Source organism: uncultured Tessaracoccus sp. (genome assembly GCF_947286155.1).
Taxonomy (GTDB): Bacteria; Actinomycetota; Actinomycetes; order Propionibacteriales; family Propionibacteriaceae; genus Arachnia.
Genome location: NZ_CAMYPD010000022.1, coordinates 1 through 43253 on the forward strand (window position 1 = coordinate 1; position 43253 = coordinate 43253).

Sequence of the window (43253 nt, forward strand, 5' to 3'; positions counted from 1 at the left end):
CCAACCCTCAAACACGACCTCCAAACATGGCTTGACAAACCATAAGACCATCGCCGCCTACGGCGGCTACTCCACCACCGGGCGTAGCCGGGCACAGCCCGACCGCCCGTCGAGTAGGCCCGAAGGGCCGAATCGAGACGCAACGCCATGAGCTTAGGTGGCAGGTTTGCGCCCAAACACGGACCAGAATCTGCCACCTAAGCGGGGTGGTTTCGATACGCCGCCTCCGGCGGCTACTCCACCACCGGGGGCGAAGCGCTCGCTACTCAACCACCGGGGCCCACCCTCGCATAAGCTTGCTGTATGCGATGCATCTTCATGCGGCACGCTCAGGCCGAAGATTTCTCTCCCACCGGCGACCACGACCGGCGTCTCACCGCTCGCGGGCGCGAGCAGGCGGCCGCTGCAGGCGAACTGCTTCAGCCCCTCGGCGTCACACACGCGTACGTCTCGACGGCGGCCCGCACCCGCGAGACTTTCGAGCTTCTCGGCCTCAACTGCGCCGTCGAGTACCTCCCCAACCTCCACAACACCCATCACGACGGCGTACTCGAGGCGCTCCTCTCAGCAGACACCACACCGTCAGGCGCGGCGCTCATCGTCGGCCACAACCCCTCCATGCACAGCTGGGCCGCGGAACTCGCCCAGCTCAGCAACGCCGCCGAAGCATCCGACATCGCAGCATCATTCCCGACGGCCGCCCTCGCCGCCTTCAACCTCCCGGGCGCCACGTGGGAGTCCTTCCTCGCTGGCAGCCTTCCCCAGGACGTCCAACTCGAATACGTCCGCCTGCGCTAACTCAGGCGTCGGCTCACGGCTGCACGAACGGATACTCAGCGAACCGTCGACGCACGCCGGCCTGAGCGCGCTTCGGGATGCCCGCCAGCTCCGTGAGCTCCAACGTGCGACGCCCAGCCTGCCCGCCACGGCTCCAGAAGGCCCGCACCACACCGTCGACGACGACCGATTTCCGGAACACGCCGTTGTTGCCGGGCACGAGTGCGTCGTGGGTGGCCTGGTCCATCGCAAAGAGCCGGTCGGGGTAGCCCAGGATGTATTCGTCGAAGCCAGGTAGCAGGAGTGGTTGCGACGTGGCCCGCGCCAGGTCGTCCATTGTCTCGGGCAGCAAGGCCGACGCGTACGTCTCGTCGCCGAGATGCACGACGTCATTGGGCAACTGTGACAGCGCCGCACGGATCGTCCCCAGCGGCAGCTTGCACCACCACGCGAAGTCCCGCACCCTCGCCGGCCCGTGGCTGCGGAAGTAGCGCGCCGCGAGTTCCGTCGTCGCGGATACGGCATCGCCGTTGAAGCGCTGCTCCAGGCCGGGGCCGAGCAACTCGTCGGCGAGCATGAGCTGCTGATCGACACCGTTCCAGTGGCCGTAGCACAGCACCCCTTCTGCGATCAGCGTGAAGATGCAGTGATACCCACGCCCGCCACGGTGGTCGATGCCTGCTGCAGCCATCGCATCCATGAACTCGGCCCGGCTCAATCCCTTGCCAGCAGCGAGTTCCCGCACGCGCTCTTCCACTCGGCGGAGCTCGGCTTCCGTGATAGCATCGCCGCGCTCTCGACGTCGACGCGCTTCGGCCAACGACCTCCCGGCACACAGCTCGGTGATCCAGCGCAGGTCCTCAGCGGTGCTCAAAAACACGGTGCCACGCATGGGATAACCACGCACGAGCTCGCCAGCGTTCATCGCCGCGATGACATCCGCGACTAAGCCCATCGCGCGCAGCGTTGCGGATGCCATGACGCCCGGAAGGTCTTGCCCCTGCATGACCCCAAACGCGCGCACCGCATCGACGGGCGACGACCACCTCGGCTGAATCAGGCCTTGGGCGGCGAGGCGAGTTCGAGCAAGCGGGCGATCAGGCACACCGCGAGGCTACCGCAGCAGCGGCCGCCTGCCCAGAGCGAAGCGCGCCCTCCATGTACCCATTGAACCGGGTGGCGTACTCGGCGCCGGCCCAGTAGAGCACTCCTTCTGGCTTCGCCAGGCCCGGGCCGACGGTCGTCCAGATGCCGGGCGCGAAGTGGGCGCCGTGGCAGCCCTGGGTGAACTGCTCTGCCGTCCAGTCGCGCTCAACGTACCCGCTCGGCTGCGGCACACCGTCGCCAAACGATGCCCGCACGGAATCGAGGAACGCCCGCTCACGAATCTGTGGGGTGCGTTTCGCCAGCGACACCGCTTCCGAGCCGGCAAAAAATCCCATGAGATGACCCTGCGACGCGTTCGCCGGCGTGGTGTCGAACGTGACGCGTACCGGCCCCGCGTCTGCACTGGACTGTCCTGACAGCCCCCGCGCGCGCCAAAAAGGCTCGTCGAACAGCAGGTATGCCTTAATCACATTGCCCGGGTTCACCTTGTCGGATTCCTCGACGCGCCAGGCAGGCAACGCGGGTTCATGGGCAAGCGACGTAGCCAGGCGCGGCGGCAGCGTCGAGATCACGAAACGTGCCTCAACTTCCTCGCCGCTGGCGAGCACAACGGTGGCGCCGTCGGCACGATGACGAATACTCGTCACTTCCTGCCCGAGGCGCACGGTGTCGCCGAGATCGTCGGCCATGCGTCGGGCGAGCTCGTGCATGCCGCCCACCACACGCAACTGTTCCAACTGCCCGTTCACGGCCAGCATGGATTCGAGGTCAGGCCCGTCCTGGACGAGATGCAGCGCCTTCAGTAGCGATGTGTTGGAGGCTTCGACCTCGAATGCGGATGCAAACACCTCAGCGAGCCGCGCCCGAGACATCTCGGTGCGGATGTTCGCGGAGGCCCAGCGCTCAAGCGTCTGCTCCAGCCAGAGGTGATTCGCCCGTGCCCACACCGCGTCATTGACCAGCCGATGCGCCAGCCGCCGAAGACGCAGGAGCCCCTGCCCCAAATCGGCCACCTCGAACGGGTTGAGCACGGTGGTGTTGCCGTCGGTGGGAACCTGATGCGTCGTTTCGTGATGGCGGACGATGAACCTGCCGTCCGGCTCGGGAATGCCGACGGTCTCCAGGCCGTAGTGGGCAATCAGCTCGCGCAGCGCGTCGAAGCCTGAGCCGATCCATTGGCCACCCATCTCGAGATATGACCCGTCGGACAACACGATGTTCTCCACGCGCCCGCCGACGCGGTCACGTGCTTCGAGGACGGTCACACGCAGCCCGCGAGCGCGCAGGTCTCGGGCTGCTTCAAGCCCCGCCAAACCGGCTCCTATGATGACTGCGTCGTACACGACCGGTGTCTCCTGTGTCTTGAAATCATTGAACAACCCCCAGCCTACAAAGGCACATTCGGCGGGTGCAGGTCGCCCCCTAGTTGAGCGCAAAAGAAGCTGCGACCAGTAATGCGACGCCGCCATGGGGCAGGCAATCCGACCGAAAGGCGCCGCGCGAACGCAGGTGCGCCACCAGAGCCGTCCACGGGATTCGAACCCGTGACCTACGCTTTACGAGAGCGTCGCTCTACCGACTGAGCTAGGACGGCAGCAAGGTGAAACTATAGCGGCAACCGGGCACAACCTCACAACTCGGCGCGGTCACTTGCACCGCTTCCCCTCCTCGGGCAGCCTGCCGTCGGCGAGGAATTCCCCGACGGTGCGCGTCACGCATTGATTGCCACCGGTCACGGCACCGTGCCCGGCGCCCTCGTAGGTGAGCAGCCCCGCTGGCTCGAGTTGCTTCGCCATCCGCTCAGCCTGCTCATACGGCGTCGCGGAGTCGCCCGTCGAACCAACAACGAGGATCGGGTCGGCGTCCTTCGCGTCGAGCTTGTAGGCCGGCAACGGTTCGGCTGTCCAGAACTGACACTGGTAGCCGTAACCCATGTGGCGGCCGAGGATGGGCGTGTCCGCCATGGCCTCCCTGGCACGCTTCGGCACGGCGGCGGCACCCTCGTCGGGGGAATCTGCGCAGCCCATCGCGGGGAATGCGTAGGCGATGGTCTCGTATTTGCCGCCCTGCCCTCGGCCGTTCAGCTCGTCGGCGGCCCGCAGCAGCCCTTCGCCGTTGCCTGCCATGGCTTCGCGCAAGAACTCCGCGAGCGCGCGGTAGCCCGAATCGTCGGCGTACAAGAACATGGCGATGCCGGTGGCCGCGTGTGACTGCGTCAGCTTGCGCTTGCCCACGTCGAGAGGCGACGCGTCCAGACTTTGCAGCCAGCTCGTGACCTGCTGCTGGAGCTCCTTCGACGACTTCCCGTGCAGCACACACACCTGCTGCTCCGCACACCAGTCAGCCCATGCGACGAAGGCGCGCTCAAACCCGACGATCTGCGGCACCGGTTCTTCGTCGGTGATCTCGACGGCGCCGTCGAGCACGAGCCTGCCGGAGGTGTCGGGAAACAAGGTGGCGTACATCGCGCCGATAAAGGTGCCGTAGGAGACGCCCAGGAAGTTCAGTTTCTTGGCTCCGACGAGGTGCCGCAGCAGGTCCATGTCGCGGGCCACATCGACGCTGGAGATGTGGTCAAGCAGCTCGCCCGAGGCGTCTCGGCACTGCTTCGCGAACTGACGGTAGCCGTCCTGGAGAGCGCGTTCTTCGGTGGCGTCGTCGGGAGTGGAGTCGAGGTCGAAGAGTTTGTCGGTCTCTGCTGGGGAGCCGCATTGGACATGGGTGGATGCGCCCGTGCCGCGCGGATCCCAGCCGATGATGTCCATGCCCTTGAAGTAGTCAGGTGCGAATTGGGTGGCGAACGCAGTGCCTCCCGCACCGGGACCGCCGGGGTTGACGAAGAGTGGATCCAAGCTCGGATTGGCACTCGGCACCTTGGTGACCGCCAATTCGACGGCGGCCTGGCCCGGGTTCTCCCAATCGAGCGGAGCGAGGACCTTCGCGCACAGCCCCTCGCCGCACGTCTCCCATTCGACGGGTTGCTCGGCGTAGGCGCGCAGATCGTCGCCCAAACTTCCGGGGAGCGTGACCTTCGGCTTCCCCGCTGGCTGGTAGCTGGTCTGGCGATCAGGGTTCGGGGTGACGTCGGGCTTGAACACGTCGAGCGTATCGAGTTGACGGGCGAGTTCGCCGGGGAGGCGCTGCCCTTCTTCCACTTTCCGAGGTGCTTGGCGGGTGGGCTGCACTGTCGGCGGTTGTTGGTCGGGTGACGTTCCACCGCCAACAAGACCGAACGCGAACAGGGAAAAGACGAGGCTCACACACAGCAATGCGATGACAACTTGTGTGAGCCTCAGTCTTTTATCCATGCGGTCAGCCTATAGGGCTGATGCAATTATCCGTCGACCGTTTCCTTCGACTTGTGCCTCGCGGAGTAGATGGCGCCGTCGATCGACCAGCGTCCGGCACCGAATGCAACGATGACGAGCGCAGCGGCCAGCGTGAGCAGCGTGCGGTCGCCGAGGAAACCTTCGCGGCCATCCATGAAGATACTGAACGCACCCCAGCGGAACAGCGCCAGCGACGCTCCCGAGATGAGCACGAGCAGCGCGCTGAAGAAGCGAGCGCCCAAACCGATGAGCAAGAGCGCTGCCAGCACAGCCAGCCCATAGCCCAGGATCCAGGCGACGATTCGCGGCTCAGGCACGACGGTGTTCGCGATGAACTCTTCGGTGCGGGTGACGTCCTGGAGCACCTGGTAGGCGAGCACGCCGAGAATGGCTGCGAGCACACCGCGCAGCACGAACAGCGAGAACGCGCCAAAGAACTTGTCTGCCTGACGCTTCACGGGCTTGGTGACCACTCGCACGCCGGCATCCTGCGAGCTCGGCACGACGCCGAGACGGGCGTCGCGCGCATCCCGCTGCTCCTGGAGTCGGGCCTGGCGATCGCGCTCCTCGGCTTCTTCGGCGGCAAGTCGCTCGTCGTCGATCACTTGCGTGTTGTTATCCACCGCGGGTGTGAAGGCCTGCGTGGTTTCGGCGTCGGGCTCGGGTTCGGTGACAGACTCGGGCTCGAGCTTCTGGTGCTCTTCGCGGTAGAGCGAGGCGTACTCGCCTTCGTCATGCTGGGCGCCATCGGTAGCACCAGCCGCTACGGCACCTGCTGCCAGCGGCGCAGCCGCAGCGGCGGCCTCGCCCTCAGCGTGATCGTCGCGGGGCTCCGGTTCAGAGCCAGGCTGTGTCTCGCTATCGAGGTGCGATGCGTCCTCGGGCTGGGCCTCGTCGCGGTCAACGACGTCGTATACGCCCGTAGCTTCGGGATCGTCACTGTCGGGACGATGCTCAGCAGTATCCGTGATGCTCTCAGGCTGCTCGGCAGCAACTTCCGGCACGATCGGGCGCGGACGCACCGCCGTGTGCTCGTCGTCGGCGGTCTCGTAACTGCTGTGGAACTCATCGACGGGGGAACCGCTCTCTGGTGCCTCATCAACCGGGCTTTCCTCGAGGGGGTGTTCCTCAGCCGGCTGCTCCTCGAACGGGCGCTGTTCATCGCGAACGTCTGCAGCAGCTGCCTGCGGCTCGCTGGCCTCGGCGTCGGGCGCATCGTCCTCAGGAACTCCCGCTGCAGGTGCTGAATCCGTAGCTGGAGCCTCGTCGACGGTAGGCGTCGCGGCATCAGGCTGAGCGGCGTCGGATGCCTCCTCGCCTGCTACCTGCGCCTGCGCCTGCTCGACGAGCTCCTGCGGGTCGGACTGCTGTTCTCGCTGCGTCGGCGGCACGTATTCGCGTGCGGCCTCCGGTGTGCGCACGGGCACAGCCTGCTCCTGTGCGTAGTCGTCCCATTCTGCAGGGTCGACTTCGACGCCGTAGTCGGTGTCGGCATCCCAGTCCTCACGGGGGGTGCCTTCCCGAACCCAGTCGTTGGAGTTGTTGGTCGACATTGCTGACCTCGTTCGTTGCCTAGACATTCTTCACGTCCATTGTTTCAGCCAAACCGCGAGTTACGGAGCCAGACACGCGCCCCAAAACCTAGCTTCGAAGGATGCCCACCAGCAGCGCTTCGAATGCGAGTTGGGGTGCAACGTTGCCCTCCAGTCGGGTGCGCGTGGCGAGAATGTGGTCGAGTACGCGCACGGTGCGTTCTGCGGACGAGCGCCGTGCGAGCTGCTCGACGACGTCGGCGATGTCAGCGTTAATCAGCGGCGCCCCGGCGCTAGTTTGCACCGCGAGCACGTCGCGATACAGCGCGGTGAACTCAGTGAGCACGCGGTCCAGGGAATCTCGGACAATGCGCTTGCGGCGAGTCTTGTGCTCATCTTCCAGCTCTCGAAGAGCAGCCTGCGCGTTCCGCGGTTTGCGCGTGCCCTTGCCGCCCACGCCCAGCGACTCCTTCAGCGAGGCCATCTCCTTCTCGTCGAGTGGCGCGCAGATTTCTTCGGCATCCGCAGTGGCATTCGCCACGAGATTCTCCGCGGCCACCAGGCAGTCGGTGACGGACTGCAGCTTGGCTGGGATGGTGAGCACCTCGTGCCGACGAATGCGGGCGTCTTCAGACCGGGCGAGCCCACGAGCCCTCCCGACGTGCCCCTGCGCCGCACGCGCAGCATGGGCAGCCAGCGCTGGGTCGATGCCGTCGCGATCCACCAGCAACTGCGCGACGGCGTCGTCGGAAGGCGTAGCGAGCTTCACCGTGCGGCACCGCGAGCGGATGGTGATGATGACATCGTCGGGGCTGGGTGCGCACAGCAGCCATACCGTGCGCGGGGCGGGCTCTTCCAGCCCCTTGAGCAGGGCATCGGCGGCTCGCTCGGTAACGCGATCGGCGTCTTCCACGACGACGACTTGGTAGCGCCCTTTCACTGGTGCCACGTTGGCGCGGAACACCATCTCGCGCGTCTCTTTCACGCCGATGGAGAGCTGTTCGGTGCGCACCAGCGTGACGTCGGGGTGGGCACCGCTGAGTGCCGTGCGGCACTCCTCACACGCCCCGCAGCCCCCTCGCGGGCACTGCAATGCTGCGGCGAAGGCTTTGGCCGCGTTCGACCTGCCACTACCTGGAGGGCCGACGAACAGCCAGGCGTGCGTCATGGCGTGCCGAGCACCGGAGGCGGCGCGGCGCAACGTCTCGACCACGCGCTCCTGCCCGATCAGTTCGCCGTATACGTCCGCCATGACTCACATCCTGCCACGCCGCACTGACAATTCAGCCGCGTCGAGCGAGCAACCTGTCGACGGCGTCCGCCACGCGTCCTGCAATCTCATCCCGAGGAGCCCGCGCGTGCAGGACGAGGTACTCGTCGGGGCGCTGCGCGGCGAGATCGAGGAAGTGCTGCCGGGCGCGCCGATGGAACTCCATGCCGGCATCTTCGAGCCGATCCTTCGTCGCGATGCGGTGCACGGCGTCGGCGGGGTCGGCGTCGAGGAGGATCGTCAAATGCGGCCGGAGCCCACCGACCGCCCACCATGCGATGCGGGACACCTCGTCGAGGTTCAGCGCTCTGCCCGCCCCCTGGTAGGCGATCATCGAATCGACATATCGGTCGGTGATGACCACTTTCCCGCTCGCCAGCGCGGGAGCAATGAGTTCGTGTACGTGCTGCGCCTTGTCGGCGGCGTAGGTGAGCGCTTCCGCCCTGGCATCGACGTCGCCCGTCGCCGGGTCGAGTAGCAGGCGTCGGAGCGTAGCGCCCAGTTGCGTACCCCCGGGTTGGCGCGTCACCACCCGATCTACATCGAGCCCCGCCAAGTGGGCCGCAAGGTATTCGACCTGGGTGGATTTGCCGACGCTGTCGCCGCCCTCAAATGCAATGAAGAGCCCTGTCACCGCAACTTCTTTCGCATCTTCTTCAGCGCCTTTCTGCCCTTCGCGACGTGCTCGGGCCAGGTGTCGATCAAGGTTTGACGAGCCCGTACCACGTTCCATTGCGCGTGCTCCACGTCTCGTCCTAGCTGGAAGGCTTCCTCCGGGGACATGCCAGCGACCTCGATACCGTCCGGCGGGCTCACCGAGGAACGCAGGAGGTCGATCACTTCGTCGAGTTCACGGTCGAGCTTGCGCACGGGTTTACCGAACAGCGGTTCGAGGAGACGGTTCGTCGCTCGCAGCTGCAACGCCGACCGCAAGGCAGCGCCCCACGCTTCGTCGGGGCCATCGTGCTCGAGTGCTCGACACCGATCAAACAAGATCATGAGCGCCTGCTCCATGCGACTACTCAGCGCCACGCGGGCATTTTCCGTCGATAGATTGCCGAGCTTCGGGGCACGCACGGCGCCAACGAGCGCGTCGATGACGCCCAGCAGGAGGTCGTCACGGCTACCACTGTCCGACGAGGCCAGCGTCCGCAGATCAGATTCAAGCGCATCGCGCCAGGCTGGTTCGAGCACCGGGGCGAGCCCTCGAAGATCGCGCGAGAGCTGATCGATCTCGACGCGCTCCTGCTCCGGCTTCTGTCTCAATTCCGCGATGACGAGCGCATAGAGGTGGGCTTGTAGCACCTCGGAGACGAACTCCTCCAAGTTCATGTCCGGGTCGATACCTTCTGGCGGCCGGAAGCTCGTGAGCCCGGTGGCCGGAGGGCCGATGCGCTGCTGGAGCGTCGGCTGAGCACCCATGGGGCTCGCGTCGATCGCTTCGAGCGCGGAGACGATGAAGTCACGCTGCTGGCCCGCAAGCTTGGCCCTAGGAGTCATCGTGATCTCGCGGGTTGTGGAGAGCTCAACGTTGTCGCGAGTGATACGGATGGTGTCATCACGGATGTCGACAAGATCATCCTCGCCGCCGCGCAACACGTACTCGTGACGGTCGCAGACCATCGTGGCGAACGCCGTGAGCGGTTCGTGGCGCAGGAACCACGAGAGCTGACGTCGTAGCTCGCGAGGTAATTCTCCGGAGCCGTCTGGCGCGTAGCTCGCCTCGTCGGGAAGGCTCGGCCAGTCGGGAGCGGCCACGTACCACTCCCCTGACTCTTCGTTGCGGCGACGGCGCGCCACCACGATGCCTGCGCGCAACAGGCGAGCGTCGTGGGCGTCGAGGACGGTGACGTCCATCCGATGGCTCTGCGCAGGGCGCGCAAGCAGGCGCGTAAAGCCGGCTGGGTTCGACACCAGCAACGGCGCCGAGGCCTCAACCGGCACCCGGAACCGCAATGGCTTCTGCTTGGCCATCAGGACTTCTGCTTCGTCGTCTTACGTCTGGTGGTCTTGCGCTTGGGGGCCGGACCCTTGGCGCGCTTGGCCGCCAGCAGCTCGAAGGCGCGGGATGCGGTCAGGGTGGCCGGGTCTTCCCCGCGCGGCACCGTCACGTTGGTCTCACCGTCGGTGATGTACGGACCATAGCGCCCATCTTTCACCACGACGGGTTTGCCGCTGGCCGGGTCCTCGCCTAGCTCAAGCAACGGCGGCTTCGCGGCGGCCCGACCACGCTGTTTCGGCTGCGCGTAGATGGCCTCAGCCTGCTCCATGGTGATGCTGAAGATTTCGTCCTCGCTCGTGAGCGAACGGGAGTCTGTGCCCTTCTTGAGGTACGGCCCGTATCGCCCGTTCTGCGCCGTGATCTCCGTGCCGTCCTCGGTAGTCCCGACGACGCGCGGCAGGCTGAGCAGTTGGAGGGCCTGGTCGAGCGTGACCGTCTCCAGCGACATCGATTTGAACAGCGACCCGGTGCGCGGCTTCTTCGACTTTGGCGCGTCCTCGGGCAGCAGCTCGGTGACGTACGGCCCGAAACGCCCGTTCTTCGCGACGATAGTCAGTCCCGTCGCCTCGTCGACGCCGAGCTCTCGCTGCTCGTCGAGCGGCTGGCTGAGAAATTCCTCTGCCGCTTCGACGGTGAGCTGATCCGGAGGCAGGTCTTCGGGCACGTTGGCTCGCTTCTTGCCACCCTCCGCTTCGACGTAGGTGCCGTAGCGCCCGACGCGCACGTCGATGCCGGAGTCGCCGAGCGGGAAGGTAGAGAGCGCCTTCGCATCGATGTCGCCCAACTCCGTGACGAGTGTCTGCAAACCCTGGGCCGTCTTCCCCTCCGGGCCGAAGTAGAAGTCGTTGAGCACAGCGAGGCGCTTCGCCCTGCCCGACGCGATCTCGTCGAGCTGATCTTCGAGGTGCGCGGTGAAGTCGTAGTCGATGAGCTTAGAGAAGTGCTCTTCGAGCAGCCTCGTCACCGCGAACGCGAGCCACGTGGGCACCAGCGCCGACCCCTTCTTGAACACGTAGTCGCGTGCGGTGATGGTGCGAATGATCGACGCGTACGTGGAGGGGCGGCCGATCTCGAGCTCTTCGAGCTTCGCGACGAGCGACGGCTCGGTGTATCGGGCGGGGGGCTTCGTCTGGTGCCCCGAGGCGGCGACGGCGTAGGCGGCGAGCTGGTCGCCCTCGGCCAGTTCCGGAAGACGCGACTGCTGATCGTCGGCGGCGCCCTCGTCGACACTCACGACGTACGCCTTGAGGAAGCCGGGGAACGTGATGGTGCGACCAGACGCGGCGAGTTCCAGTGCTTGACCATCGACGGTGGCTTGGAACGACAGCGACATCTGCTCACCCACCGCGTCGGCCATCTGGGAGGCGACCGTGCGCATCCAGATGAGCTGGTAGAGGCGGTAGTGGTCACCGTTCAAACCGGCCTTGTCGGGGTGGACGAACTCGTCGCCGGCCGGGCGGATGGCCTCGTGCGCTTCCTGCGCGTTCTTCACCTTCGACGCGTACACCCGCGGCTTCGGGGAGAGGAATTTCTCACCGAACAACCCAGCGACGGCGCCTCGCGCGGCCTTGATGGCCTGGCTGGAGAGCGTCACCGAATCGGTACGCATGTACGTGATGAAGCCCTGCTCGTACAGATCTTGAGCCACCGACATTGTGCGCTGCGACGTGAAGTGCAGCTTACGGCCCGCTTCCTGCTGCAGCGTCGTGGTGCGGAACGGCTCGTACGGGCGGCGGCTGTACGGCTTCGCTTCGACGGCTGTCACGACGATATCCGCGTCGCGCAGGCCGTCGGCAAGCTTGGTGGCGCTGGGCTCGTCGAGCACCATCACGTAGGGGTCTTTGGCCTGGCCCTCGGAGTCGAAGTCTCTGCCTTGGGCCACCTTCTGCCCATCGACAGACACGAGCCGCCCGGGGAATGTGCGCGGATCGCGGTGCTCGCCGGCATCCAGCGTGAGGTCGAGGTCCCAATACGCGGCCGGCACGAACGCGATGCGCTCGCGCTCCCTATCGACGATGAGCCGGGTGGCCACCGACTGCACACGACCGGCGGAGAGCTTCGGCATTACCTTCTTCCACAGCACCGGGGAGACCTCGTAGCCGTAGAGACGGTCCAAGATGCGTCGGGTCTCCTGCGCATCTACAAGGCTGACGTCGAGCTCACGCGGGTTCTCCACCGCCTCTTGGATAGCATGCTTGGTGATCTCGTGGAACACCATCCGCTTGACGGGGATCTTCGGCTTCAGTTCCTCGAGCAGGTGCCACGCGATCGCTTCACCTTCGCGGTCACCGTCGGTGGCGAGCAGGAGTTCGTCGACGTCCTTCAGCTTAGCTTTCAGCTCCCTGATGGTGGCTTTCTTATCCGCACCTACGACGTAGATGGGCGCGAAGTCGTCATCCACGTTCACGCCGGTGCGCGCCCACTTCTCGCCCTTGTATTTCGCAGGCACGTCGGACGCACTGGTGGGAAGGTCGCGGACGTGGCCGCGGCTCGAGGTGACCGAGTATTCCTTACCGAGGAAACCAGCGATTTTGGTGGCCTTGGTGGGTGACTCAACGATCACGAGGCGCTGTGGGGTCATGAATTCTTCCTGCTCAACGTTCGGGTTCCTAGACCATAGCCGACGAAGTGTGAACGTCCGGTGGCGTGTCAGCTCCCTTCTGGAACAAGGTACTGCTCTTCGAGGGCCTTGCGCAGTTTGGCAAGCATGTCCACAGTGAATTGCGACGGGTCCAGCTCCAGGATCTGCGCTACCGCGTCGAGCACCTGCTGCACGGTGAGGTCGCCGTCGAGTGCCCCGAGCACGGCGGCGAACCCGGTGTCGGTGGTCATGCCTCGAAGCAGCCCGGTGGTCTGTCTAAAGACGATGTGTTCCGGATCTTCCGCGCCTGGTGCGCCCACGGTCTCTTGGCGCACGTCGACGAGTCGTGGGCGTGAGGCCAGGAGCTGCTCGTCGGGTGCGGTGGCTGCGTCGACGGCGGCCCGGTGCCGCGCGAAGACTGGGGCCACCGGTTGTTGGACGGCGTGGGGCCAGGATTCGACGCGAACGTGCGGTGTGGCCCTGCCCGCGTCGGTGACGAGAATCCAGCCCATCCCCACTTCCGCGATGCGCAGTTCGGCGAAATACTCGAGCCATCGTTCATACGCGGGCCGCCACTCGGGCGTGCCGGCGAGCCCAGCGTCGGCGAGCCACATCTCGATATAGCTGTACTTATCGAGGCGCTCCCGCTCTATCACCCACACGTCGAGATTGAGCGGCGCCAGCAGCGAGCGGATGCGTTCATCCCACGTTTGACCCTCCAGAATGGCCCAGTTCGTGAGTAGCTGGAGGCTGCCGTCCGGAGCCAGATGCGCCGGAGCATCGCGGAGAATGGCCTGCAGCAGACCGTCGCCGGTGAAATTCGTCTCTCGGTAGGTTAGCGTCGAGCCGTCCTTCGACGGCGGGCTCATCACGTATGGCGGGTTGGAGACGATGAGGTCGAATTGTTCCCCCGTAACCGGCGAAAACAGCGACCCCTCCCGAACGTCGACGCTGACACCGGTGAGCGCGGCGCTCGCGCGCGCCATGGTGAGCGCTCTGGCGTTGACGTCGGTAGCAACAACGCTCGTCGCGTGCTGGGCGAGGTGCAATGACTGCACCCCGCAGCCGGTGCCGAGGTCGAGCGCCCGCAGGACCGGTGTGCGCATCGTCATTTGTGCCAACGTGGTGGATGCCGGGGAGACGCCCAGCACATAGTCGGGGCGAGTGGGCGTGGTTACCAGGTCAAGGCCTGGGGTCAGGTCGGAGACCACCCAACCCGACGCGCCATCGTCGGGAGAGCCGTACGGCCGGACATCGACGGTGGCCCGAACCCGCCCGTCGTACTCAGCGAGGTACTCGTCGGCTTCTCCTTCCAGGAATGCGACGTCGGAGTTTGGCACGTCCTGCTGCAAGATGAACAGCTTGATGAGCGTGGCGAGCGGATCATGGGCATCGCCGAGTTCGCGGGATGCGGGCACCGTGATGTTGCGTCCGAGCCCGGCTTGGCCAAGCTCACCGATGCGATTCAACACGCCATTTGCCGTGTATCCCGCCTCGGACAATCGGCTGCGCAATGCCATAGGTTCCCTTTCCTCGCTGGCGGTGGTTGCTCTCCACTATTTCTACTGCACATCTGCTCCTGCACCACGTCATCACACGGTTGCTGCAGTGGCTAATCGTTCAATGTGCTCGGGCACAATACCCAGATGCGGCTGGATGTGCGCCACCACCCCCGTTTCGACGACGACGTTCGGCCCCTCGCCGCGCACCACGCAGCGAGAGAGGGTTCCTCCGTTGCGCAGAGCTGCCTGCTTGGAGGCTGCGCAAGGGTCGTCACCCCTGACTGCCGCCGACGCGCCTGCCAGCGCCGCAACTTCTGCGACGCGCTCAGCTTGACGAATGGTGCTGAGCCACGTGATGCACAGGCACGATGCCCCGGCCACGACGGCGGTCACAGCTGCGATGCCCGCCGTCAGCACGGTGCCGACGCCGCGTTCTGCGCGGCTCATGAGTGCGCGCCCGGTTCGTAGGCCATCCATGTGCTGGCACGCACGGGGATATCGCCCAGGCCAATCACCAAGCTGGTCGTAGAGACCGTGACGGTGACGCCGGCGTCGTCGCGTTCCACCTTCACGGCACCTGGTGCCCGTTGTTCAGCTTTGTGGGCCGCGTCGGCGTCGCCGCGAGCGAGTTGCCTGGCGATTTGCGCCGACGACTCTGCCACCGCGGCTTGCGAGACCCCAAGCATGGTCAGCGTCACCAACACGGCTGCCAGCATCGTCGCGGTGACGAAGCCGATGGCGAGTTCGACGGTGACCATGCCGCGGGGTGAGGGGCGACGGCCGGTGCCGCCGCCCGCCAACCCTGCAAGCATTAGAAGCCGAACATCTTTCCGAAGATATCGAAGATGCTGCCGCCCCCGTTGCCGGTGCTGATGTTGTTGAAGATGTTCACCACCCAGTCGAAGAGCATTTTGAAGAACTGGTTGTCGTTGAAGATGCGCAACAGCACCAGTGCTGCTGCGGCGGCCGCGAGCAGCCCGATGGCGTACTCGACGGTGGTGAGGCCGCGTTCGGCCAGACGCTTGACGGTAGTGGTGGTTTTCACGATGTCCATTGGGGTTCCTTCCCTCGAAGCTGCCCGGGAACGTCCCGGACACCCATCGTTATGGCAGCGACACGCCCGAGATTCCCGCCGGGAAGGCGTTCTGTGGATAACTTCGTCGCCTTGATACTGGGCCTGTGGAAGGTGGGCGCAGTTCACGCCTCGAGCACACGCGTCAGCAACACGGTGGCTCGCTCTTTGTCGAGCACCTGGTTCGCGTTGCCGCACTTCGGCGAGACGATGCACGCGGGACAGCCGTCGTCGCAGGGGCAGCGGCGAAGGCGTTCCAGCGTGGCCGTCAGCCACGCGTCAACGACGTCGTAGCCTCGGAAGGCGAACCCTGCGCCGCCGGCGAGACCGTCGTGGACGAAGATGGTGGGCACTCCGGTATCCGGGTGCAGCGCCGTAGAGACGCCCCCAATGTCCCAGCGGTCGCAGGGCGCGAAGGCCGGGAGCAGGCCGATGGCGGTGTGTTCGATGGCGTGCGCTGCGGCGCCCAGCTGCAGCGACCCCCAATCAAGCGCTGCGGTGAGCTCGTCGGGGATCGTGAGCCACACCGCCTGCGTGATGAGCTGCCGACGTGGCATCTCCAGGGGATGTTGGTCCCACACTTCGTGCGTGAGTTCGTCGCGACGCAAGTAGGCCAGCACCTGGGAGGTGAGCCGCACATCGCCGCGATGCACGGTCGCCCCGCCGAGGACACGCGAATCCCGCTCGGAGAGCACCTCGATTTCCGAGCTGGTCTGCGGCTGGGTGTAGTACTTCGGCCGCGCCTCCACCACGAACGCCTGCTTGTCAGCGCGGTCGATCTCGTCGACGAGGAAGCTCTCACCCTGGTGCAGGTACACCGCCCCTGGGTGGGCAACGGCGTCGACGCGCGCTTCGTCGACGGTGCCGACGATCCTCCCCGTGTCGCGCTCGATGAGGTCGTACGGCTTCGCCCCGGCCGATCGCAGCGAGATGAAATCGACGGCGCGGTCGGCCCGCGTCCAGTAGTACTTCCCTCCTCGGTCGCGCAGCACCTTCTGATCCACTAGTTGGCCGACGACAGCACCGTATGCACCACCGAACCAGCGTGCATCGTCCGACGTCAGGGGTAGTTCCTGGGCCGCTGCGGCGAGGTGCGGCCCGAAGACGCGCGGGTTGTCGGGGTGCAGCACAGCCTGCTCGACGGGGGCACGCAGCAGCGCCTCCGGATGGTCGAAGAGGAATCCGTCGAGTGGGTTCTCCCTGGCCAGCACGACGACCAGCGCATCGGTGCCCCGTCGGCCAGCCCGCCCAGCTTGCTGCCACAGCGTGCTCAGCTTTCCCGGATAACCCGCGATGAGTACGGCGTCCATCCCGGCCACGTCAATGCCGAGCTCGAGCGCGTTCGTCGTCGCGACCCCGCGCAGAGCGCCGGTTTGCAGCGCCTGCTCCAAGCTGCGTCGCTCGCCGGGCAGGAAGCCCGCCCGGTAGCTCGCGATGGCCGGGCCTGCGATCTCCTGCGCTTCGAGCGCGACGAGTTCCGCGCCCGTTCTGCTCGCGACGAAGGCGATGGTCTGCGCCCCCGACGCCACCAGGCGTCCGAGGAGGTTGCCTGTGTCTTGGTTGAGCGAGATGGACGGCTTCCACAGTGCTACGACGCGCTTCGGTTTCGGCGCCCCGTCGTGCGTCACGGCTGTGATGGCCGGCTCCCCGATCAGCTTGCCGCCGAATTCGTCCATGCCCGTGGCGGTGCCTGAGGCGAGCAAGAACGTCGGGTTGGCGCCGTAGTGGGCGGCGAGTCGGCGCAGGCGCCGTAGTACGTGCGCGATGTGCGCGCCGAAGACCCCCTGGTAGCGGTGTGCTTCGTCGACGACGACGTAGCGCAGCCCCGACAGCAGCCTGGACCACCGCCGGTGATTGGGCAGCACGGAATAGTGCAGCATGTCCGGATTGGTGAACACGAAACTGGCATGCTCGCGGGCGAATCGTCGCTCGGCCTCATCCGAGTCGCCGTCGACGGCGGTGATGCGCCAATCCGCTGGCCCGAAGGCGGTTGCGGCGCGCACCTGATCGTGGGCGAGAGCCTTCGTCGGAGCGAGATAGAGCGCTGTGTGCTCGGTACGCCGGATGCGCGAGGTGGGCACCTCCACCCCGACGTTGCCCTCCGCCGTCGCCGCGATTACCGGCAACAGGTAGGCCAGCGACTTGCCCGAACCCGTCGAGGTGGTGAGCGCGACGTGCCGCCCGCGATAGGCGAGCTCCGCGAACTCCTGCTGGTGCGTCCACAGCCGCTCGATGCCCTGGTTGGCGCAACGTTGCCGCACCTTAGACGACACCCACGCCGGCCAGTCGCCGTACTCCCCCTCGCTCGCGGGGCGCACGTCGACGGTGGAGACCTCGGGCGCGTCCAGCACCCACGACCAGCTGTGCATGGGCGCACTCTACAACTGCCTTCCGCTCTGATCGGACAGTGCCAGGTGTGCCCCACGCACATGACGATCACCCACCCGAGATGAAGTTCTTGAGCAGGCTGGCGATGATGGGCACCACACCGATGAGCACGAAGGCAGGCAAGAAGCATGCCATGAGCGGAATCACCGACTTCACGCCCACCTTGCGCGCCCGCTTCATGGCGGCGTCGCGCACTTGCATGCGCACGTCGTCGGCATGGATTCGTAGCGACCCCGACAAGCTGGTGCCCGACCGGCTCGCACGCACCATGTCTTTCGCCACAGTCCCCCAGACGGGATGCTGCCCAAGCTCCTCCCAGGCTTCCTCCACGGATCGCCCGACGTTGAGATGAGCGAGCACACGCCGCAGCAATGCTTGCGTGCGGACGGGAGACACGTCGGCGACGGTGTCGAGCGCACCCGAGATGGGCGCCCCGGATTCGAGGCAGACGGCCAGGTACTCCAGGGTGTCGGGCATCTCCTCTCGTTCATGACGGTGGGATACGCGTTTGCGCAGGAGCCCCGTCGCGAGGAAGGTGCCCCCGCCCAGTGCGAGCGCGAGTGCTGGCACGTCAGGTACGCCCACGAGACAGATGCCCACAACGCCAACAGCGGCAGCGGCCCGCCACGACGTCGGATATTGCTCGGCGCGACGGTGTTCGTCGGCCCGACGGGGCGGCCCCACGTCCAGGCGCTGCAGCGCGGCACCAGGGGTAAGGAGCCACGCGCACGCCGCCGCGAGCGCGATCAGCAACGCAGACATCATCGTGCAAGCCTTTCTGTCCAAATCACCCCGAGTGCCGTGAGCCCGACGGCCGTCACCGCGAGCCACTGCCCGAGCGCAGCGCCGAAGATGAACTCCAATGGGTTGCCTCCGGCGACGAAGCCCAACCCGAGTGCGCCGAAGGGAAGCACGGCCATGATGTGTCCCGAGGCTCGGGCCGACGACAACTCCGTTTCGACGACTTCCGCGAGTTGTCGTGCTTGCCGCAACGAGTCGGCGACCTGCTCCAGCACACCCGCCACTGGAGCACCGCTGCGCGCGCTCACCTGCCACGCCGCCGCGACGGACTCGAGCCCTTCCGCACCTGGCAGCTGAGCCGTGCGGCGCAGCGCTGCGGGCACATCTGCGCCCAGTGCCGACGCGTACGCTGCCTCCGTGAGCAGCGGATGGTCGTCAGCCGCTTCCTTCAGGGCCACCGTCGGGATCTGCCCGGAGCGCAGCAGCGACGCCAGGAGCCGCGCCGCATCCGCCACCTGCTGCGAACGTTGGCCGGCTACCTTGGCGCGCCGACGCTCGAGCACCAGCCAGCACACCGTTCCCGCGGCGACGGCGGCCGCCACCGCCCAGCCCAAGCCGCCGAGGCCCAGCAAGAACACCACCACCCCGAACGCCACCAACGCGGCTGCCATCACTGGCGTCACTCGCCAACTGCGTCGTCGGCGAGCGCGGGCGGGTGAGAGTCGTCGAAGGGCTGAGTTCGGGTGCGCGCCGACCGCCAGCCACCCCGTGATGCCGGCAAGGGCCGTCAACATAGCCACTCCTCGACGATGTTCGCTGCCTCTGCGCGTTCCCAGCCGTCGGCGGTGAATATGAGGCCTGGCTGCACGACGACGCCGTCACCGTCGCGCTGGATCACGCCGAGTTCTGCGACTCGACGCCGCCCCTGCGCGTCGCGGCGGACATGCACAACCAGTTTGAGGGCTGCCGCCACCTGGGCGCTACACGCCACCCGGTCGAGCCCTCCGAGCGCCGCGAGCGCTTCGAGCCGTGCGGGCACGTCGCGCACCGAGTTGGCGTGGATGGTGGCGCAGCCGCCCTCGTGCCCGGTGTTGAAGGCCCGGAGCAGGTCGGTGATCTCCCCGCCCCGTACTTCGCCCAACACCACCCGGTCGGGACGCATGCGCAAGGCCTGGCGCACGAGGTCGGTGAGGCTGATAGCACCCGCCCCCTCCGCGTTAGGCGGACGACCCTCCATGCGCACGCAGTGAGGATGATCGGGCACGAGTTCGCGGGCATCCTCCACCAACACGATGCGCTCGCCGTGCGGCACTTCTGCCAGCAAGGCGGCGAGCAGCGTCGTCTTGCCCGAGCCGGTTCCGCCACTGACGAGGAACGGCAGCTTCCGGTGCACCATGGCCCGCAGGAGGCTGGCTCCGCGCTGCGATATCGAACCCGTAGCCACCAGGTCTGCCAGCGAAAATGAACGGGATGCGGGAACACGTAGTGACAAGCATGTTCCGGGCATCGCCACGGGTGCCAGTACGGCGTGGAGGCGTGTACCGTCGGGGAGCCTTCCGTCGACGAACGGCTGCGCATCGTCGAGTCTGCGGCCGGCCGTCGCTGCGAGTCGAATGGCCAAGCGACGCACCTGCTCATCGTCGAGGAAAGTAACCGACGCGCGCTCGAGCCCCGCCCCAGCGTCGACGAACACGTCGGCGGGGCCGTTAACGACGACGTCACTCACCCCAGGCTTGCTGAGCAGCTCCTCGAGTGGGCCCGCGCCGATGGAGTCGCGTCGCAACATGTCCATCACCGTCAGCACGCGGGCGTCGGTGACCACCTCGCCGAGGCTTCGCATGACCGCCGCCACGTCGCTGGGTCCATAACTGCGTCCCAGCGCACCGAGACGTTCACGAATGCTGGCAATCTCAGCCATGGAAGGCCTCATTCCAGATGGCCGCCACGTCGCGTCGGAACTTCCTCGCAGGCCCGCGCAGGGGCGGCTCCCCCAGCTCAGCAAGGCGCGGCAACGCACGATCTTCGGACAGCGCCCCAGCCAGCGGCACACCCAGCGCGTTGGCGATGGCCTCGACGCCCAGCCGTCGCCCAGGCCCCGAGCGCACCACCAACCCCGACGGTGGACTCGCCGCCGCGGCAGCGCGCATCCGAGCGGCGGCCACACTGCGCACATCTGCGCCTACCACGAGCAGCTGCACCTCCGCGCGAAGGTCGAAACCGCTGCGATCGTCAACCACCACGACGTCAACCTCACGACGCAGCGCTGTGAGCACTGCGTGCGCGGCTTGTGGGTCGGGAAATGCCGGATCGTTGCGGTCGAGGCCAAGTAACAGCAGGCCGTCGACGGACGGTAGCAGCGCCTCGAGCCCGCCGATCTCGCCGCGAGCGCGCGCGAGATCCGACCACCGCACACCTTCATGGGTTTCCCTCCCCACCAGCAGGTCGAGCCCACCGCCGCCGGGCACCAACTCGACGACCGCCGCGCGGGCTCCTCGTCGGACGGCCTCTTGCCCGAGCCCCACGGCGAGTGTGGAAGTGCCGATGCCGCCGACGGCGCCCGTCACGGCGATCGTCCACGCCTGAGTTACCGGACCACCAGCCGCCTCCGCGAGCAGATTCGCCAACTCCGCAGACGCGTGCGGCAGCATCAGCGTCGGACAGCCGAGCTCGGCAGAGGCACTCACCAGCGCCTCCGGATCTCGCCCGACCACATACGTTGCGGTGCGCGTATCGAGCGACGCGGCACGCGCCGCCATCTCGGGCGCGACCAACCGCAGGCGGGCAGCGCGCCACCGCTGATGCATCTCTTCGGTGTCGTGCAACGTATCCACGGGCACGTCGAGCGCGAGCGCTGACGCCTGCACTGCCTCGTGCACGGACACATCACGAGCGAGAACTATGACGGGTGCAAAGTCGTTCATACCTATTGTTATGGCAGCGACACGCCCGAAACTTGCACGGCTCAGAGAATCTGTGGATAACTTCGCACACGGCTAGGCTTGGGGCGAGGAGGTTTCTGTGAGCACGTTTCCCCCTGAAGCACTCGATTGGCTCGCCGTCTGGAGCGGGGTGCGCGGACTCGTCGTCGGCAACGACCTCGCGCTGCCTGGGCGCCTCAGCAACCGCGGCCACCACATCCTCGCGCTCTCGCCGTCGGAGAAGGTGGTGGAACATCACCGACGGGCTCCCGGCGTCGTCGCGCTCCGAGGGCGCGCCGAGGCGATCCCCACCGACCCATTCCAGTTCGAGGTGGTGCTGAGTCACCAAAGCTTCCACACGCTCGACGCCGAACAGGCACTGCCGCAGATCGCCCGCGTGCTTCGGGAAGGCGGCTGCTTCTCCGCGTCGTACCTCATCCGCGACGATTCCGTGCCGTGGGTGCGTCGGCTGGCGGCGCTGCTGCGTCGCTACGACCCGATGGCGATGCGCGGCGACTACGGCCATCAGTCTCTCGAACAGCTGCGCGAATCGCACTACTTCCCGGAGATCGAAACGCGCGCATTCCGTATATGGCAGCCGCTGTCCAGAGATGCGATGCAGGCGATGGTCCGGCGCCAACCGCTGACCCATTCACTTGGGGAGCGGCAGCTCAACCACCTCATCGAGCAAGTGATGGAGCTCTACGACTCCGCAGCGCGCCCCGGCGAAAACTTGAAACTTCCCTTCCAGCTCCTGTGCTGGCGGGCTTGGGTGGACCACGCCGAGCTCACCAACCCCGTGCGCATTCCCGACGACGGATTGGCGATCAAGGTCTGACGCCTGGCCCGAGAGCGCATAGGCTAGGAGGACACGAAAGGAACGAAATGGCTGACAACGTGAAAGACATCAGGGAGAACCTGGGCGACTTCCTGTCCAAGGAAGCCGAACTCGCCAAGGCCGAGCTCGTACCGTCGGCGAAGAAGGCTGGTGTCGGCGCGGGCATGTTCGCCGTGTCGCTCGGCTTCGCGCTCCACGCGGTGTGGATGATCGTCATTGCGCTTGCTGCGCTGTTCACCTGGCTCCTCACGCTGACGGGCCTCAGCCTGGCGCTCTCGCTTATCTTTGGGTTCCTCATTGCCGCGGTGGTGTCGCTCATCTTCGCCGGCATCTTCGCACTCATCGGCATCGGCAATTTCAAGAAGGTCAAGGCGCCTGAAGCCACCATCGCCGAGTTCAAGGCGACGCTGAACGCCATCTCCGATGGATGGGCCCGCAAGAACGATCCGGCGATGCCCGCCAAGCACCCCGATCTCAACGTGGTGCCTGGGGAAAGCGCCTAGTCACGCAAGTATTCAGCTGGGATCGGGACGATATCGTCTCGATCCCAGTTCGTTTCCCAGCCACCCAACCGCAGCACCCAGTCGACGAGGTGCGCGGTGAGCCCCCAGATGAACACGTCGGGCAGCACGAATGCCGGCCCGCGGAACCCCGTCGGGTGCAGCGATGTGCGACGCACCGTCGCCGACGTGAGCACCGACACTGGGCACTGGTGCACGGATGCGGTCTCGCCTGGGTCCATCGCGCGCAGCTCACCGCCCGGCCAAGTGACGACGACGGTGGTGACGTCGAAATTCGATTTCGGCACCCACACGGGAGGCAACTGGCCGAGCACGTCGACGGTCTCACGCTCCAGCCCCACTTCTTCCCACGCCTCACGCAGCGCGGCATCGACGGGGCCGTCGTCACCCGGGTCGATGCGTCCGCCCGGCAGCGCCACCTGGCCTGCGTGGTTGCGCAACGTCGAGGCTCTGCGCACGAACGTGATGCGGGGATCGGGCTCGTCGCTGAGCAACATGACGACAGCGGCCGAGCGTTTCCCGCGCGGCTGGCGGTCCATGTCGACTGCGCGCAGCGGCTGCGGGTTCACGAGTGCGTCTCGCAGCGTCGCAAACGTCACAGATGCTCCGTAATCAGCTGTTCGAGCTGCGCGCTGGATTTCAGCACACCGGGGTGCGTGTACACGACGCGGCCTGCGGCGTCGACGAACAGCGTCATGGGGATGCCGGGCATGTTCAGTTCGGCACGCAGTTCCTTGTCCATGTCTTGTACGTGCGGGTATGGCCACTGCACGACGGAGGCGAATTCGAGCGCCCAGTCGGGTTTCGGGTCGTTGTAGTTGATGCCGAGGAAGACGACGTCGTCGCGTTTCCTGGCCGCTTCACGAAGGAAGGGAGCCTCTTCCCGGCACGGCGCGCACCACTGCGCCCACAGGTTGATGACCATCGGCTCGCGAGGCAGCCCGGCGAGGTTGACGACTTTGTCGGAGCCCAGACAGGGCAGCGCCGTGCGCGGCAGACCGCCTTTGACGGGTTCGGCATCGGCGTCGCTCGTCGGGCAATCGGGAATCCCGTACTGTTCCCTCAACGCGCGCAGATCGCTCGACGACACAGGCGACGAGGAGGGCGAGGGTTCCGACGAGGCGCAGCCGGCGACGCAGAGCACAGCCGCGACGAGCGCTGCCAGCCGCGCCCTCACCGGCTCGTCCCCCGCACTACGAGTGCCGCTGCGTTTGCCGAGTCTTGCTCGCCGCAATCGTTACTCGGGCACACATCGACGACGGGGCACGCCCCGCATGCAGGGCGCCTGGCGTGACACACCCGTCGACCGTGCGCGATGAGCACGTGCGACATGGCGGTCCACCGCTCGCGGGGCAACAACTCCATGAGCCGCCGTTCGACGACGTCGGGGTTGCGTGAATCCACCCAGCCGAGCCGGTTACTCACGCGCATGACGTGCGTATCGGAGGTGATGCCCGGCACGTCGAAGGCGTTGCCGAGCACGACGTTCGCCGTCTTGCGCCCCACGCCTGGCAGTGCGACGAGCTGCTCGAGCATGTCAGGAACCGCGCCGGCATACTCGTCGACGATCATCCGAGAAAGGCCGACGAGGGCCGCCGCCTTGTTGCGATACATGCCCACCGGACGGATGATGCTCTCCACCCGTTCCGGGCTGGCGACGGCCAGCGCCTCGGCGTCGGGGAACTCGGCGAACAGCTCCGGCGTGACGGCGTTCACCCGCACGTCAGTGGATTGCGCGGACAACACCGTTGCGACGAGCAACTCAAATGGCGTCGTGAAGTCAAGCTCGCATCGAGCATCAGGGTATGCCGCAGCGAGCTGGTCCGCGACGCGCGCCGCGGACTCCATCGATTAGCTCTCGAGTGGGCGCTTGAAGTAGCCGACGAGGGTGTCGGGGTTTGGTCCGGGCGCGAGGGTCACGAGCTCCCAGCCTTCGGAACCGAAGTTGTTGAGGATCTGCTGCGCGACGTGCGACAGGATCGGTGCAGTGAAGTACTCCCATTTCGTCATGGCAATCAGCCTAGCCAGCCAGGGCAACCATGCCGACTAGCGACAGAGCACGGCATGCCAATCGGTGATGTCAGGGCGGGCGCGCAGCAGCGCGCGACGCTCACGCTCAGTCATGCCTCCCCACACTCCCCATTCGATACGGTTGTCGAGCGCCTCCGCGAGGCATTCCGACCGGACGGGGCAATCTCGGCACACAACTCGGGCACGCTTTTGGTCTTTGCCCTCGGGAAACAGTGCATCGGCTAGATCACGGCAGTTGGCTCGAAGCGTCCATTCACTCACTTCTGCAAGAGACATGCTCTGCCCTCCTTTGCGCAGGTTGTCCGGTGTCTTGAACCTTACCAGGTCACGACGAGGTAACGGAAGCGCCAGTGGGCTGCGAAAAGCTCACCAATGTGGAAATGCGGGGTTTATTTCGAGCGTCCCGTAGACTGGACGCCATGAAATCGGCGAAATTGAGCGAGAAGGCGTATGCCCTCTTCATGTTCCTGGCAGTCAGCCTGCTTGCCGGCGTGCTGCTGAGCGGAGTGGCGGTGCCGTTCGTCGCGATGGCAAGTGGAGCGACGAAGGTCGCCAAGCAGTCGTTGGAGTACCTGCCCGCCGAGTTCGAAACCCCACCGCAGTCGCAGCGTTCTCGAATCCTGATGGCGAATGGCGAGGTGCTCTCCACGTTCTTCGAGGAGAACCGCATCTACAAACCGCTCGATGAGATCTCGCCCCTGATGCAGCAGGCGCAGATCGCTATTGAAGATCACCGCTTCTACGAGCACGGTGCTGTAGACCCTGAGGGCATGGTTCGAGCGTTCTTCAAGACGATTTCAGGCGACACCCAGGGTGCTTCGACGCTCACCCAGCAGTACGTGAAGCTCGTGCGTGTCGAACAGGCGAAGTACAGCAACGACCCGCAAGCGGCGAAGGAAGCCGTCGAGGTGTCGATCGAGCGCAAGATTCACGAGGCACGCTACGCCTTCGCCGTCGAAGAAAAGCTCACAAAAGACGAGATCCTCGAGCGATACCTCAACATCGCTTACTACGGCAACGGCGCCTACGGCGTCGAGGCCGCCGCGCAGCAGTACTTCGGCATCCCTGCGAAGGATCTCAACCTCCCTCAGAGCGCCTTGCTCGCTGGCCTGGTACAGAACCCCGTCGGACTAAACCCAGTGAGGAACGAGCAGAAGGCCTTGCAGCGTCGCAATGTGGTGCTCCAGCGTCTCGCCGACGAAGGGTATGTGACACAGGCTGAAGCCGATGAGGCGAAGAAGACGGGCTTCGACCAGAAGAAGGTCACACGCACCCCGAACGGCTGCATCACGTCGAAGTACCCGTTCCTATGCGATTACGTGACACACACGCTGCTCAGCGGCCAGGTGGAAGGCCTGGGCGACACTCGAGAAGAGCGACGCAACACGTTGCGCCGCGGCGGCCTCACGATCCAGACGCTGATCAACCCCGCCGCGCAGGATGCGGCGGAGAAGGCTGTGGCGGACATGATCGCTCCGACCGACCCCATCCTCGCGAACACCGTGTTGTTGGAGCCGAAGACCGGCCTCATCGTCGCGATGGCGCAGAGCCGCCCGGTGATGGGCGATGACAGGGCTAAGGGCGAGACGTATTACAACTACAACGTCACCCAGGCGATGGGCGGCGCGGAAGGCTTCCAGTCGGGTTCGACGATGAAAGTGTTCGCCTCGGCCGCCGCGCTGCAGGGCGGTATGTCGATGACGCACACGATCAACGCGCCCGGCACCCTCACCGATCTCGCCGGCACTCGGTGGAAGGGCTGCGATGGCACTTCGATTGTCGACAAAAATTACACGCCGAGCAACCTCGGGCGACGCGGCTACGGCAACATCACAATGACCGAGGCGTTGAGGAACTCCGTCAACACCTATTTCCTCCGCCTCACGCAGGCGATGGGCAACTGCCCCGCTATTGAGATGGCGCAGAAGTCGGGCGTGGTGCGCGCTGATGGCGTCGACATGAAGGAGCAGGAGTCGTACTACCCGTCGTGGGTGCTCGGCACGAGCTATGTCACTCCCCTGGCGATGGCCGAAGGGTACGCGACGTTCGCGAACCGCGGTGTCCACTGCAAGCCCCGTATCCTCAAGTCGATCAAGACCGCGAGTGGTGCCGAGATTCCGGTGCCCGATGGGAACTGCGAGCGCGTGATGGATGAAGGCGTCGCGGATGCGATGAGCAAGATGCTGTCGAACGTGATGACCAACGGTACTGGTCGCCCAGCAGCCCTGAGGGATGGCCGGCCGCAGGCTGGCAAAACGGGTACGACGCAGAGCGCCGCGGCAGTTTGGTTTGCCGGGTACACGCCCGAGATGGCGGGCGTCGGCATGCTCGCGGTCGACAGCGGTTTCCCCAAGGAGCAGCGCCGCAAATCGCTGACCGGCTTCAGGATGCATAACGGCCAGTACCTCCGCGGTACGGGTGGTGGCGACGCCGGCCAGATTTGGCGCGCGGCCATGACTGCCGCGCTCAAAGACAAACCGAAGACGAAGTTCGTCGAACCGGGCGAGAAGGTGAAGGAAGGCAAGAAGGTACCCGTGCCGGACGTCTCAGGTATGGGCTACGACGAGGCGAAGAGGACGATTGAAGCCGCCGGGTTCAGTACGCAGCGGTTGAGCGTCTACTCGTCGCACCGTTCGGGCACCTTCCTTGGCGCTTCCCCGTCGAAGGAAGCCCCCGTCTACTCGACGATTTCCTTGCGCATCTCCGCAGGCCCCCGCCCGGCGCCGAAACCTAAGCCCAAGCCGGAGCCGAAACCTAAGCCCAAGCCAGAGCCGAAACCTCAGCCGACCCAACCCGACAAGCCCGACACGCAGCCGGCTCCGCCTCCCAACGACAATCAGCAGCAGCCGGCGCCTGTGCCACCGGCTCCGAGTGAAGGTGGCGGATAGTGCACGCTGCAGTGAAATGCGCCGGCGCCCTGGTCGGTGCCGGCGCCACTGCGTTCGGTTGGGCTCTCGCAGAAGCGCACTTGTTCACGCTGCGACGGGCCAGCCTGCCTGTGTTGCCGCCGGGCAGCGAGAACATCAAGGTGCTGCACATCTCCGATCTACACTTGCTGCCCCGCCAGCGCGACAAGTTGCGCTTCGTTCGCGGATTGGCGTCGCTCAACCCCGACCTCGTCATCGACACTGGCGACAACATCAGCAGCGCATCAGCCATCGGCCCCTTGCGCGAAGCCCTCGACGGGCTGCGCGGTGTGCCCGGCGTGTTCGTATTCGGGTCCAACGACTACCAGGCGCCCCGTTTCAAGAATCCCCTCCGCTATGTCACCACCGGAAGATCTACAGCCACCCCCGACGACGTCGTGCCCTCGCTGCCCACCGGTGAACTGCGCGAAGCTCTGGAGTCACTCGGTTGGGTGGATCTCACGCATCGCCGCCATACCCTGCAGCTGCGCGGGTTGACCGTCGAGTTTCGTGGCACCGACGACGCCCACCATGACCGCGATGACTACACCGCTGTGGCCGGTACGCCTGCACCCGACGTCGACCTCGCCATTGGTGTCACGCACGCCCCCTACCTACGGTTGCTCGATGCTATGACGTCCGACGGCGTCGCTGCCATTTTCGCCGGCCACACGCATGGCGGGCAGGTGTGCGTGCCTGGCTACGGAGCGCTCACCACGAATTGCGACCTCGAGCCTGGCCGCGTGCGCGGCGCGAGCACGCACACCGTCGACGGACAGACGGCCCACCTGCACGTCTCCGCAGGGCTTGGCACCTCACCTTTTGCGCCGATCCGCTTCGCCTGTCGCCCGGAGGCAAGCCTCGTGACGTTGGCACCGCGGGGTTGACCGGCATTTGGCACCACCGCCGGCAACTGCGCTATGCTGATCGTCGGCTCATTTGCCGCCGGGGTGTGGCGCAGTTTGGTAGCGCGCGTCGTTCGGGACGACGAGGCCGCAGGTTCAAATCCTGTCACCCCGACCAATCGAAGTTCTATGAATCAAACCCACAGCGCCGTTGGTGGAGTAGCCGCTCAGCGCCGTTGGTTGAGTAGTTCGCTCCGAGCCGGTGGTTGAGTAGCCCGCGAAGCGGGCGTATCGAAACCGCGTCTGCTAGGTGGCAGATTGTGGTCCGTGTTTGGGCGCAAATCTGCCACTGAAGGTCTTCCTGGATGATTTCGACTCGCGGGCTGCGCCCGCGGCTCAATCGTCTGTGGGTGGGGGCGAGCGAGGTGGTCGAGTAGCGGGTGCCCGCCCGTCCCGGTGGTTGAGTAGCCCGCGAAGCGGACGTATCGAAACCCCACAGGCAACCTATTATCCCGGGCGCGCTACGCTCAGCGCCATGGACGTGCTCGTGTTACTCACCCCTCAACATCCCGAAGGCGTACTCGTCGATGCCGACGCACCGCACTTCTCCCCTCGCGCGCAAGGCATCGCCCGCGGCGATGGCATCTTCGAGACCATGCTGTTCGATGGCGATCGTGTGAAGAAGATGGGCGAGCATCTGTGGAGGCTGCGCCGCTCCGGCACTATCACCGACATCGACGTACCTGCCGACGAGCACTGGCGCACCGCAGTCGACACCGCGCTGAGCGCCTGGCGCTACGAACCCCTCGAGGGCATGATCCCCCATGAGGCGATGGTCAAGCTCTTCGTCATGCGAGGCTATGCACCCGAAAACCCCGACGGCTACGCATGGGTGGTGGTCACCCCACTCCCGGCAGCGCTTCGGCCCGAACATCCCATCCGCGTCGCGCTGCTCAGCCGCGGCTTCTCGTCCACGACGGCCCATGCGTCGCCGTGGCTACTGCTCGGCGCCAAGACCCTCAGCTACGCCACCAATATGGCGGCGTTGCGCGAGGCCCGGCGTCGCGGAGCTGACGACGTGATCTTCACCACCACCGACGACTTCGTTCTCGAAGCGCCAACCGCCAGCGTATTCATCAAGCGGGGCCGAACGCTCATCACTCCTCCGACCGACGTCGGTATCTTGCCCGGCACCACACAGCGCGTCCTCTTCCGCGCTGCACAGCAGCACGGATGGGATGCCACCGTCGAGCGCCTCACACCGAGCGACCTCCTCGCCGCCGATGGCGTGTGGTTGAGCTCCAGCGGAAGGCTGCTCTCGCAGGTGGGTTGGATCGACGGTCAAGCAATCTCGCTCGACGATGCTGCACATCGAGAGCTCAGCCAGATCTTGCGGGATACCGAATAATCGCGACGGCTACCAGAAACGCACGCTGCCGTCGTTGTCTTCGCAACGCAAGCCTTCCCCATTCAGGTAGGGAACTTGCGCGGGGACGACGGCGTCGGCGAGCTCCTGGCAAGCAGGCGTATCAGGAGCGGTGAGCACAGCCGGAACCCACCCGTCGCCTTCCTGCGCAACGATCCCAGTGCTCTCCTCCGGACCACAACCGATGATGCTCACGACGGCGAAGCCAGCCGGGTGATACCCCACCACGGAGGTTTCCACGGGGCAGTCGTCGGCGCCTTCCTCGCCCTCATTCGCGGTGACGACGTCGAGCACCGTCTCTTTCAGATACGTCCTCAAACTCGCGGGCACATCGACGGCGTCGATCTCCTCGTCGGTGAGCATCGACGTCGCGTCGAGAGTACGCCAGCTTCCCTCCACGGACGGCGTCTCGACTGGCGTTGCGTCGGGAGTGGATGGCGCAGACGAAGCCGCGGAGGGGGCGCCGGATGAGGGGGAAGCGTCAGGGGTGGGCGGTGACGACGGCTCCCCACCAGCACAGCCCACCAGCAGCAAGGCGGCTCCTACCAATGCGCTGCGACGCATCAATAGCGCTCCGTACCCGAGCCCGTCGAGCAGGCCAGCCCGTCGGGGAACAGCTTCGACGTGGGCACGCCCTTGGGCACCCCGGCCTTCTCGAACTCGGAACACGCGGGCACTGCAGTGAACTCGACAAGCTCTTCGATATCACCGTCGTTCGGGCCATAGACGAACAGCGCGGCACCGTCGCAAATGCCCGTCTCGTCGGCCACCAGGTAGCCGTCGGAGTGGGCGGCGAACAGTGTCATTTCAAGCTCACACGGCTCTCCCAGCCTGCTCTTGAGATAGTGGGCGATCTCAGCACTCACGGGCAGCGCGTCGACCTCGCTAGCGCTGGACAGCTTCGTGTCGAGCACACTCCACCCAGATTTCGGAGCCGGCGCGCTACTCGTCGTGGATTCGCTCGGAGACGGCTCCGCAGGGGATTCACTCGGCGCCGACGTCTCCTCCGCGGGCGTCGCCTCGGACGGCTCCGGCTCCGGCGTTGGTTCCTCGGCGGGCTCTTCCGACTCGCTCGCCGACGGCGCCGCCGGAGGAGGCGTTTGCTCGGCGTTGCTGCCTGGACCAGGAGCACAAGCCGTCAGCGCGCACACCAAGGCGACGGCTACCCCGATTCGTACCCTCATGCCGCGTCCTTCCCTGCGATTCTGCCGAGCACGATACCTGGCACCTCTGGCGCCTCCGCGGCATACCCGACGGCACCCTCCAGCGCCGCGAGTGCGCGCTCGAAGCGTTCGGGGGTATCGGTGTGCAGCGTCATCAGCGGCTGACCGGCCTCGACGTGGTCGCCGGGTTTGGCATGGAGCTCAACACCGGCCACGGCCTGCACTGGATCGTCCTTACGTGCGCGGCCGGCACCCAACCGCCACGCAGCGATGCCGACGTCCCACGCATCCATCTTGGTGACGTATCCCGACTCAGCTGCGTGCACCACCTCTTGGTGCTTCGCCACGGGGAGCGGCGCGTCGGGATCGCCATCTTGGGCGGCGATCATGCGTCGCCACACATCCATGGCGCGGCCATCACTCAGCGCAGCCTCGACGTCGACGTCGGACTTCCCGTGCGCAGCGAGCATCTCTCGAGCGAGGGTGCAGGTGAGTTCAACGACGTCGGCGGGGCCCCCTCCTGCGAGGACTTCGACGGCCTCGCGCACCTCGAGCGCATTACCGGCGGTGAGGCCGAGCGGGGTGTTCATGTTGGTGAGCAGTGCGACGGTGTGGACGCCGGCGTCGGTGCCGAGATCAACCATGGTGCGCGCGAGCTCGCGGGCCTCGTCGAGTGTGCGCATGAAGGCTCCGGAACCCACCTTGACGTCGAGCACGAGCGCGCTGGTGCCCTCGGCGATCTTCTTGCTCATGATGGAGCTGGCGATGAGTGGGATGGTGTCGACGGTGCCGGTGATGTCGCGGAGTGCGTAGAGCTTCTTGTCGGCGGGCGCCAACCCTGAGCCCGCTGCGCAAATCACGGCGCCGATGTCGTCGAGTTGCCGGAGCATCTCGTCGTTGCTGAGCGCGGCACGCCAGCCCGGGATGGCTTCGAGTTTGTCGAGGGTGCCGCCGGTGTGCCCGAGCCCACGGCCTGACAGCTGCGGCACCGCGACGTCGAAGACCGCGACGAGCGGAGCGAGCGGCAGCGTGATTTTGTCTCCGACACCGCCCGTGGAGTGCTTGTCAGATGTGGGTTTGGTGAGCGACGAGAAGCTCATTCGCTCGCCGGATGCGATCATGGCCTGCGTCCAGCGGGCAATTTCTTCCCGCGTCATGCCGCGCAGGAAAATGGCCATGGCAAGTGCGGCCATCTGCTCGTCGCCGACCGCGCCGCGCGTGTACGCGTCGATCACCCAATCAATTTCCTCGGGGCCGAGCGCTCCACCGTCGCGCTTGGTTCGGATGAGATCCACCACGTCAAACTGCATGTCCCAACCTTATCTGTGGCCACTGACAATTCTGCGCCGCCGTGGCGTCAGACCATCCAATTCTCGACGTTGAGCCCCGGCACTCGGCGAAAGTCGCGCTCGTTCGCGGTGACGACGGTCTGCCCATGTGCGAGGGCCTCTGCCGCAATCCAGGTGTCGTTCACCCCGATTGGCGTACCTGCGCGGCGGAGCTGGGCGCGCACGACGCCACACTGACGCGCCACGGTATCCCCGAAGGCATTGCGGGGAAAGGAGTGATACACCCACTCCAGCATCTCCGCTTGGTCAGCGGACTGCGACAGCTGCCGCCCCGTCTCCAGCTCCCCCTGGACGATGGGAGATAGCCTGATCGTCTGAGGTGAGCAGCGCTGCATCCGTTGTACGACTGATTCGTTCCCTCGCAGGAGTTCAATCCAGATACTCGTATCGAGCAGGTACGTCACCATTGCGGCACCGGCTCCTCATCGATCTCGTCCTCGAAGTCCGGAAAGTTCTCGAAGGCTCCTGGGTGCCGCGGCAGACCGTCGAGGAATTCCTGCATGGTGAGGGGTTTGGGGCGCAAGATGAGCGCGTCGCCGTCGACTTCGATGGTGACCTTGTCCGTTGAGAACGCCAGGTCCTTCGGGATGCGCACGGCCTGCGAGTTGCCGGACTTGAAGACGGTGGTCGTGCGGGGCGTCATCGTTCCTCCTCGATGTATATACAGGAAGTATATACTAGATGGGAACAGCCGCCATCCCTTCGAGCTCCACGCCGAGCTGCACCAGCGTCGGTTCCTCTCCCGGCCGGCCGATGAGTTGCACGCTCATGGAAAGCCCGTCGGCGAGTGACAGCGTCGGCAGCGAGAGCGACGGCAGTCCCGCGACGTTCACCACAGCCCCGTGCGGCGAATACTCGCACTGGCGACGGAAGTTGACCTCGGGGTCATCGCCGAACCAGCCGACCGGTCGCGGGGTGAGTGCCGTCGTCGGGGTGAGCACCGCGTCGAACGGATCGAACGCATCGACGATGGCTTGCTCGTGGTGATGCAGCGTGCGCACCGCATCCACGATCTCCTGCGCGCTAACCCGTCGCCCCGCCTCGACGAAGCCGCGCGTGAGCGGCTCCAACTGCGACACCTGCTCGTCGGTGAGCCCCAACCCCGCCGCGTTCGCGTGCCACAGGGTCTGGAACGCCTGCGCGAACCCTGGGAGCGCTGGCCCGGCCACATCTTCGACGGCGTGCCCCGCGTCGCTCAGGAGCGTCGCCGCACGCTCCATTGCGGCGCTGGCTTCGGCAGAGGCCGGCGTGGCAGCCACGCCCTCCCACGGCGTGAGCCCGTGCAGCACCCCGACGCGGCGCCTGCGGCCAGGGTGGGTGGCCGCAAGCAGCGAGCCACCGTCGAGTTCCGGACAGCGGAGCGTGGTGTGGTGGAGCGTCCGGCCATCTCGGCGCTCGATCAGCGCGTCGAAGAGGAGGGCAGCGTCGGCCACGCTGCGCGCCAGCGTTCCGGCCACCGCCAGCTGCCCAAGCGAGCCCTGCCCGTCCATCGCCGGCACTCGCCCACGCGAAGGCTTGAGCCCGACGACGCCACACGCCGCCGCGGGAATCCGCACGGACCCGCCCGCATCCGAGCCGGGCGCGAAGGGCAGCAGTCGGGCCTTCACCGCCGCAGCAGCCCCACCGCTCGAACCCCCAGCCCCCAGCCCTGGATGCTCGGGGATGGTGGTGTCGCCATGGAGTTCGCTCGATGTGTAGCCAGCGAACCCGAACTCAGGCGTGGCCGTTTTCCCCAGCGAGACTGCGCCAGCGTAATCGAACTGCATCGTCAGCGGATCGCTGCGCTCGGCAACGAAGCCTCGAAACGCGCGCGAACCATACGTGGTGACGGTACCCGCCCGCTGGTGCAGGTCTTTGTCGGCCAGCGGCATGCCGTGGATGACGCCCACCGGTTCGCGGGCATCCAATTCCCGGGCGCGAGCCAGCGCTAGCTCGGGCGTGACGAGGGTGAACGCGTTGGTGTGGTCGTCGGCGATGCGGTCCAGGAAATGTCGCGTTACTTCCTCGCTGCTGAGCTCGCGGCGGCGCAGGGCGTCGCGTAGCTCCACCGCCAACAGCTCGCTCACATCCATGCGCCTACTCTAGGGCGGCGCCCGCCGAGCTTGGCGCAGCCGATACCTAACCCGATATCCACACGCGTTTCCCGAAACGGGCGATTTTGGCCGGTTTCAGCAAACGCGTGTGGATATCGGGTTAGCTTTGCCGTGCTCTCTACGTTCTGCGACGATTACGCAGGTGGCACGCTTCATGTGGTTGATCTGGCTCGCGGGCAGCGCTGTGCTCGTCTGGGCGCTCGCGCAAACAGGATGGACGCCCGCCCTCGTCATGGTGGCGGTGGGGCTGTTGCTCGTCGCCTATTGGCTCTCCCCCTGGTACGGCGGCATCTCCCGCAAAGAACGCGACGTGCGCGCCCTGCCCGCTGACGAGCGCCGGCTGATCATCTATTGGCGCCCGGCCGATATCTTCTCGACGCGGCTGCGCGGCGGGCTCGGAAAGCACGGCAAGCGATTCATGTGGATCAACGTCTGGCAGGATTCAGAGGCCGAGCAGCGCGCCAAGAGCCTTGGCGACGGCGTCTACCCGGTGGTGCTCGTCGACGACGAGGTCTACATCAATCCGGATCCGCGAAAGGTGATTGCACTGCTGTGAGTACTGAGGTCCGGCGCGCCCGCTGGGGCGTCACGCTGTGTTTCGTGCTGAACGGCGTCGCGTGGTCGACGCTGCTGCCACGCTTCCCCGAGATCAAGGAGTCGCTCGAGATTCGCGACTGGGTGTGGGGGTTCATCATCGCACTGGGGCCGATCGCAGGCCTCATGCTGGGCATGTTCACTGCGAAGCTGATGCGACGATTCCAGTCGGCCGGCGTCGCAGTGATGTTCCAGACGTTCGGGATTCTCTGCCTCAACATTCTGGGCAACGCACCCAACGCTGCCGTGTTCGCCGCCGGGGTGGTGTTGATGATGTCGGCAGACTCCGTCACGGACATCGCTATGAATGCCCACGGCTTGCGTGTGCAGCAGCGGTACGGGCGCTCAATCTTCAACGGCTTCCATGCCTGGTGGTCGGTCGGTGCTGTCACGGGCGGTGTCATCGGGTCCGCGTGCGCACAGGCGCGGGTCGACATCTGGCTGCAGTGCCTCGTCGGGAGTCTCGTGTTTGGCTCGCTCGCGCTCCTGGCCAGGCGGTGGATGCTCGACGGCCCGGACCCCGTGCCCGAACAAACTGAAGAAGAACAGCAGCGCCGGTTCATTCCGACGTCGCTCCTGCTGCGCCTCGTTGCGCTGGGCCTGCTGGCTGGCTGCGCCGGCGTCCTCGAGGACGCGTCTGGTTCGTGGAGCCCGATCTACATGCAGCGAATGTTCCCTCACCTCGACCCATTCTTGTGGGGCATGGCGTTCGTCGCGCTCCAGGGCACCCAGATGGTGGCGCGCTTCGTCGGCGACGCCGTCGTGGATCGCCTCGGCCAACGCTTCACCATCACGTTGGGGATGCTGCTCGCGACGGTGGGGCTGGGCGCGGCGGTGTGTTTCCCGTCGCCTGCCCTCGCCCTCATCGGGTTTGCGCTTGCGGGCTGGGGCATCGCGACGGCGTTCCCCGCAGCCATGCACGCCGGCGACCAAATGCCAGGGCTCCCGCAGGGCACCGGACTCACCATCGTCACCAGCGTCGCGAGGGTGGGGTTCCTCGTCGGGCCGCCGCTCGTCGGCACCGCGATTGAGCTTGTGGGGATGCGCTGGGGTTTGATCGTGCTCCCCCTCGCCTCGTTCCTGGGACTCATGCTCACCCCTGCCCTGAGCTCACCCAAGCGACGTTGAGCCGAACACGTCTCCAGGAGGTGTGGCGGCCCGGCGGGGCGAAGCCCCAAGTACGGGCGGTATTCTGGGGCGCATGAGCACTGTGCATCCTTGGGTTCAGCACTACCAGGCCGGGGTGCCGGCCGAGATCGAGATGCCCCGCACCTCGCTCGTCGAGATGTGTGAGGAATCGGTGCGGCAGGCGGGAGACGCCGTCGCGATGGAGTTCTTCGGCCATGAGACGACGTACGCGCAGCTGGGCGACGAGATCGCCCGCGCCGCGGAGGGCCTGCGCCGGCTGGGTGTGAAGCCCGGCGACCGCGTCGGCCTCGTGCTGCCCAACTGTCCGCAGCACGTCGTGGCGTTCTACGCCGTGCTGCGCGTGGGTGGGGTCGTCGTCGAGCACAACCCCCTGTACACCGCCCGCGAGCTGCGACACATGTTCGAAGACCATCGTGCGGAGGTCATCATCGCTTGGGACGTCGCCGTCGAGAAGGTCGACGATCTGCCGCGTGACCTGGGCGTTCGTCGCATCATCGCCGTGAATCTGCTCGACGAGATGCCCAAGCCGATGCGCTTTGCCCTACATCTGCCGCTGCGCAAATTGCGCGCCGCCCGCGCGTCACTGCACAAGAAAGCGCCAGGCGCGCTGACCTGGAAAGATCTCCTATCCGCGCCCCCTATCAACCCCGAGCATGGCCGCCCCGAGCTCGACGACCTCGCGGTGATCCAGTACACGTCGGGCACCACGGGCACGCCGAAGGGCGCGATGCTCACTCACCGGAATCTGTACTGCAACGCGTTACAGGGGGCGGCGTGGATGCACGACGCGAAGGTGGGGCGCGAGACGAGCTACGCGCTGCTGCCCATGTTCCACGCGTTCGGCATGACGCTGTACCTCACGTTCGGCATCTACAAGCAGATGCGCATCGTGCTGTTCCCCAAGTTCGATATCGACATGGTGCTGAAGGCGTGGAAGAAATCGCCGGCGACGGTGTACTGCGCCGTACCGCCGATTTACCAGAAGACGGCAGCGACGGCGCGCGAGCGCGGCGTCGACATCTCGTCGGCGAAGTTCTGCATCTCCGGCGCGATGGCGCTCACCGACGAGATCGTCGCCGACTGGGAATCCGTCTCCGGAGGGCTGCTCGTCGAGGGCTACGGGCTCACGGAGTCGTCGCCCGTCGCGCTCGGCAACCCGTTCGCGCCGACCAGGCGCACCGGCACCATCGGCATCCCGTTCCCATCCACCGAGATGAAGGTGGTGCGCCCAGATCATCTGGACGAGGAGGTCGCCATCGGCGAATCGGGCGAGCTGCTCATCCGCGGCCCGCAGGTATTCCAGGGCTACTGGGAGAATCCGGAGGAGACCGCCAAGATGCTGCTGCCGGGCGGTTGGCTGCGTACCGGCGACGTGGTTGTCCAGGATGAAGACCTGTTCACCACCATCGTTGACCGGGTGAAGGAGCTCATCATCACCGGCGGGTTCAACGTCTCCCCCAGCGAGGTTGAGCGGGTACTGCGCACTCACGACGCCATCACCGACGCGGCCGTCGTCGGGCGAAAGAATTCTGGCGGGGGTGAGGATGTCGTCGCGGTCATCACGATCGCCGACGGCGAGCAGGCACCGTCATTGGAGGAGCTGCGGCAGTTCTGCAAGCAGTCGCTGGCGGCCTACAAGGTGCCACGCGACATGCGCATCGTCGACGAGCTCCCCCGCTCCATGCTGGGCAAGGTGCTGCGCAAACAGGTGCAGGAAGAACTGCTCTGAGCAGGTTTAACCCGCCTCGTCGAGGCGAAACAGCTCGACGAGGCGGGTCACCATCATCAGCAACACGCCGAGCTTGCGACGCGTCGATGAATACCCACAACCGTTTAGCGAGTGGGCGCGCTCCGCGCTTGAGCCCACTCGTCATCATGTCGATGGGGTTCTTGATGAGCTGGCCAGGCCCGTGCCGGTCTGCTTCGGCTGACCCTCGGCGCTCGGGCAGCTACCTTCGGCGAAGGTCCTACGTGCCGGTATAGAACAAAATCTTCGCACCTTCAAAAGATGACTGCGCCGTCGAACTGTCTTTACTGTTGCCCATACACGTTCTGGTATCGATCAAATAGCGAATCAATGAGATTTTGTTCAATGGGAATCGGATCGCCGAGCTGGCGGGAGATGTGCACCGTTCGAGCAACTTCTTCACACATCACAGCTGCCTTGACCGCATCGCGCGCATCTGTTCCGATAGTGAACGGCCCGTGATTTTGCATGAGTACAGCACGGCTGCGGGATCCTTGCAACGTTTCGACGATGCCTCGACCAATGGAGTCGTCCCCAATGAGCGCAAACGGGCCAACCGGGATCTCGCCACCAAACTCATCGCCCATCATCGTGAGCACGCAAGGAATAGCTTCACCACGTGCGGCCCACGCCGTCGCATACGTGGAATGCGTGTGAACCACACCTCCCACATCTTCCATTTGTGCGTACACGTACGCGTGGGCGGCAGTGTCACTCGATGGTTTCAGCCTGTCTGCCGTTCCGTCGTCAATCTTCTTGCCATCGAGCGTGCAGACCACCATCTTCTCGGGAGCGAGTTCGTCGTACGAGACCCCTGACGGCTTAATCACCAGCAGATCTTCACCGATCACATCCGCGCAACGAATACGCTGGGAGACATTTCCTGCAGTCCACACGACAAGCTCCCATCGAGGCAGCTCAGCATGCAACCTCGCCACCGTTTCACGGACAGCACCAATCTGGTCCTGCAAGTCACGAGGAAAATCTTCGAGTTTCAGCATTGGTCTCACCATCTCCTTGCGTTGCGTCCCTCATGCTGGTGAAGCCGTGATGGTTGGCATTGGAGCATCAGGCAGTCACCGCGTGAGCTTCGAGTGTATCTCTCACGCATTTCTCGAAGACCGCTCCTCATATTGTCGACCCTGCCGATGTTATCGGGGATCTTCTTGCTGCAACGTCCCCGGACATGATGTGCACCGTGTTTCACACGTTCGTCAGCCGCTACCTCAGGGGCACGGGCCAACGCCTGGTGCGCTACGTTCTTGTTCAACAGCCTTGCTGGGCAGCGCTCATGGTACCCATCCATCGCGAAGTGCCGCGACCACCGGCGCAGCGGGATCTGTGCTGGCTGGGCTGACCCGCATCGCCGCAGCGACTAGCTCGCGGCGTAGCTGGCACCGTCCGGCTGTTCGAGCGCAAGCAGAAAGCGTTTCACGTCGAGGCCCCCGCTGTACCCGCCGAGGGTTCCGTCGCTGCGGAGCACGCGGTGGCAAGGGACGATGATGGGCACCGGGTTGGTGGCGCAGGCGGTGCCGACGGCTCTCGCCGCGCGCGGACTCCCCGCCAACCGTGCCACATCCTGGTACGAGGCCGAGCTTCCGTAGGGAATGCGCGGGAGTCGTCGCAGCACCTTGCGTCGGAAGCCCGACGAGAGTGCGTGATCGACGGGCACCGTGAACGCGCGAAGCTGGCCCGCGAAGTAGCACTCGAGCTCGCGAGACACTCCGTCGAGGCGGCTGTTGCTCTGGCGCGCACGGGCGCGGAGGCGCGTCGAAAGCTGCTCCACCACTGCCTCGAATCCCTCGTACTCGAAGGCGACTCTCACCAGCCCCGCATCCGTGGCGGCGAGCAAGAGCGCTCCGACGGGTGACTCCACGGTGCGGTACGCCACGTCACTCACATCATCACCTCTTGAGCGTTCGTCGGGGTGCATGTTAGGGGACGTCGGAGAACATGGAACGGCGCCCCGAGAATGCGCGCCCGAGCGTGACCTGGTCGGCGTATTCCAAGTCGCCACCAACAGGAAGCCCACTGGCTGGGCGTGTGACACGAACACCGAAGTCGCGCAACATGCGCGAGAGATACGACGCTGTGGCCTCACCCTGGGTGTCGGGATCGGTGGCCAGGATCACCTCTTGGATCTCGCCGTCTGCGAGGCGCGTGAATAGCTCCCTGGTGTGGAGATCGCCTGGGCCACGCCCGTCGATGGGGGAAATGGATCCGCCGAGCACGTGATAGAGGCCACGGAACTCGTTGGTGCGTTCGATGGCCACCACATCTTTGGATTCCTCGACGACGCACAGCAGTGAGCGGTCACGTCGCGGGTCTCGGCAGACTCGACACCGGTCTTCCTGCGAGACGTTGAAGCACACCTCACAAAAGCGGGCGTGCTGTTTCACCTGCTGCAGGGTTTCAGCCAGCTTGAATACGTCCTCTTCGGGAGCATCGAGCAGGTGGAACGCGATGCGTTGCGCACTGCGGGGACCGACTCCCGGCAGCCTGCTCAGCTCGTCGATGAGGTTTTGAACGGGACCTTCGTACAACTACATCCCCAGCCCGGGAACCTGCGGCATGGCTTCCACGAGCGCCTGGTCTGCCTCAACCTTCGCGGAACGGAATGCCGCGATAATCAGGTCTTGCAGCGTCTCGATGTCGTCGGCGGCTTCTGACTTGATCTCGATGCCCGTCATGATGCCTTGCCCATTGAGGGTGACCGAGACGAGGTCTCCGCCAGCGGATGCGGTGAAGCTGCGCGACGCCATTTCTTCCTGCGTCTTGGCCATATCTTCTTGCAGCTGCTGCGCCTGTTGCATCAGGGCGTTCATGTCAAAGCCTTCACCGAACATGTGCTTTCCTTTCGTGGGGCTAGGGCCAAGTGTATGAGGTTCGACGGCGGATCAGTATTGAGGCGGAGTGCCTTCCTCCACGGAGATGATCTCCGCCCCGAACTCGTTGCCGAGCAGCTCGGCGGCGTTGTGGGAGCCGTCGAATACTTCGTCGTCGGCCGAAAGATTGGCGTAGTCCGGCTCCGGTTCGGGCTCCGGTTGTGGTGTGGGTGGGCGTTCTTCGACACGGCTGGCGGCAGGCGCACCCGCCTGGCGCTGACCCTGCTCGGCGGTGTTGTCGTCGGCGGTGACACCTTGCACGCGCAGCTCAACGCCGAGCACCTCGATGATGGCCTCTGCCAGGAGGTCGATGGACCCGCCCCGCCCGAAGTTGTCTTTCGCACCGGGGTTGGTGAAGCCGAGCAGTAGCATGCCGTCGCGGACTTCCTGCACGTGCGCGTTCTGGCTGAGCAGCATGTACGTAAACCGTCGACGCCGCTTCACTTCGTCGAGCACGTTGGGCCATGCGCGCCGCAACTCCTCCGTGGTGAGCTGCCCGGCCCGGTTGGGCGCTGCGGCGGGTGCGGACGGTGCGTGTGCAGGACGCTGCGGTGGGGCCTGCTCCGGTGCGCGCTGCGCCGCCGGGGCGCTCCCGGCGGGGCGCTGCGCGGGAGGAGCACCGGCTGGGCGTTGGCCGGTAGGAGCCTGACCCGCCGGACGCTGATCGGCCGGGCGCTGTTGCGGCGCTGACTGCGGCTCCGGGGCGCGCTGCTCCGTCTGTGCGGGCTGTGTGGGGCGCTGCGCGGCTTGCGACGGTGCATCCTCGGCCCGCTGCTGGGACGCGGTACGCGCCTGCCCAGGCACGTCGCGCCATTCCTGCGGGGGTTGGGGCGCGTCGGAGGAGCCCATCATGCCCACGCGGCGTTCGAGCCTGTCCATGCGGGCATGGAGACCGCGCTCGTCGGTGTCGGCTTCGGGCAGCAGCACTCGGGCAGCCATGAGCTCGAGGTGCAGCCTGGGAGCGGTGGTACCGCGCATCTCGGTGAGCCCGACGGCGATCACTTCCGCGGCTCGCGTGAGCTCGCCAGAGCCGAGTGCCGCGGCCTGCGATTTCAGGCGTTCGGCCTGGTCTTCGGGCACTTCGAGGATGCCGTCCTCGGCTGCGGTGGGAACGGCGGCGAGGATCACGAGGTCGCGGAGGCGTCGGAGTAGATCTTCGGCGAAGCGGCGTGGGTCTTGCCCCACCTCGATCACGCGATCGATGGTCTTGAACACGCCCGACGAGTCGCCTGCAGCGAAGGCGTCGACGATGTCGTCGAGCAGTGACTCTGGGGTGTAGCCCAGCAGCGCCGCGGCTTGTTCATATTCGACGCCGTGCTCGCCCGCGCCGCCCAGGAGTTGGTCGAGGACGGAGAGCGAATCTCGCACAGACCCGCCGCCGGCTCGCACCACGAGCGGCAGCACCATCGGGTCGATGTCGACGGCTTCCGCCTCGCAGATTTCCTGGAGGTACGTTGCGAGCGTCTTCGGCGGAACCAGCCGGAACGGGTAATGGTGGGTGCGCGACCGGATGGTGCCAATCACCTTCTCCGGCTCCGTCGTCGCGAAGATGAACTTCGCGTGCGGAGGCGGCTCCTCGACGAGCTTCAACAGCGCATTGAAGCCCGCAGGGGTGACCATGTGGGCCTCGTCGACGATGTAGATCTTGTAGCGGCTTGCCACGGGCGCGAAAAATGCTCGCTCACGGAGGTCGCGGGCGTCGTCGACGCCGCCGTGACTAGCCGCGTCGATCTCTATGACATCGATGGAGCCAGGACCGCCGCGCGCCAAGTCGATGCATGACTGACACTCGCCGCACGGGGTTGCCGTCGGGCCTTGTTCACAGTTCAGGCAGCGTGCCAGGATGCGCGCCGAGGTGGTTTTGCCGCAGCCGCGCGGGCCGGAGAAGAGGTACGCGTGCCCCACCTTGTTGTTCTGTAGCGCGCGCTGGAGCGGCACGGTGACGTGGTCTTGGCCGATGACATCAGCGAAGGTGTCGGGGCGGTAGCGACGATAGAGCGCCAGCGGCGCGTCGGGAATGGCGCGCTGGGCGGCCTCAGACGGTTGCGATGTGGGCGTGGCTTCGCCGCCGACGCTGCCTCCCGCCGGCGCTGCGGGTGCATCGTCGCCGAACAGATCGGGGCCGTCTTGCTGCATCGGCTCCTCGAGCTCTTCGTCGAACGCCCCATCTGCCTGGATGGGTTCGTCGAACAGCGAGTATTCGTCGTCGTCTTCCACATCCCCCACCCTATTGCACCCCACTGACAATCTCCGCCGCTCCCCGAAACCTGTGGAAAGCTCACCATTCGGTTGCCCGTCGCCACACGCCCCGGCCCCTCGCCTGCCGACCGGCAGACGTAACCTGTGCGGCAACTGAGCGGCACTGGTGTCACTTGCCCAGGCGGAGCGGGGCGTCGTCGGGAGGCAGGTGACACTTGATCCGCAACTGAGCCGTGTGATGTCTCAGGACATGGGTGACGTTTCTGTGTCAGGACATTGGTGACAGTT

General features: G+C 65.8%; 42 protein-coding genes and 2 tRNA genes. 10 read left to right on the top strand and 34 right to left on the bottom strand.

What is annotated here, in order from left to right; all coding sequences use genetic code 11:
• The first annotated feature begins 303 nt into the window (after positions 1 to 303).
• Positions 304 to 798 carry a histidine phosphatase family protein gene (locus Q0X68_RS07055; RefSeq protein ID WP_297749529.1) on the top strand — a complete coding sequence of 165 codons (495 nt, stop codon included), beginning with the start codon at positions 304 to 306 and terminating at the stop codon, positions 796 to 798.
• Positions 799 to 811: 13 nt separating this feature from the next.
• Here Q0X68_RS07055 and Q0X68_RS07060 read toward each other — a convergent pair whose 3' ends face one another.
• From Q0X68_RS07060 to ssd, 18 genes are all read right to left on the bottom strand, one after another.
• Complete coding sequence (locus Q0X68_RS07060; protein ID WP_297749532.1) at positions 812 to 1882, bottom strand: winged helix DNA-binding domain-containing protein; 1071 nt, start codon at positions 1880 to 1882, stop codon at positions 812 to 814.
• Positions 1875 to 3227, bottom strand: coding sequence for an NAD(P)/FAD-dependent oxidoreductase (locus tag Q0X68_RS07065; protein WP_297749535.1), 1353 nt, complete (start codon positions 3225 to 3227; stop codon positions 1875 to 1877). The genes Q0X68_RS07060 and Q0X68_RS07065 overlap by 8 nt, the downstream gene beginning before the upstream one ends.
• Before the next feature lie 178 nt (positions 3228 to 3405).
• Positions 3406 to 3478, bottom strand: a tRNA-Thr gene (locus Q0X68_RS07070).
• A gap of 52 nt (positions 3479 to 3530) precedes the next feature.
• Complete coding sequence (locus Q0X68_RS07075; RefSeq protein ID WP_297749537.1) at positions 3531 to 5192, bottom strand: alpha/beta hydrolase; 1662 nt, start codon at positions 5190 to 5192, stop codon at positions 3531 to 3533.
• 26 nt (positions 5193 to 5218) lie between these two features.
• Complete coding sequence (locus tag Q0X68_RS07080; RefSeq protein WP_297749540.1) at positions 5219 to 6766, bottom strand: hypothetical protein; 1548 nt, start codon at positions 6764 to 6766, stop codon at positions 5219 to 5221.
• 88 nt (positions 6767 to 6854) lie between these two features.
• The gene (locus Q0X68_RS07085) at positions 6855 to 7997 is read right to left on the bottom strand and encodes a DNA polymerase III subunit delta' (protein ID WP_297749543.1); all 1143 of its coding nucleotides are present in this window, start codon (positions 7995 to 7997) and stop codon (positions 6855 to 6857) included.
• Positions 7998 to 8028: 31 nt separating this feature from the next.
• Positions 8029 to 8649 carry a dTMP kinase gene (gene tmk, locus Q0X68_RS07090; protein ID WP_297749546.1) on the bottom strand — a complete coding sequence of 207 codons (621 nt, stop codon included), beginning with the start codon at positions 8647 to 8649 and terminating at the stop codon, positions 8029 to 8031.
• A complete protein-coding gene (locus tag Q0X68_RS07095) occupies positions 8646 to 9989 on the bottom strand; it encodes a hypothetical protein (protein WP_297749549.1) in 1344 nt (447 codons plus the stop codon). Before Q0X68_RS07095 ends, tmk begins: the two co-directional genes overlap by 4 nt.
• The gene (gene topA / locus Q0X68_RS07100) at positions 9989 to 12598 is read right to left on the bottom strand and encodes a type I DNA topoisomerase (RefSeq protein WP_297749552.1); all 2610 of its coding nucleotides are present in this window, start codon (positions 12596 to 12598) and stop codon (positions 9989 to 9991) included. Before topA ends, Q0X68_RS07095 begins: the two co-directional genes overlap by 1 nt.
• 68 nt (positions 12599 to 12666) lie before the next feature.
• Positions 12667 to 14070: a methyltransferase gene (locus tag Q0X68_RS07105; RefSeq protein WP_297749555.1), complete on the bottom strand. Its 1404-nt coding sequence runs from the start codon at positions 14068 to 14070 to the stop codon at positions 12667 to 12669.
• A 120-nt stretch (positions 14071 to 14190) separates the two neighbouring features.
• Positions 14191 to 14547 (bottom strand): Rv3654c family TadE-like protein, encoded by a 357-nt coding sequence (locus Q0X68_RS07110; protein ID WP_297749558.1) that lies wholly within the window; start codon positions 14545 to 14547, stop codon positions 14191 to 14193.
• Positions 14544 to 14912 (bottom strand): hypothetical protein, encoded by a 369-nt coding sequence (locus tag Q0X68_RS07115; protein WP_297749561.1) that lies wholly within the window; start codon positions 14910 to 14912, stop codon positions 14544 to 14546. Before Q0X68_RS07115 ends, Q0X68_RS07110 begins: the two co-directional genes overlap by 4 nt.
• Complete coding sequence (locus tag Q0X68_RS07120; RefSeq protein WP_297749564.1) at positions 14912 to 15154, bottom strand: DUF4244 domain-containing protein; 243 nt, start codon at positions 15152 to 15154, stop codon at positions 14912 to 14914. Before Q0X68_RS07120 ends, Q0X68_RS07115 begins: the two co-directional genes overlap by 1 nt.
• A 143-nt stretch (positions 15155 to 15297) precedes the next feature.
• On the bottom strand, positions 15298 to 17541 hold the full coding sequence (locus Q0X68_RS07125) for a DEAD/DEAH box helicase (protein WP_297749567.1): 2244 nt from the start codon (positions 17539 to 17541) through the stop codon (positions 15298 to 15300).
• Between the two features lie 67 nt (positions 17542 to 17608).
• Positions 17609 to 18325, bottom strand: a complete 717-nt coding sequence (locus Q0X68_RS07130) for a type II secretion system F family protein (RefSeq protein WP_297749570.1) — start codon at positions 18323 to 18325, stop codon at positions 17609 to 17611.
• Complete coding sequence (locus Q0X68_RS07135) at positions 18322 to 19095, bottom strand: type II secretion system F family protein (RefSeq protein ID WP_297749573.1); 774 nt, start codon at positions 19093 to 19095, stop codon at positions 18322 to 18324. Before Q0X68_RS07135 ends, Q0X68_RS07130 begins: the two co-directional genes overlap by 4 nt.
• Entirely contained in the window at positions 19089 to 20219 is a 1131-nt protein-coding gene (locus tag Q0X68_RS07140) for a TadA family conjugal transfer-associated ATPase (protein ID WP_297749575.1), read from the bottom strand. The genes Q0X68_RS07135 and Q0X68_RS07140 overlap by 7 nt, the downstream gene beginning before the upstream one ends.
• Positions 20212 to 21222 (bottom strand): septum site-determining protein Ssd, encoded by a 1011-nt coding sequence (gene ssd, locus Q0X68_RS07145; protein ID WP_297749577.1) that lies wholly within the window; start codon positions 21220 to 21222, stop codon positions 20212 to 20214. Before ssd ends, Q0X68_RS07140 begins: the two co-directional genes overlap by 8 nt.
• A gap of 97 nt (positions 21223 to 21319) precedes the next feature.
• Between ssd and Q0X68_RS07150 the strand changes: the two genes are divergently transcribed.
• Both Q0X68_RS07150 and Q0X68_RS07155 read left to right on the top strand, forming a co-directional pair.
• Entirely contained in the window at positions 21320 to 22057 is a 738-nt protein-coding gene (locus tag Q0X68_RS07150; RefSeq protein ID WP_297749579.1) for a class I SAM-dependent methyltransferase, read from the top strand.
• 47 nt (positions 22058 to 22104) lie between these two features.
• Positions 22105 to 22560, top strand: coding sequence for a phage holin family protein (locus tag Q0X68_RS07155; protein WP_297749582.1), 456 nt, complete (start codon positions 22105 to 22107; stop codon positions 22558 to 22560).
• On the opposite strand, the gene Q0X68_RS07160 is transcribed toward Q0X68_RS07155, so the two are convergent.
• The 5 genes from Q0X68_RS07160 to Q0X68_RS07180 are packed head-to-tail and all read right to left on the bottom strand — an operon-like array spanning position 22557 to position 24885.
• Complete coding sequence (locus Q0X68_RS07160; RefSeq protein ID WP_366127953.1) at positions 22557 to 23117, bottom strand: CoA pyrophosphatase; 561 nt, start codon at positions 23115 to 23117, stop codon at positions 22557 to 22559. The two genes, Q0X68_RS07155 and Q0X68_RS07160, sit on opposite strands and share 4 nt — an antisense overlap.
• Positions 23118 to 23173: 56 nt before the next feature.
• On the bottom strand, positions 23174 to 23755 hold the full coding sequence (locus Q0X68_RS07165; RefSeq protein WP_297749588.1) for a TlpA disulfide reductase family protein: 582 nt from the start codon (positions 23753 to 23755) through the stop codon (positions 23174 to 23176).
• Complete coding sequence (gene nth / locus Q0X68_RS07170; protein ID WP_297749591.1) at positions 23752 to 24426, bottom strand: endonuclease III; 675 nt, start codon at positions 24424 to 24426, stop codon at positions 23752 to 23754. Before nth ends, Q0X68_RS07165 begins: the two co-directional genes overlap by 4 nt.
• Before the next feature lie 3 nt (positions 24427 to 24429).
• Complete coding sequence (locus Q0X68_RS07175) at positions 24430 to 24588, bottom strand: hypothetical protein (RefSeq protein ID WP_174202235.1); 159 nt, start codon at positions 24586 to 24588, stop codon at positions 24430 to 24432.
• A 36-nt stretch (positions 24589 to 24624) separates the two neighbouring features.
• On the bottom strand, positions 24625 to 24885 hold the full coding sequence (locus Q0X68_RS07180; RefSeq protein ID WP_108871343.1) for a WhiB family transcriptional regulator: 261 nt from the start codon (positions 24883 to 24885) through the stop codon (positions 24625 to 24627).
• Positions 24886 to 25028: 143 nt separating this feature from the next.
• Between Q0X68_RS07180 and Q0X68_RS07185 the strand changes: the two genes are divergently transcribed.
• The 4 genes from Q0X68_RS07185 (at position 25029) to Q0X68_RS07200 (ending at position 29768) form a co-directional block, all read left to right on the top strand.
• Complete coding sequence (locus tag Q0X68_RS07185; RefSeq protein WP_297749596.1) at positions 25029 to 27497, top strand: transglycosylase domain-containing protein; 2469 nt, start codon at positions 25029 to 25031, stop codon at positions 27495 to 27497.
• Positions 27497 to 28402, top strand: a complete 906-nt coding sequence (locus Q0X68_RS07190) for a metallophosphoesterase (protein WP_297749599.1) — start codon at positions 27497 to 27499, stop codon at positions 28400 to 28402. Before Q0X68_RS07185 ends, Q0X68_RS07190 begins: the two co-directional genes overlap by 1 nt.
• Before the next feature lie 59 nt (positions 28403 to 28461).
• Positions 28462 to 28538, top strand: a tRNA-Pro gene (locus tag Q0X68_RS07195).
• A gap of 357 nt (positions 28539 to 28895) precedes the next feature.
• Entirely contained in the window at positions 28896 to 29768 is an 873-nt protein-coding gene (locus Q0X68_RS07200; protein ID WP_297749601.1) for an aminotransferase class IV, read from the top strand.
• 9 nt (positions 29769 to 29777) lie between these two features.
• On the opposite strand, the gene Q0X68_RS07205 is transcribed toward Q0X68_RS07200, so the two are convergent.
• Genes Q0X68_RS07205 through Q0X68_RS07230 form a run of 6 tightly spaced genes read right to left on the bottom strand, consistent with a single transcriptional unit; the run spans position 29778 to position 34370 of the window.
• The gene (locus Q0X68_RS07205; protein ID WP_297749604.1) at positions 29778 to 30350 is read right to left on the bottom strand and encodes a hypothetical protein; all 573 of its coding nucleotides are present in this window, start codon (positions 30348 to 30350) and stop codon (positions 29778 to 29780) included.
• The gene (locus Q0X68_RS07210; RefSeq protein WP_297749607.1) at positions 30350 to 30970 is read right to left on the bottom strand and encodes a hypothetical protein; all 621 of its coding nucleotides are present in this window, start codon (positions 30968 to 30970) and stop codon (positions 30350 to 30352) included. Before Q0X68_RS07210 ends, Q0X68_RS07205 begins: the two co-directional genes overlap by 1 nt.
• A complete protein-coding gene (locus Q0X68_RS07215) occupies positions 30967 to 32259 on the bottom strand; it encodes a thymidine phosphorylase (protein WP_297749609.1) in 1293 nt (430 codons plus the stop codon). Before Q0X68_RS07215 ends, Q0X68_RS07210 begins: the two co-directional genes overlap by 4 nt.
• Positions 32260 to 32306: 47 nt before the next feature.
• Positions 32307 to 32705, bottom strand: coding sequence for a type II toxin-antitoxin system VapC family toxin (locus Q0X68_RS07220; RefSeq protein WP_297749612.1), 399 nt, complete (start codon positions 32703 to 32705; stop codon positions 32307 to 32309).
• Positions 32699 to 32941, bottom strand: a complete 243-nt coding sequence (locus Q0X68_RS07225; RefSeq protein ID WP_297749614.1) for an antitoxin — start codon at positions 32939 to 32941, stop codon at positions 32699 to 32701. The genes Q0X68_RS07220 and Q0X68_RS07225 overlap by 7 nt, the downstream gene beginning before the upstream one ends.
• A gap of 34 nt (positions 32942 to 32975) precedes the next feature.
• A complete protein-coding gene (locus tag Q0X68_RS07230) occupies positions 32976 to 34370 on the bottom strand; it encodes an amidase (protein WP_297749616.1) in 1395 nt (464 codons plus the stop codon).
• A gap of 163 nt (positions 34371 to 34533) precedes the next feature.
• On the opposite strand from Q0X68_RS07230, the gene Q0X68_RS07235 reads away from it, so the two are divergent.
• The 3 genes from Q0X68_RS07235 (at position 34534) to Q0X68_RS07245 (ending at position 37863) form a co-directional block, all read left to right on the top strand.
• A complete protein-coding gene (locus tag Q0X68_RS07235) occupies positions 34534 to 34947 on the top strand; it encodes a hypothetical protein (protein WP_297749619.1) in 414 nt (137 codons plus the stop codon).
• Positions 34944 to 36113, top strand: coding sequence for an MFS transporter (locus Q0X68_RS07240; protein WP_297749622.1), 1170 nt, complete (start codon positions 34944 to 34946; stop codon positions 36111 to 36113). The genes Q0X68_RS07235 and Q0X68_RS07240 overlap by 4 nt, the downstream gene beginning before the upstream one ends.
• Before the next feature lie 73 nt (positions 36114 to 36186).
• The gene (locus Q0X68_RS07245) at positions 36187 to 37863 is read left to right on the top strand and encodes a long-chain-fatty-acid--CoA ligase (protein WP_297749625.1); all 1677 of its coding nucleotides are present in this window, start codon (positions 36187 to 36189) and stop codon (positions 37861 to 37863) included.
• Positions 37864 to 38165: 302 nt separating this feature from the next.
• Here Q0X68_RS07245 and Q0X68_RS07250 read toward each other — a convergent pair whose 3' ends face one another.
• From Q0X68_RS07250 to Q0X68_RS07270, 5 genes are all read right to left on the bottom strand, one after another.
• Positions 38166 to 38882, bottom strand: coding sequence for an L-ribulose-5-phosphate 4-epimerase (locus Q0X68_RS07250; RefSeq protein ID WP_297749628.1), 717 nt, complete (start codon positions 38880 to 38882; stop codon positions 38166 to 38168).
• Positions 38883 to 39256: 374 nt separating this feature from the next.
• Positions 39257 to 39781 (bottom strand): methylated-DNA--[protein]-cysteine S-methyltransferase, encoded by a 525-nt coding sequence (locus Q0X68_RS07255; protein WP_297749630.1) that lies wholly within the window; start codon positions 39779 to 39781, stop codon positions 39257 to 39259.
• A 34-nt stretch (positions 39782 to 39815) separates the two neighbouring features.
• Positions 39816 to 40424, bottom strand: coding sequence for a recombination mediator RecR (gene recR / locus Q0X68_RS07260; protein ID WP_297749633.1), 609 nt, complete (start codon positions 40422 to 40424; stop codon positions 39816 to 39818).
• Entirely contained in the window at positions 40425 to 40727 is a 303-nt protein-coding gene (locus Q0X68_RS07265; protein WP_297749636.1) for a YbaB/EbfC family nucleoid-associated protein, read from the bottom strand.
• A 51-nt stretch (positions 40728 to 40778) separates the two neighbouring features.
• Positions 40779 to 42902 carry a DNA polymerase III subunit gamma and tau gene (locus Q0X68_RS07270; protein WP_297749639.1) on the bottom strand — a complete coding sequence of 708 codons (2124 nt, stop codon included), beginning with the start codon at positions 42900 to 42902 and terminating at the stop codon, positions 40779 to 40781.
• Positions 42903 to 43253: the final 351 nt, after the last annotated feature.

Bases quoted from the DNA above. Each gene is read 5' to 3' on its own strand.
- Q0X68_RS07055 (WP_297749529.1), top strand. From the start codon at position 304: ATGCGATGCATCTTCATGCGGCACGCTCAGGCCGAAGATTTCTCTCCC.
- Q0X68_RS07075 (WP_297749537.1), bottom strand. From the start codon at position 5,192: ATGGATAAAAGACTGAGGCTCACACAAGTTGTCATCGCATTGCTGTGT.
- Q0X68_RS07080 (WP_297749540.1), bottom strand. From the start codon at position 6,766: ATGTCGACCAACAACTCCAACGACTGGGTTCGGGAAGGCACCCCCCGT.
- Q0X68_RS07085 (WP_297749543.1), bottom strand. From the start codon at position 7,997: ATGGCGGACGTATACGGCGAACTGATCGGGCAGGAGCGCGTGGTCGAG.
- Q0X68_RS07095 (WP_297749549.1), bottom strand. From the start codon at position 9,989: ATGGCCAAGCAGAAGCCATTGCGGTTCCGGGTGCCGGTTGAGGCCTCG.
- topA (WP_297749552.1), bottom strand. From the start codon at position 12,598: ATGACCCCACAGCGCCTCGTGATCGTTGAGTCACCCACCAAGGCCACC.
- Q0X68_RS07110 (WP_297749558.1), bottom strand. From the start codon at position 14,547: ATGAGCCGCGCAGAACGCGGCGTCGGCACCGTGCTGACGGCGGGCATC.
- Q0X68_RS07115 (WP_297749561.1), bottom strand. From the start codon at position 14,912: ATGCTTGCAGGGTTGGCGGGCGGCGGCACCGGCCGTCGCCCCTCACCC.
- Q0X68_RS07120 (WP_297749564.1), bottom strand. From the start codon at position 15,154: ATGGACATCGTGAAAACCACCACTACCGTCAAGCGTCTGGCCGAACGC.
- Q0X68_RS07125 (WP_297749567.1), bottom strand. From the start codon at position 17,541: ATGCACAGCTGGTCGTGGGTGCTGGACGCGCCCGAGGTCTCCACCGTC.
- Q0X68_RS07130 (WP_297749570.1), bottom strand. From the start codon at position 18,325: ATGATGTCTGCGTTGCTGATCGCGCTCGCGGCGGCGTGCGCGTGGCTC.
- Q0X68_RS07135 (WP_297749573.1), bottom strand. From the start codon at position 19,095: ATGTTGACGGCCCTTGCCGGCATCACGGGGTGGCTGGCGGTCGGCGCG.
- Q0X68_RS07140 (WP_297749575.1), bottom strand. From the start codon at position 20,219: ATGGCTGAGATTGCCAGCATTCGTGAACGTCTCGGTGCGCTGGGACGC.
- ssd (WP_297749577.1), bottom strand. From the start codon at position 21,222: ATGAACGACTTTGCACCCGTCATAGTTCTCGCTCGTGATGTGTCCGTG.
- Q0X68_RS07155 (WP_297749582.1), top strand. From the start codon at position 22,105: ATGGCTGACAACGTGAAAGACATCAGGGAGAACCTGGGCGACTTCCTG.
- Q0X68_RS07160 (WP_366127953.1), bottom strand. From the start codon at position 23,117: ATGGACCGCCAGCCGCGCGGGAAACGCTCGGCCGCTGTCGTCATGTTG.
- nth (WP_297749591.1), bottom strand. From the start codon at position 24,426: ATGGAGTCCGCGGCGCGCGTCGCGGACCAGCTCGCTGCGGCATACCCT.
- Q0X68_RS07175 (WP_174202235.1), bottom strand. From the start codon at position 24,588: ATGACGAAATGGGAGTACTTCACTGCACCGATCCTGTCGCACGTCGCG.
- Q0X68_RS07180 (WP_108871343.1), bottom strand. From the start codon at position 24,885: ATGTCTCTTGCAGAAGTGAGTGAATGGACGCTTCGAGCCAACTGCCGT.
- Q0X68_RS07185 (WP_297749596.1), top strand. From the start codon at position 25,029: ATGAAATCGGCGAAATTGAGCGAGAAGGCGTATGCCCTCTTCATGTTC.
- Q0X68_RS07200 (WP_297749601.1), top strand. From the start codon at position 28,896: ATGGACGTGCTCGTGTTACTCACCCCTCAACATCCCGAAGGCGTACTC.
- Q0X68_RS07205 (WP_297749604.1), bottom strand. From the start codon at position 30,350: ATGCGTCGCAGCGCATTGGTAGGAGCCGCCTTGCTGCTGGTGGGCTGT.
- Q0X68_RS07210 (WP_297749607.1), bottom strand. From the start codon at position 30,970: ATGAGGGTACGAATCGGGGTAGCCGTCGCCTTGGTGTGCGCGCTGACG.
- Q0X68_RS07215 (WP_297749609.1), bottom strand. From the start codon at position 32,259: ATGCAGTTTGACGTGGTGGATCTCATCCGAACCAAGCGCGACGGTGGA.
- Q0X68_RS07220 (WP_297749612.1), bottom strand. From the start codon at position 32,705: ATGGTGACGTACCTGCTCGATACGAGTATCTGGATTGAACTCCTGCGA.
- Q0X68_RS07225 (WP_297749614.1), bottom strand. From the start codon at position 32,941: ATGACGCCCCGCACGACCACCGTCTTCAAGTCCGGCAACTCGCAGGCC.
- Q0X68_RS07230 (WP_297749616.1), bottom strand. From the start codon at position 34,370: ATGGATGTGAGCGAGCTGTTGGCGGTGGAGCTACGCGACGCCCTGCGC.
- Q0X68_RS07245 (WP_297749625.1), top strand. From the start codon at position 36,187: ATGAGCACTGTGCATCCTTGGGTTCAGCACTACCAGGCCGGGGTGCCG.
- Q0X68_RS07250 (WP_297749628.1), bottom strand. From the start codon at position 38,882: ATGCTGAAACTCGAAGATTTTCCTCGTGACTTGCAGGACCAGATTGGT.
- Q0X68_RS07265 (WP_297749636.1), bottom strand. From the start codon at position 40,727: ATGTTCGGTGAAGGCTTTGACATGAACGCCCTGATGCAACAGGCGCAG.
- Q0X68_RS07270 (WP_297749639.1), bottom strand. From the start codon at position 42,902: ATGCAGCAAGACGGCCCCGATCTGTTCGGCGACGATGCACCCGCAGCG.